We start from the raw sequence: 53,677 nt of genomic DNA, 5'->3' as shown, positions 1-53,677 counted from the left end.
CGAGGATCCGCCGAGCACTCGGGGGGGCGCTCGGGGTCGCCTGCGAGGGGTCTGCGGTGTTGCCCGCGGGGTCGATGGTCTGCAGCATGATCGGGATGGGGGGTCCGGGTCGGTCGCGGCGCTTTCGCACGGGCCGCCGGGGGCCGATACCCCGCTCCGGACATGGGCATCCGCCCTGGACGCGGAGGTCGCTGTGCGGTGCACCGACGGCGGCCTTGCGTTCCCCTGTCCCCTTCGCCAAGCTGAACGGCCATATTCCGCGACGGTCGCCGGCCGCGGCGCCGTCCCTATCACTTGAGTATTGCGATGAGAGTCACTGTCGAGCGCGCGGCCCTGCTCAGGTCGCTCGGCCACGTGCACCGGGTCGTCGAGCGCCGCAACACGATCCCGATCCTGTCGAACGTGCTCCTGCGCGCGGAAGGGTCGGGTCTCCAGCTCCGGGCGACGGATCTCGACATCGAGGTGACCGAGAGCGTGCCGGCGGACGTGGCGGATGCGGGCGCCACGACCGTGCCGGCGCACGTGATCTACGACATCGTGCGCAAGCTCCCCGACGGCGCGCAGGTCTCCCTGGAGACCGGCGGCGAGTCCGGCCAGATGACGATCCGGTCCGGACGCTCGCGCTTCGCCCTGGGCGCCCTGCCGGAGGGCGACTTCCCGGACCTCGCCGCCGGCGAGATGCCGCACGGCTTCGAGATCGCCGCCGCCGACCTGAAGCGGCTGATCGAGAAGACCCAGTTCGCGATCTCCACCGAGGAGACCCGTTACTACCTGAACGGCATCTACCTGCACACGCTGGAGACCGAGAACGGCCCGGCGATGCGGGCGGTGGCAACGGACGGCCACCGGCTCGCCCGCGTCGAGATCCCGGCCCCGCAGGGCAGCGTCGGCATGCCGGGCGTGATCGTGCCCCGCAAGGCGGTCGCCGAGATCCAGAAGCTCCTCGACGACGGCGGCGAGACCGTCGCGGTCGACCTGTCGCCCGCGAAGATCCGCCTGCGCTTCGCCGGCGGCCTGACGCTGATCTCCAAGCTGATCGACGGCACCTTCCCGGATTACCAGCGGGTGATCCCGGCCAACAACGACAAGCGGCTGACCGTCGAGCGCGACGCCTTCGCGAAGGCCGTGGACCGGGTCTCGACGATCTCGTCGGAGCGCGGGCGCGCGGTGAAGCTCGGGCTCGCCGAAGGGCGCCTCGCGCTCTCGGTGAACAACCCGGATTCCGGTAGTGCCACCGAGGAACTCGACGTCGACTACGAGGCGGCCGGCCTCGATATCGGCTTCAACGCCCGCTACCTCCTCGACATCACCGCGCAGCTCGAGGGCGACACCGCCCTGTTCAAGCTCGCGGATCCCGGCTCGCCGACCCTGATCCAGGACCGCGAGGGCGCGCCGGCGCTGTACGTGCTGATGCCGATGCGGGTGTGAGGCGGCCGCGCGGATCCCGGTCCCGCCCTCGTCCCGAGGTGCCGGAGCGCAGCGGGGGCCGCGCGGGAGGTCCCCGGACGGCGATGTGGTTTCTGGAGCCCGCCCGCGCGGCCCGCTGACGCGGGCGCCTCGGGGCGAGGTGGTTGGATGGGATGTCAGACAGCAAGGGACGGTTGAGCGCGGCGCGTCTCGGCCCCTCGGTTCACCCCTCGGTTCACCGATGAGCGACATCCGCGATCCGCGGGACGAGCTCGACGGGTCGAGCCTGCGCGTCACCCGCCTGATCGCCCGCGATTTCCGCAACCACGCGGACCTCGAACTGACGCCCGAGGCCCGCTTCGTCGCGCTGGTCGGGGAGAACGGCGCGGGCAAGACCAACCTGCTCGAGGCGCTCTCGCTGTTCGTACCGGGCCGGGGCCTGCGCCGGGCGGAGTTCGCCGCCATGGCGCGCAGCGGCGGCCCGGGGGGATTCGCGGTCTCGCTCACCCTCGACCGCGACGGCGCCGAGCACCGGCTCGGCACCGGGCTCGAGCCGCCGGGTCCCGACGGGCGCGCGAGCCGGCTGTGCCGGATCGACGGCGCCACCGCGGCCTCGCCGGTGGCGTTCAGCGAGTTCCTGCGGGTCGTCTGGCTGACCCCCGACCTCGACGGCCTGTTCCGCGGGGCGGCCGGAGACCGGCGACGGTTCCTCGACCGTCTCGTGCTGGCGGTCGACGCCGCCCACGGCGCCCGGGTCTCCGCGCTGGAGCGGGCCCTGCGCTCGCGCAACCGCCTGCTGGAGGAGCGGCCCGACGACGACCGCTGGCTCGACGCGGTGGAGCGGGAGGTCGCGGAGCTCGGCGTCGCCGTGGCGCTCGCCCGGCGCGAGACCGCCGAGCGCCTCGACCGGCTGATCGCCGAGACCCGGGACGACGCGCAGCCCTTCCCCTGGGCGGCCATCCGCCTCGAGGGCGACCTCGACGATCTGGTCGCGGTCTGGCCGGCCCTCGAGGCCGAGGACCGCTACCGCATGGCGCTCCGCAACGGCCGCAACCGGGACCGGGCCGCCGGCCGCACGCTGATCGGGCCGCAGAGCAGCGACCTCGTGGTCCGCCACGGCCCGAAGGACGTGCCGGCCGGGACGGCGTCCACGGGCGAGCAGAAGGCGCTGCTCATCGGCCTCGTCCTCGCCCACGCGCGGCTGGTGCGGGCCATGAGCGGCATCGCCCCGCTGATCCTCCTGGACGAGGTGGCGGCCCACCTCGATCCCCGCCGCCGGGCCGGCCTGTTCGAGGCCCTCGAGGCCCTGCCGGGGCAGGTCTGGATGACCGGCGCCGACCCGGACGCCTTCGCGCAGGCCGGCACCCGGACGCAGGTCCTGCGGGTCGGCGGCTGATCGGCCTCAGGCCGCCCGGACCGACCCGAGGAAGCGGGAGACCTCGGCGCCCAGATGCTCGGACTGGCGCGACAGCTCGCCGGCCGCCCCCAGAACCTGGGCTGCCGCGGCGCCGGTCTCTTCCGAGGCCCGCGCCACGCCGGCGATGTTGCTCGTCACCTCGTCGGTGCCGGCCGCCGCCTGCGAGACGTTGCGGACGATCTCCTGCGTGGCCGCGCCCTGCTCCTCGACCGCTGCCGCGATGGTGGCGGCGACCGCGTCGATCTCGCGGATCCGGGCGGCGATCGTGTCGATGGCCGAGACCGCCTGGCCGGTCACACCCTGGATCTGGCCGATCTGCTGGCTGATCTCCTCGGTGGCCCGGGCGGTCTGGCCGGCGAGCTCCTTGACCTCGGCGGCGACGACCGCGAATCCGCGGCCGGCCTCGCCGGCCCGGGCCGCCTCGATCGTGGCGTTCAGCGCCAGCAGGTTGGTCTGCCCGGCGATGTTCGCGATGAGCCCGACCATGTCGCCGATGCGCGTCGCCGCCTGGCTGAGCGCCTGAACGAGGTGCTGGGTCTCGTCCGCCTCGCCGACCGCCGCCTGCGCGAGGTTGGCCGAGCCGAGGACCTGCCGGCCGATCTCCTGCACGGAGGTGCCCAGCTCCTCGGCGGCGGCCGCCACGGTCTGGACGTTGGCGGAGGCCTGCTCGGCGGCGGCCGCCACCGTGGTGGACTGGCTGGCCGTCTCGGTCGCGCTCGACGTCATGGTCTGCGCCGTGGCCTGCAACTCGGTGGCCGAGGACGAGACCATCCCGACGATGTTCCCCACGGCCCGCTCGAACCCGTCCGCGAGTTCCACCATGGTCCGCCTGCGCGCGGCCGCTGCCGCCTCGTCGGCGCGGCGCTTCATCTCGGCTTCCTCGGCGGCCTTTCGGGCGACCATGACCTTGATGCCCTCGACGGCCTTGCCGACGGCGCCCACCTCGTCCCTTCGGGCGGCCTCGGTGATCTCGGCCTCGACCTCGCCCTGCGCCATCCGCTGCAGGACCTTGACCAGCCGGTCGAGCGGCCGCGTGATCCCGACCGTGGCGATGAACACCGCCGCCAGCAGCCCCGCCAGCATGCCGAGACCGCTGACGATCATCAGCGTCCGGCGGGTCTCGTTGGTCTGATCGGTCAGGTCGCCCGAGCCCCTCTGCATGTACGCATCGATGTCCTCGGCCATCCGGTTGCCGTCGGTCAGCAAGCCGGAGAACGTCGGATCGATCGCCGTGTGGATCAGCGCGATGGCTTGCTCGTTCTGATTGGCAGTGCCCAGCCGGCGGACCTCGCTCACGTCCCTGAGATAGCGCTCGATCCGCGCGGCCTGCTCATCGATGCGCGCGGCGAAGGTCGGCGCGTGCGATCGGAGGCTCGGAAGGAGCGCCCTCACCGCGGGCAGCGCGGCCTCGAAGCCCCTGTTGGCGGCCTGCATCTGGCCCTGATCGGTCTCCGCGATGATCCGGTAGACCCAGTAATTCAACTCGATCACCAGGCGGTTCAGCCTGCGTGCCTCCGCCACCGCCGTCGCCTCGCGGGCGAGGAACTCGCTGTAGCGGTCGTCGATGACCGTCATCCGCGCCTGAGCGTACCAGATACATCCGCCGACAATCACGCTTATCAGTGCGATAACGGCAGCAATCTTTGGAAGTATATTGATATTGGATAAGCGTATCACTGTCCTGAAATCCCTTCACTCGATCGATGATCGGCCTCATGATCTCATGGGATTCACTTTGGTTGTCGAGGACGATAAAGCGTTGGAAGCGCGATTGTGTCAATGAGAAATATCATTTTGCGGTTTAATTTTGTGTCTACGAGCCTTTTGCGATATCTTATATCAGCATGGCTCCTCATATATTGACTCCAATACACTCCTTGGAACGATTTAAAGAACAGGTATTGATCTAGGATATGCAATATGGGATCGGTCTATACGGGCCGGGTTCTTCGACAGCTCGCGGCCGATGTCCCGGGGCGCGACCCCGGCGCCGCGCCACCGGCCTTTTCGCGGCTGCGGATCGCGCCACATAGTGGGCGCTGCACGCCGCCGGCGTGCCCACGGAACTCCGCGCGCATGTCCAAGCCCGTCCACGCCATGATCCGCGTCCTCGAGGAAGAGCGCGCGCGCGACTACTATGCCCGTGCCTTCGGTCTCGCGGTGTCCGGCCGGTTCGACTTCCCGGACTTCACCCTCGTCTACATGCGGGATCCGGACTCGCCGTTCGAGCTGGAGCTCACGGTGAACAAGGGCCGCGACAAGCCCTACGATCTCGGCGACGGCTACGGGCACATCGCCTTCGTGGTCGACGACGTGGAGGCCGAGCACGCCCGGCACCGGCGCGAGGGCTTCACGGCCACCGACGTCAAGACCCTCAAGCACGGGGACGACGTGCTCGCGCGGTTCTTCTTCGCCACCGACCCGGACGGCTACAAGATCGAGGTCATCCAGCGCGGCGGCCGCTTCGCGTGACCGGTCCGGTCCGCCATTCCCTCTCCGGAACGTCTTCGAGATCCATGCAGGACAAGACCCGCATCGTCTGCATCCGCCACGGGCAGTCGACCTTCAACGCCGCCCACCGGCACGGGGGCGGCGATCCTGGCCTGCCCGACGCCCGCCTGACCGAGCTGGGCCAAGCCCAGGCCCGGGCCGCGCGGGAGCGGCTCCGGCCGATCCCCTTCGACCTCGTGGTGGTCTCGCCCCTGACCCGCGCCATCGAGACCGCGGCGATCCTGTTCGGCGAGCATCCGAGCCGGCCGCGGGTGCTGGTCGAGGTGCTGCACCGCGAGTGCCAGGAGAGCAGCTGCGATGTCGGCCGGGCCGCCTCGGAGATCGCCGCGGACTTCCCCCACCTCGATGTCGGGCACCTGCCCGAGGTCTGGTGGCACGCGGAGCCCGGCTGCGAGGTCGGCGGCTACCCGGTGGAGCCCCGCCCCCTGTTCGACGCCCGGGTCGCGGCGTTCCGCGACTGGCTGCGGGCCCGGCCGGAGACCACCATCGCGGTGGTCGGCCACGGGACGTTCTTCTACCACCTCACCGGCACGTTCCTGGAGAATTGCGGCACCATCGACTTCGATCTCGACGCCGCGCCCGCGGCGGCCTGATCAGGCCGGCACCCGGGCGCGCGCCGCGTCCATGCGCTGACGGGCGCCGGCGACGGCGATCTCCGGCGCCTGCCGGCCGATGGCGAGGGTCTCCGCGAGGATCGCGCAGGCCTCGGCCCAGGTTCCGGTCAGGAACGGTGCCGCCCCCTCGGCCACCTCGGCGGCGCAGCGCGCGTCCTCGCCGGCGCGTTCCGCCGCCGTCGCGGTGCGGGACACCGCCGCGGTCAGCGCGCCTTCCCGCCAGCGCCGCGCCTGGGCCGCCGCCTGCGCGCGCGCCCCGCCCCGCCACGCGGCCGCGCGGGCCGCCGCCAGGGCCGCGGGCCAGTCCGGCGCGCCGGAGCAGGCTTCCGCGTCCTCGACCATCCCGGCGACCGCGCAGAGCGGCGCCAGGATGCGGCGGACGCTCTCCAGCGCCAGCTGCCGGGTGCGGGCGGCCTCGATCTCCGCCGTGTCGGCGCTGCCCGACAGGCGCAGGACGAAGGCCATCAGCTGCGGCCGCACCTCGTCCGGCATGGCGTCGTTGAGCCCGAGGGCGTAGGCGGCGGCCGGCCGCGAGAAGCAGGGTGGGCAGTCCGCGCTGGAGCGGATCGCCCGGTAGGGCAGGCCCGCGGCCACCATCGCGGCCTCGTTGATGCAGGTCCCGCCGTCTGGCCCGGGGAAGGGATGCGATCCGGCGAGCAGACGCCAGTTCAGGATCGTCGCGAAGTCGGGATGCATCGGCGCGCGCTCCGTCTCGGTCGCGCAGCGTGGCACGCCGCGCCCCGGAAGGCGAGGCCCTTCAGCCGCCGAGGCCCGGGGCGAGGCCCGAGAGCATCGCGGCGCCCAGGACCAGCACGAAGGCGGCGGCGACGAGTTCGAGGCCACCGAGCGCCAGGAGTCCGGCCTGTCCCCGTCCGCCCGCGAGGCGCAGCGCCATCCGCTTGGCGAAGACCGCGAGGCAGGCCAGGGCCGTCGTGGTCAGCGCGGTGCCGAGCGCCATCGCCAGGACCGCCAGCATGCCCGCGCCGGGCACGCCCTGCGACACCGCGAAGACGAGGACCAGCACGGCGCCGGCGCAGGGGCGTGTCCCGGCCGCCAGCACCACCCCGGCCCGCTCGCGCCACGTGTCGAGGGTGTCGAGGGCCTGCGGTTCCGGCAGGTGGCTGCAGCCCGGGCCGCAGCCCGCGCCGAGATTGGCGAGGCGACCGGCCTTGCGCCACGTCAGGACCAGCCCGATCAGGGCCACGAGGGCGAAGCTCACGGTCTCGATCAGGGTGCCGGCCCGGGTGATGCTCGCCGCCGTGGCGTTGAGGACCAGCGTGCCGAGGCCGACGATCGCCCCGGCCACGCAGGCCTGGAGCAGCGCGGCGCAGACGCTCAGCGCGGCGCCGCGCCGGAGCGCCCGCTCCCCCGCCAGGATGTAGCCGGCGATCACCGCCTTGCCGTGGCCCGGGCCGGCGGCGTGGAACACGCCGTACGCGAAGGCGAGGCCGATCAGCGGGGTCCAGCTGCCGCCGCCCCGCAGCGCGCTCACCGCGGCGTTGAGGCTGCGGGAGAAGCTCGCCTGCAGCGCCAGGATGACGCCGCCGAGACCCGTGGCGGCCGGCGCGGCCTCGCGGAAGCCGATCCCGAAGGGCGAGCGCGGCGGCGGCGCGGCGAGGCCGGGCGCGACCAGCCACGCGATCGCGGCCGCGAGAAGCGCGGCCAGCGCGATGGCCGCGGCCATGAGGCCGAGCCTCAGCCCCAGCCGTCCCGCCCCGGCGGGGGCGACGATCCCGATGCCTACGGACATGCCACGAGAACCCGGCTGGCGAACTGCACCCCGTAGGTCGAGGCGGCGGTGAGCGCCTCGAAGAAGGCCTCGGTCATGCCCGGCGACCCGGCATCGGCCGTCTTCGGCTGCTCGGTCTTCGGCCGGGTGACCGTGGCGGCGCAGCCCTGGGGCGCACCCGCGAGGGTGGCGGCGTCCGCGCCCTCGGCGAACGAGAAGGCGACGAAGTAGGTCGGGTCGTAGACCTCCAGCGCGGCGACCCCCCGCCCCTGCTGGACCGGGGTCTTCAGGGGCAGCAGGAAGGTCATGACCAGCGCCCGGTCGTCCATGTGCGCCGCCGGCTCCTTCGGATCGCCGAAGGCCTGCTCCTTGCCGCCGACCTTCAGCTTCGTGAAGTAGCCGAACTCGGCGAGGTTGGCGGTGTTCTCGGCGGCGAGCCCGGCGAGTTCCTCCGGGCTGAGCTTGCCGTCCTTGTTGGTGTCGAGGCCCTGCGTGACGAAGGCCGTGTACTCGGGATCGAAGCTCCACGTGTCGCGGACGCCGACGAGCTTGCCGTCCGCGTAGACGAGCTGCGCCTTGGCGGTCACCCAGACGTGCGGGTGGGCGGTGGCCGCCGAGGCGGCGCAGCCGAGGGCGGCGGCCAGCGCCAGGGCGAGCGGTTTCGGACAGGGCGCGGCGATCAGCATGGACGGTGGCACGCTCGCGGCGGGAGGGAAGCGATCAGGTCGCGTCTTCCTCGCGTGCCGGTTGGGCGAAAGCGAGGCGCCGTCCGGTCGTCGCGCCTGTCCCCGCGCCGGTCACTCGCCCCCGTCGAGGCCCATCAGCTGGAAGCTGACCCGCAGGTCGTTCGACATCGGGATGTCCAGGCGTTCGCCGTTGGGCAGGCGCTTGAGGAACCAGCGCTCGTAGGTCCAGCGCAGCGCCCGCGACTCGGCGAGCCGCGTGAAGGTCTGCTGCACGAGGCCGGCGAGTTCCGGATCGTCCTTGCGGAACATGATGCCGTAGGGCTCGTAGGAGAGCTTGTCGGGCAGCACCGTGTAGTTCGCCCCGTCCTTCGCGTCCGTGGCGATCAGCCCGTAGAGCAGCACGTCGTCGGTGGCGAAGGCGTCGGCCTTGCCGGCCTTGACCATCGCGTAGGAGGCGGCGTGGTCGGGCGCCGTCACCACCTGCGCGTCGATCTTCAGGCGGGCGAACTGGTCGCGCACGGCCTTCTCGTTGGTGGTGCCGGCCGTGACCACCACGGTCTTCCCGCCGAGATCCCGGTAGGAGGCGATGCCCGATCCGCGCTTCACCAGCAGCTGCGTCGCGCTGATGTAGTCCACGGGCGAGAACGCGACCTGCTTGCGGCGCTCGGCATTGGCGGTGGTCGAGCCGCACTCGAGGTCGATCTTGCCGGAGGTCACCGCCTCGATGCGGCTCTCGGCCGTGACCGGTGCGTAGCGGATCTTCACCGGCCGGCCGATCGCCGCCTGGATGTCGTCCGCGATCTCGCCGCAGAGGTCGATGGCGTAGCCGATCGGTCGGGGGCTCCCGTCCGACTGCTTGCCCTCCACGAAGGAGAACGGCACCGAGCTCTCCCGGTAGCCGAGGACGATCTCCCCGCGCTCGGCGACGCTCCTGAGCGTCCCGGTGAGCACCTCGACGGCGGAGGCGGGCGTCGCCGCCAGCGCCAGCGCCAGAACCGCGACGAGCCGCATCGTCATCACTCCGCCTCCGAAGGGCACCGAACAAGCCACGCCGCGATTCAGGGCACCCGTGAGAGCGCTCATGAGAGCGGCCGTCCTGCGCCCGCCATCGCGGCGCGCGCAGATTTCGCCGGACCGGCCCCTATTCCGCGGGCGAGGCCACCGTGCCGACATGGTCGAGGCGCTGGTCGGTGGTGCTGAGCTGGCCCTCCCACTTGGCGACCGCCACGGTGGCGACGCTGTTGCCGAGCACGTTGGTGGCCGACCGGCCCATGTCGAGGAACTGGTCGATCCCGATGATCAGCAGCAGCCCGGCCTCCGGGATGTTGAAGTGCGACAGCGTCGCCGAGATCACCACCAGCGAGGCGCGCGGCACGCCGGCCATGCCCTTCGAGGTCACCATCAGCAGGAGCAGCATCGTGAGCTGCTGGCCCCAGCTCAGCGGGATGTTGTAGGCCTGCGCGATGAACATCACCGCGAAGGTGCAGTACATCATCGAGCCGTCGAGATTGAACGAGTAGCCCATCGGAAGCACGAACGAGGTGATCCGGTTCGGCACCCCGAACTTCTCCAGGTTCGAGAGCATCTTGGGGTAGGCGGCCTCGCTCGACGCCGTCGAGAAGGCCAGCACGAAGGGCTCCTTGATCAGGTTGAACAGGCGCATGATGCCGCCGCCCCCGAGCAGCAGGAAGCCGACGCCCATCAGCAGCGTCCAGAGCACGCCGAGGCTGATGTAGAACTCCACGAGGAACTTGCCGTAGGTCACGAGCACGCCGATGCCCTGCGTGGTGATCGTCGCCGCGATGGCGGCGAACACCGCAACGGGGGCGAACATCATCACGTAGCCCGTCACCTTGAGCATGACGTCGGCGATGCCCTCGATGCCCTGCGCGAGCAGGCGGCCCTTCTCGCCGAGGGCGGCGAGGCCCACGCCGAAGAAGATCGAGAAGACCACGATCTGCAGGATCTCGTTGTTGGCCATCGCCTCGACAGCGCTCTTCGGGACGAGGTGCGTGACGAACTCCTTGAGCGAGAGCGAGGCCGCCTTGAGCCCGGTGCCGGCCCCGGCATCGGGCAGCGGCAGGTTCAGGTTGTGGCCGGGCTGCATCAGGTTGACCATGATGAGGCCGAGCATCAGAGAGCAGAACGAGGCGCCGACGAACCAGAGCAGCGCCTTGCCGCCGACCCGGCCGACGGAGGCGGTATCCCCGAGATGGGCGATGCCGACGACCAGCGTGGAGAAGACCAGCGGCGCGATGATCATCTTGATCAAGCGGAGGAACACGTCGGAGACCAGCGCGATGTAGCCGGCGATCTCCTTGGCGGTCTGCGGATCGGGCCAGGTGATGCTGCAGGCGTAGCCGACGGCGATGCCGAGGAGCATGCCGATGAAGATCATCGTCGTGAGTCGCGACCCTGCCATCGGTACTGCTCCTCGCCTGGGCCCGGGATGATCGAGCATTGCAATTCGTTAACGTGTCGCAGGAACTGCGCCACACGCAAGCCCGGCCAGGGGGCGTTACTGGCGTGGTCGACTGTTTTCACGCGACGCTCGGGCGGCGATGAAACCGGTGGCCGGTGTGCTACGGCTGCGGTACGAGACTTGCCCCGCCAAGCTGCCTGCGCTCTCCGTAGGCGGCCCAAGCAACCTGCGCGCGAGAGTTCATGGACGTCTTCGTACAGCAGCTCATCAACGGGCTGACGCTCGGCTCGATCTACGGCCTGATCGCGATCGGCTACACGATGGTGTTCGGCATCATCGGCATGGTGAACTTCGCCCACGGCGACGTCTTCATGGTCTCCTGCTTCATCGCGCTCATCACCTTCCTGCTGCTGACGGTCTGGCTCGGGGTCAGCTCCATCGCGCTGGCCTTCCTGGTGGTGCTGGTGGTCGCCATGGTGCTGACCGCCCTGTGGGGCTGGGCGATCGAGCGGGTGGCCTACCGGCCGCTGCGCGGCTCGTTCCGCCTCGCGCCGCTGATCTCGGCGATCGGCGTCTCGATCTTCCTGTCGAACTTCGTGCAGGTCGTGCAGGGCGCGCGCAACAAGCCGACCCCGCCGATGCTGTCGGGCGGCATCACGCTGTTCGAGCGCGACGGCTACGCGGTGTTCCTGGCCTGGAAGCAGGTGCTGATCATGGCGGTGACCGCCGTGCTGCTCACCGGCTTCTGGTACCTCGTGCAGCGCACGCCCTTCGGCCGGGCGCAGCGCGCCTGCGAGCAGGACCGCAAGATGGCGGCTTTGCTCGGCATCGACGTGGACCGCACGATCTCGCTGACCTTCGTGCTCGGCGCCGCGCTCGCGGCCGTCGCGGGAGTCCTCTACCTCATGTACTACGGCGTCGTGTCCTTCTCGGACGGGTTCGTGCCCGGCGTGAAGGCGTTCACGGCGGCGGTGCTCGGCGGCATCGGCTCGCTGCCCGGCGCCGTGCTCGGCGGCCTGATCATCGGCCTGATCGAGACCTTCTGGTCGGCCTATTTCTCCATCGAGTACAAGGACGTCGCCGCCTTCTCGATCCTGGCGATCGTGCTGATCTTCATGCCGTCGGGCATCCTGGGCCGGCCCGAGGTCGAGAAAGTCTGATGGCCGCCTCGCAGAACGCTCTCCCCGGCTCCGCGATGGCCGGCATCCTGCGCGACGCCGCCCTCTACGCCCTCGTCACCTTCGGCCTCTGCGTCCCGATCATCGCCTACCGGACCGATCCCGGGCCCGGGAGCGAGCTGGTGCTCGTGCCGCGCTGGGGGCTGGTGGCGGCGCTCTGCGCGGCGATCTTCGTGCTACGCCTCGTCCAGCGCCTCGTGCTGCTGCGCCGCGACGCGCGGCGGGCGCTGACCCCCTCCCCGGCCCAGGCCACCGAGGCGGTGCACGGCGAGCCCGACGCCGGGCAGAAGACCTCGAAGGTCGGTCTCTGGCTGTTCATCTTCGTCGCGCTGACCCTGCCGATGATCTCCGCGCTGGCGACCGGCGGCCTGTCCTCGGCCCGCTACTGGATCGACCTCGGCATCCTGATCCTGACCTACGTCATGCTCGGCTGGGGCCTGAACATCGTGGTCGGCCTCGCGGGCCTGCTCGACCTCGGCTACGTCGCCTTCTACGCGGTCGGGGCCTATTCCTACGCGCTGCTGTCGACGACCTTCGGCCTGTCGTTCTGGGTCTGCCTGCCGCTGGCGGGCCTGTTCGCCGGCCTGTGGGGCATGATCCTCGGCTTCCCGGTGCTGCGGCTGCGCGGCGACTACCTCGCCATCGTCACCCTGGCCTTCGGCGAGATCATCCGCCTGGTCCTGATCAACTGGACCGACGTCACCGGCGGCGGGGCCGGCATCTCGTCGATCCCGCGGGCGACCTTCTTCGGCATCCCGTTCACGGCGGGCGAGGGCGGGTTCGCCGCCACCTTCGGCATCCCGTACGACTCGATGCACCGGCTGATCTTCCTGTACTACCTGATCCTCGGGCTGGCCCTGATCACCAACTTCGTCACCCTGCGCCTGCGCCGCCTGCCGATCGGGCGGGCCTGGGAGGCCCTGCGCGAGGACGAGATCGCCTGCCGCTCGCTCGGCATCGACACCACCGCCACGAAGCTCACGGCCTTCGCGCTGGGCGCGGCCTTCGGGGGCTTCGCCGGCTCGTTCTTCGCCGTGCGCCAGGGCTTCATCAGCCCGGAGAGCTTCAACTTCTTGGAGAGCGCCATCATCCTGGCGATCGTCGTCCTCGGCGGCATGGGCAGCCAGGTCGGCGTCGCGATCGCCGCGGTGGCGATGGTCGGCGGGCCGGAGATGCTGCGCAATCTCGGGTTCCTGAAGGCCGTGTTCGGCGAGGGCTTCGACCCCAGCGAGTACCGGCTGCTGCTGTTCGGGCTCGCCATGGTCGCCATGATGGTCTGGCGGCCGCGCGGCCTGATCTCGGAGCGGATGCCGTCCGTGTCGCTCGGCCAGCGGCGCGCGGTCTCGGGCGCCCATGTCAGCGAGGGGCACGGCTGATGGCGACGTCCCCCCTCCCCCCGCCGGTGCTCACGGTCGAGCACCTGACCATGCGGTTCGGCGGGCTCACCGCCGTCTCCGACCTGTCCTTCGAGGCGCGCCGCGGCGACATCACCGCGCTGATCGGCCCGAACGGGGCCGGCAAGACCACGGTGTTCAACTGCATCACCGGCTTCTACAAGCCCACCGAGGGCATGCTGACGCTGGCGCACGCCGACGGCACGGCGCACCTGCTGGAGCGGCTTCCGAACCACAAGGTGAACCGCACCGCGCGGGTCGCCCGCACCTTCCAGAACATCCGCCTGTTCCAGGGCATGACCGTCCTGGAGAACCTGCTCGTCGCCCAGCACGCGCCGCTGATGCGGGCCTCGGGCTACACGATCCTCGGGCTGCTCGGCCTCAAGACCTACCGGGACGCGCAGGCCGCGGCGATCGAGCGGGCCAAGGCCTGGCTCGAGCGCATCGACCTGATGAAGCGGGCGGATGATCCGGCGGGCGCCCTGCCCTACGGCGCGCAGCGGCGCCTGGAGATCGCCCGGGCGATGTGCACCGACCCGGTGCTGCTCTGCCTCGACGAGCCGGCGGCCGGCCTCAACCCGCGGGAATCGGCCGAGCTGAACGGCCTCCTGCGCCACATCCGCGACGCGCACGACACCTCGGTGCTGCTGATCGAGCACGACATGTCGGTGGTGATGGAGATCTCCGACCACGTGGTCGTGCTCGATTACGGCGTGAAGATCGCCGACGGGTCCCCCGCCGATGTGCGGGCCGACCCGAAGGTGATCGCCGCCTATCTCGGCGTCGAGGACGAGGAGGTCGAGGCCGTGGAGGCCGAGGTCGGGATCACCGTGCCGCACGGGGACGCGGCGCACACGGGAGCGTCGGCATGAGCGTCGCCGGCATCAACGTCCTCGTCGAGGAGACGCGGGCGATCCAGGCGGGACGGAAGCCGCCGCTCCTCGCGGTGCGCGACGTCTCGACCTATTACGGCAGCGTCGCGGCCCTGCGCGGGGTCGATCTCGACGTGGCCGAGGGCGAGATCGTCACGCTGATCGGCGCCAACGGCGCCGGCAAGTCGACCCTGATGATGACGATCTTCGGCAGCCCCCAGGCGCGCTCGGGGACGATCACCTACGACGGCCGCGACATCACCCGGCTGCCGACCCACGCCATCGCCCGGCTCGGCATCGCCCAGTCGCCGGAGGGGCGCCGGGTCTTCCCGCGCATGACCGTCTACGAGAACCTCCAGATGGGCGCCGCGCTCCATGACGGGCGCTTCTTCGCCGAGGATCTGGAGAAGGTCTGCGCCCTGTTCCCGCGGGTCAAGGAGCGCCTCAACCAGCGCGCCGGCACCATGTCGGGCGGCGAGCAGCAGATGCTGGCCATCGCCCGGGCGCTGATGAGCCGTCCGCGGCTGCTGCTGCTCGACGAGCCGTCGCTCGGCCTCGCGCCGCTCGTGGTGAAGGGCATCTTCGACGCGATCCGGGAGCTGAACCGGACTGACGGCATGACGATCTTCCTCGTCGAGCAGAACGCCTACCACGCCCTCAAGCTCGCCCATCGCGGCTACGTGCTGGTCAACGGGCGGGTCACGATGAGCGGGACGGGTCGGGCGCTGCTCGACGATCCGAACGTCCAGGCCGCCTACCTGGAGGGGGGCCATGCCGGCCCGGTCGGGGCATGATGCCGTTTTCGGTTGATGCCATTGGCATCCCCGTCTTTGCGAGCGGAGCGAAGCAATCCAGGGCGGCGCCCCACCTTTCGAGGCTGCGCTCCCCTGGGTCACCTCGCTGCGCTCGCGATGACGGCGAGGGGCGCGTTAACCGAAGCAATCGACCGGACATCACATGAGCATGCTGCAGGGGATCCTGTACGAGGAGCCGTCGGCCTGGCTGTTCCTGCTGGTGACCGTCGTGATGGGCGGGTGGGCCGGATGGATGGCCGCCCGCGGCATCGCCCGGGGCTGGCGGCCGTTCTGGCAATGCGCCCTGGCGCTGCTTCTGGTGGCAGCCGCCGTGCGCTTCATTCACTACGCCCTGTTTTCGGGCACCCTGCTGTCGCTGCACTACTATGCGGTCGACGCGGTCATCGTCATGATCATCGGCGCTGCGGGCTTCCGCTACACGCGGACGCGCCAGATGACGAGCCAGTACCGCTGGCTCTACGAGAAGACCTCACCGCTGACATGGCGCGCACGGGCGCCCGCGGCCGGCGAGGTCCGATGAGTGCGGCCGGATCCGCACGTGCGGTCCTGACACTTAGGGGAAGTACGCGATGAGATCGATTCTGCTGGCCGGGCTCGCCCTCGGCGCGATGGCGGCGGCCGCCCAGGCCGCCGAGGTCAAGCTCGGCGTTGCCGCGCCGATCACCGGCAACAGCGCCGCCATCGGCGCGCAGCTCAAGAACGGCGCGAGCCAGGCGGTCGAGGACCTCAACAAGGCCGGCACGCTGAAGGGCACGACGCTGACCGTGACGGTCGGCGACGACGCCTCCGACCCGAAGCAGGGCGTCTCGGTGGCCAACAAGTTCGCCAGCGACGGCGTGAAGATGGTCGTCGGCGACTACAACTCGGGCGTGTCGATCCCGGCCTCCGACGTCTACCTCGACGCCGGCATCATCCAGGTCACGCCGGCCTCCACGAACGTGAAGTTCACCGAGCGCGGGATGTGGAACACGTTCCGCACCTGCGGCCGCGACGACCAGCAGGGTGCCGTCGCCGGCAACTACCTGGCCGATCACTTCAAGGGCAAGAAGGTCGCCTTCGTCCACGACAAGACCCCCTACGGCAAGGGGCTGGCCGACGAGACGCTGAAGGCCTTCAAGGCCAAGGGCGGCAAGGAGGTCATGTCCGAGGGCATCAACCCGGGCGAGAAGGACTACTCGGCGCTCGTCTCCAAGCTGAAGTCCGCCAACGTCGACGTCGTTTATTTCGGTGGCTACTACACCGAGGCCGGGCTGATCCTGCGCCAGATGCGCGATCAGGGCCTGAAGGCGCCCATGATGGGCGGCGACGGCATGGTCGACCGCGAGCTGGTGGCGATCGCCGGTCCCGCGGCCGAGGGCACGCTGACCACCTTCCCGCCGGACGCCCGCAAGAACCCGAACGCCAAGGCGGCGCTCGCCGCCTTCAAGGCCAAGAACATCGATCCCGAGGGCTACACGCTCTACTCCTACGCGGCCGTGCAGGTCCTGGCCAAGGCGATGGCCGAGACCGGCTCCAGCGACGGCAAGAAGCTCGCCGAATGGCTGCACCAGGGCAAGCCGGTGGACACGGTGGTCGGCCCGATCGCCTACGACAAGAAGGGCGACATCACCCGGCCCGACTACGTCATGTACGAGTGGAAGAAGGGACCCGACGGCAAGATCGACTACAGCGGCAATGAGCTGACGAAGTAAGCCGCGGTCACGAACCGGGATTTCAGTCCGACGCCGCCTCCCGATACCGCGGGGGGGCGGCGTCGTCGTTTTCTATACCGTGGATTCGTCAGCTTTCCGGGCGGATCCGTCCTCCGCACCGCGTGCGTACGCCTAAGAAGTGTGCATGATGCCGCCGGCGCGAGCGTGAGGCCGGCTCAGCGCTTGGGAGGAGGCCATGAGGACGGCAGGGACCGCATCTGCGGACGTGCGCAGAGGCTTGGCCGCAACTTGTCCGTACTCAGCCGCAGGCTCGCGCGGCGCTTCGCCCCTTCTCCCGGCACCATCATTGCAAAGGCGTCGCCCGAGCGGGCGGGCCCGCGTACCCCGCCGCCGGCCGATGTCGTTCGGCCCGATCCAGGAGTTCCGTACCGATGCAGTCTGATATCGCTCGCCGCGGCGCCGCCGCGGCGCTGGGCCTGACCCTCGTCCTCGCTCCGATGAGCGTCGGGGCGCAGGAGCTGACCGGCACCCTCAAGAAGGTGAAGGACGCCAACGCCATCGTCATCGGCTACCGCGACGCCTCCGTGCCGTTCTCGTATCTCGGCGCCGATCAGAAGCCGATCGGCTACGCGATGGACATCTGCTACAAGATCGCCGACGCGGTGAAGGCCAAGCTCAACCTCCCGAACCTCGAGGTGAAGCTCAACCCGGTCACCTCCGCCACCCGCATCCCGCTGATGGCGAACGGCACGATCGATCTCGAGTGCGGCTCGACCACCAACAACGCCGAGCGCGAGAAGCAGGTGTGGTTCACCAACTCGCACTTCCTGACCGCGACCCGCTACGTCTCGAAGAAGTCGGCCAACCTGCACACGATCGAGGACCTGAAGGGCAAGACCGTCGTGTCGACCTCGGGCACCACGAACATCAAGCAGATCAACGAGGCCAACACGGAGCGCAAGCTCGGCCTGACGATCCTGCCGGCCAAGGACCACGCCGAGGCGTTCCTGATGGTCGAGACCGGCCGCGCCGCCGCCTTCGTGATGGATGACGTGCTGCTCGCCTCGCTCGCCGCCTCGTCGAAGGACCCCTCCGCCTACGAGATCTCCACCGAGGCCCTGTCGAAGCCCGAGCCCTACGGCATCATGCTCCGCAAGGACGACACGGAGTTCAAGAAGGTCGCGGACGACGCCACCGCCAAGCTCTACACGAGCCCCGAGGGCAAGGCCCTCTACGACAAGTGGTTCACCCAGCCGATCCCGCCGCGCAACATCAACCTCAACCTGCCGATGAGCGCGGAGATGAAGAAGCAGTTCACGACCCCGATCTCGAGCCCCGATCCGGCGGCCTACTGAGACCCGTTCGGTCCGGTTTCATGCCATGATGCGCACCGCGGGCTCCGGCCCGCGGTGCGTCTCTGTAAGTTCACAGTAGAAGCGGCGCGATGAACTACAACTGGAACTGGCGGATCTTCTTCGACGCCTCGCCGGAGGGCAACGGCACGTATCTCGACATGCTGCTCTCGGGGCTCATGTGGACGATCACGACCGCGCTCTGCTCCTGGGTGATCGCCTTCTTCCTGGGCTCCCTGGTCGGCGTGCTGCGCACCCTGCCGTCGAAGCCCGCGAACGCGATCGGCACGGCCTATGTCGAGCTGTTCCGCAACGTGCCGCTGCTGGTCCAGATGTTCCTCTGGTACTTCGTGCTGCCCGAAGTGGTCCCGACCCGGATCGGCGACGCGATCAAGCAATTGCCGGACGCGCCGTTCTACACGGCGGTGGTCTGCCTCGGCTTCTTCACCGCGTCGCGCGTGGCCGAGCAGGTCCGCGCCGGCATCCAGTCGCTGCCGCGGGGCCAGCGCATGGCCGGCACCGCCATGGGCTTCACCACCTATCAGACCTACCGCTACGTGCTGCTGCCCAACGCCTACCGGATCATCCTGCCGCCGATGACCTCGGAATTCCTCAACAATCTCAAGAACACGTCGGTGGCGCTGACCATCGGTCTGCTGGAGCTGACCGCCCGGGCCCGCTCGATGCAGGAATTCTCGTTCCAGGTGTTCGAGGCCTTCACGGCCGCGACGATCCTCTACGTGATCATCAACCTCGTGGTCGTCACGGCGGCGACCTTCCTGGAGAAGGCGGTCGCCATCCCCGGCCAGCGCTGAGGGCCGCCCGCTTCCGCTCCGCCACCCCGCCCGACGGCCACCGGTAACAGGCCCCGATGCTCTCGAATTTCGACTTCTCCGTCATCGTCTCGTCCCTGCCCTACCTGTTCGGTCAGGGCATGGTCTTCACCGTGACGCTCACCGCCATGGCCGCCGTGGGCGGCGTCATCATCGGCACGCTGCTGGCGATGGCGCGCCTGTCGGGCATTCCCGGCCTGTGGCACCTCGCCAAGGCCTACGTCGAGCTCTGCCGCTCGCTGCCGCTGGTTCTGGTGATCTTCTGGTTCTACTTCCTGGTGCCGTATATCGGCGCCTATCTGACCGGATCCTCGACGCCGATCCAGGTCGGCGCCTTCCCGTCGGCCCTGATCACCTTCATGGCCTTCGAGGCGGCCTACTTCTCGGAGATCATGCGCGCCGGCATCCAGTCGATCCCGAAGGGTCAGACGGCGGCCGCCCAGGCCCTCGGGATGAACTACTGGCAGACCATGGGCAACGTGATCCTGCCCCAGGCCTTCCGCAACATGCTGCCACTGCTGCTGACCCAGACCATCATCCTGTTCCAGGACACGTCGCTGGTCTACGTGCTCTCGCTCACCGACTTCATGGGCGCCGCCTCGAAGGTCGCCCAGCGCGACGGCCGTCTCGTCGAGATGTATGTCTTCGCCGCCGTGGTCTATTTTGCGATCTGCTTCTCGGCCTCGTACCTCGTGCGCCGCCTGCAGCGCCGCGTGGCCATCATCCGCTGACCGACACTGGAGACCGTGTCATGACCTCGTCCCCGATGCCGGCCCCCACCGCCGCCGAACCCGTCGCCGATGCCAGCCACGCGCCGAAGGATGCCGGCCTGCAGCCGGGCAGCCTGATCTCCGGCGCCCAGGCGGTGGCCCCCGGCGAGACGATGATCGCCATCGACAACATCAGCAAATGGTACGGCGACTTCCAGGTGCTGACGAACTGCAGCACCCAGGTCGCCAAGGGCGAGGTCGTGGTCGTCTGCGGTCCCTCGGGCTCGGGCAAGTCGACCCTGATCAAGTGCGTCAACGCCCTGGAGCCCTTCCAGAAGGGCCAGATCACGGTGGCCGGCACGAAGGTCGCCGACAAGGCCACCAATTTGCCGAAGCTCCGCTCGCGGGTCGGCATGGTGTTCCAGCACTTCGAGCTGTTCCCGCACCTGTCGATCACCGAGAACCTCACCATCGCCCAGCGCAAGGTGCTGGGCCGCAGCGGCGAGGACGCGAAGAAGCGCGGCCTCGACCTGCTCGCCCGCGTCGGCCTGGGCGCCCACGCGAACAAGTTCCCGGGGCAGCTCTCGGGCGGTCAGCAGCAGCGCGTGGCCATCGCCCGGGCGCTCGCCATGAACCCGGTGGTGATGCTGTTCGACGAGCCGACCTCGGCGCTGGACCCCGAGATGGTCGGCGAGGTGCTCGACGTGATGGTGGAGCTCGCCAAGGAGGGCATGACCATGATGGTCGTGACCCACGAGATGGGCTTCGCCCGCAAGGTCGCCGACCGGGTGATCTTCATGGATCGCGGCGAGATCGTCGAGGACGCCCGGAAGGACGAGTTCTTCGGCAGCCCCCGCTCCGAGCGCGCGCAGACCTTCCTGTCGAAGATCCTGCAGCACTGACGGCGGGCCGTCAGCACTGACGGCGGGCCGTCAGCACTGACGGCGAGCCGTCAGGCCAGCGCCTCCTGCGCGGCCCGGTATTCCCGGCCGTGCCGGCAGTAGCCCTCGACGATGCGGATCATCATGGCCCGCTTCTCGGCGTCGAGGGGCCCCAGGATGCGGGCGGGGCGGCCGCCCCAGAGGTAGCCGGCCTCCAGGATCTGCCCGGGATCGGTGGTGGCCCCGGCCGCCAGCATGACGTCGTCGGCGATGAGGGTGCCGGCCGCGATCGTCGCGCCGATGCCGATCAGCGCCCGCGCCCCGATCCGGCAATCGGCGATCCGGACATTGTGGGCGATGGTCGTGTCCCGCCCGATCACCACCCCGTCCGCCCGGGTGCGGATCACCGTGTTGTCCTGGATGTTGGTGTCCGCGCCGACCACGATCGGTCCGACTTCCGCGTTGAGGTCGCAGCAGAACAGCACGCTCGCGCCGGCGCCGAGGCTCACCCGTCCGCGCAGGCGGGCGGTGCGCGCCACGAAGACGCTGTCCTCGACCTCCAGCGCCTCCCCGGCCGGGAGCGCGGGCCCGTCGCCCATCCGCTCGCGCAACCGCTCGGCCCGCTCGGCGACCTCGTCGGATCCGATCGCGCGGCTGGGGCGGGCCGGGCTGCCCGCGTAGGCGAAGCCGCCGGGCAGCGTCGCCCGGGGGAAGACCGTCGCGCCGGCCTCGAGGACCGCGCCGTCGCCGACCTCGGCGCCGTCGAGGATCACCACGTCGTCCTCGACGACGACGTCGGAGCCGAGCGTGCAGGCGTGGACCACGCTGTTGCGCCCGACCGTGACCCGGTCGCCGCACCGGGTGCCGTGCGTCGCGGTGGCGATGTGCACCGTCGAGCGGTGGCCGAGCCAGAAGCGGTCGCCGAGGGTGACGGTCTGGCCGTCCGCGCGAATCACCGCCTCGTCGCCGATCCAGGCCTGCGCGCCGATCCGGGCGGCGCCGATCACCGTGCTGCCGCGGCCGCACCAGACGGGGCGACTGGCGAAGTCCGGCTGCTCGCCTTCGTAGGGCAGGATCAGGTCGGGGGTCACGCGGGTATCCTTCTCCAGCGCCGTCCGGAGCGCGCGGGGACATCCGGACGATGGCGGGCCGCGCGCCGGGCCGGCAGGGCGCGACGGACCGTGTCATATAGAGGCGGGACCGGGTGTGACAGGGACGGGGCTGGTCCGCGAAGCCGGGGACTCCTATGGATCGGGCCATGAGCGCCCCCGTCCCGAGCGTCGGCATCCAGGCCGAGCCCTTCGACACCGCGGCCGAGATCGCCGGCCTGAGCGCCGCGCTGGGCGGCCGGGCCGGCGCCGTCGTGACCTTCACCGGCCTGTGCCGCGACGAGGGCGGGCGGCTGACCGCCCTCGAGCTGGAGCACTACCCCGGCATGGCCGAGGCCGAGATCCGGCGCGTCGCCGACGAGGCGATGGCGCGCTGGCCGCTCCAGGCCCTGCGGGTGATCCACCGGCACGGCCTGGTCCGTCCGGGCGACGGCATCGTGCTGGTGGTCACCGCCGCCAGCCACCGGGTCGCGGCGTTCGAGGCCGCGGACTTCCTGATGGACTACCTCAAGACCCGCGCCCCGTTCTGGAAGCGGGAGCACCTCGCCGACGGCACGACCGGCGGCTGGGTCGAGGCGGCGGCCCACGACGAGGCCGCGGCCGGCCGCTGGGCCTGATGGCCGTGCCCGGGGTCGCGCTCAGGCTGCCCCAGGGCGCTCGACGATCGGCGCGATGATCGGGGCCGCGCCCGCGGCACCGACGCGCGAGTCCGGGACGGACCACGCCGCCGGGCCGATGGCCGGTGTCGATGGGCCGGCCCGGGCCGAGGGGCGGACCCTGTCGGTCGCCGTCCGTGCCGACGGTGCGGCTCCCGGCGGCCGGAGCCTGCGGTCCGGCGACTTGCGCGGACGACGCGCGGACGACGCGCGGACGCGCATCCCCACCCCGGATTGCACAGAAGCCGGCCGCCGGACTTGACCCCTGAGAGCCCACGGCGTTCGTGAGCCCGCGGTTTAGGAGCGACGATGTCGGACAGCAGCCTTCAGGAACTGGACGGCCCCGTCGGGCCCTGGCGCGGGGCCGCACCGCTGGCGGCCTCGGGGATCGCCGTGGTGTGCTTCGTGGTGGCGCTGGCCCTGGCCTGGATGTCGGCCGGCACGCTCCTCTTGATCTTCGCCGGGGTGCTCCTCGGCGTGTTCCTCGACGGCCTGACCCGCGGGCTCGGCCGCGTCCTGCCCCTCCGGCGAGGATTGCGGCTGTCCATCGCCAGCCTCGCGGTCGCCGCCGCGGTGATCGGCTTCGGGAGCTACGGCGGCGCCACCATCGTCCAGCAGGGCCGCGACCTCGGGACGACGATCAAGGATCAGGCCGGAACCGTCACGGGCTGGCTGTCGGAGCGGGGCATCGACGTGCCGAGCCTCGCGCCGCAGGGCGGTGGCAAGGACGGCTCGACGGATGCGGGCCAGAGAGAGGGGGGGCTCGGCGGCCTCGCCAACGGCCTGCTGAAGGGCGGCAGCTCGATGGTGTCGGATGCCGGCAGCGTCCTGGGGCCGGCCGCGGCGGTGATCCTGGGCCTGTTCGACGCCCTCGGCAACGTGCTGGTGATCGCCTTCCTGGGGCTCGCCTTCGCGGCCGACCCGAAGGCCTACCGGGACGGGGTCGTCCGGTTCGTGCCGCCGGCGAAGCGCTGGCGGGCCAGCCAGGTCCTCGACGGGGCCGGCGAGACCCTCCGCCACTGGCTGTTCGGCCAGCTGATTATCATGGCGGTGATCTTCCTGTGCACCTGGGCCGGCCTCGCCTTCCTGGGTATCGGCGGCGCGCTGATCCTCGGCCTGCAGGCTGGCCTGCTCGCCTTCGTGCCCACGGTCGGGCCGCTGGTGGCGGGCCTCGTCATCGTCCTGGCCGCCCTGGCCTCGGGCACGAAGGCGGTGATCGGCGCGATCGGCGTCTATCTCGCGGTCCAGTGCCTGGAGAGCTACGGCCTGACGCCGTTCATCCAGAAGCGGGCGCTCGACATCCCGCCGGCCACGATCTTCGCCGGCCAGCTGATCCTGGGCGTGATCTTCGGGCTCTGGGGCATCGCCCTCGCCCTGCCGCTGATGGCGGTGATCAAGGTCCTGCTGGAGCAGCTCTACGTGGAGGACACGCTCCACGAGCAGCCGAGCAGCTGAGCGCCCCGGGCGCCCGCGCCGTCGACGGGCGCGGGCGGCCGGTCAGCCGCGCAGCGCGGCCTCGATCATCCGGGCGACCGCCAGGGCCCGGCCGTCGTCGCCGAAGCGGCCGATCACCTGGACGCCCACCGGCAGGCGGTGGCCGGGCACCGGCACGTTCACGCAGGGCACGCCCATCAGCGTCCACAGCTGGTTGAAGCGCGGGTCGCCCGTCGAGGCCAGGGTCGCGGGCGCCGGGCCCGGCGCCGAGAAGGTCAGGATCGCGTCGTAATCGGCGAAGAGGCCCTTCAGCACCCGGCGGGCGTGATGGCCGTGGCGGCGCCCGTCATCGTACTGGGCCGGGCTGATCGTCGCCCCGTCATCGAGATGGGCGCGGGTGCGCGGCGGCAGCGCGTCGACCTGCGTGTCGTACTCCCAGGCCAGCGCCAGCCGACCCTCGTAGTTCTGGATGAGGCGGTGGCGTTCCCAGGCCTGCGCCAGCTCGGTCGGCAGGGCGAGGTCGCTCACCCGCGCCCCGGACCGCTCGGCCGCCTGCCGGGCGCGGGTGAGCGCCGCCTCGGCCTCCGGCTCGGGGGTGCCGGCGAAATCCTGCCGCACCACGGCGATGCGCGGCGCCGAGCCCCCCTCCGCCCGCTCGATCTCCGGCCGCCCGGTGACGAGCGCGAGGGCGTGGGCGACGTCCGCGACCCCGGCGGCGAACAGCCCGACCGTGTCGAGGGCCCACGAGTAGGTCTTCACGCCGACCGTGGGGATCAGCCGGAACGACGGCTTCACCGCCGCGCAGCCGCAGAAGCTCGCTGGCCGGATCACCGAGCCTGCCGTCTGCGTGCCCAGGGCCAGCGGCAGCATCCCGGCGCCGACGGCGGCGGCCGAGCCCGCCGAGGAGCCCCCCGGCGTGTGGCCGGGATCGTGCGGGTTGACCGTCTCGGTCGGATCGCTGCTGGCGAAGGCCGTGGTGGTGGTCTTGGCGAGGGCGACGGCACCGAGCTGCTTCAGCCGGCTCACGACCGCGGCGTCGCCCCGGGGCTTCCAGCCCGCGTAGATCGGCGAGCCCATCTGGGTCGGCAGGCCCGCGCTGTCGATGATGTCCTTCACGCCGACCGCGATGCCGGCGAGCGGCCCGGTCTCGGGGATCGCCGGCGCCGCGTCGAGGGTGACCAGCGCGCGCAGGTCCGGCTCCCGCGCGGCGATCGCGGCGCGGCACAGGTCGATCGCGCCCGCGGGCGTCAGGGTGCCGGCTTCGATGCGGGCGCGGAGGTCGAGAAGCGAGAGCATAATGCATTCAGTCCGCGGTCCGCGGCGCTGTCAACCGAGACGCCACAGCCGACGGCATTCCCGAAACGCCGTTGACGAACGCTTTACGCGACCGTGCGCATCGTCCGGGTCATGTGGCGTGGCGTATCCCTGTTCTCGGCCCTTGCGCTGTTCGGTGCGGGCCTCACCGCGTGCTCGATCAATCATTTCGAGCGACGTGAACCGTGGCGCGATCAGGCGGAGCAGGTCTGCCTGGCCAAGAAGCTCGTCGAGCCCTCGGAGTACATCACGCCCATCGCGGCGATGGATGGCCCGGGGCCCTGCGGCATGCAGCAGCCCTTCCGGGTGACGCGGCTCGGCAGCGGCTCCGTCCTGCTGAAGCAGCGGATGACGCTGGGCTGCCCGGCGCTGGCCGAGGCCGAGGCGTGGCTCGCCGACACGATCCAGCCGGCCGCCAACCTCTACTTCGGCGTGCCGGTGGCCGAGATCAACGCCGGCTCCTATTCCTGCCGCGGCCGCAACAACCAGCCCGGCGCCAAGCTCTCCGAGCACGGTTTCGGGAACGCGATCGACGTCATGTCGATCAAGCTCGCCGACGGCCACGTGATCACCGTCAAGGGCGGCTGGCGCGGCACGGAGGCCGAGCAGGGCTTCCTGCGCGAGATCTTCCTGGGCGCCTGCCAGCGCTTCACCACCGTGCTGGCGCCCGGCTCGAACGTGTTCCACTACGATCACATCCACGTCGATCTCGCACGGCACGACCCGCGCGGTCTGCGCCGGATCTGCAAGCCGCTGATCAAGTTCACGCCGCAGCTCGGCACCGGGGCCGAGCGGCCGCTGAGCCGCCCGATCCCGCCGCAGCGCCAGCCCGCCGGCCCTCAGGCGCCGGTGGACGTCGAGGAGGACGATCCCTACGGCGTGTCGCCGATGTCGAAGGCCGGGAGCGCGACCCAGGTCGCCCGTGCGCCCGCCCGGCCCCTCGACCGTCCGGCCGCGGCCTCGGCCTACACCGCGGCGCCGCCCGCGCGGCCGGCGCCGCGGGTCGCCGCCGCCCACGAGGAGCCCGCGCAGGAGTATGACGAGCCGCTGCAGCTCGGCGCGCCGCCGAGCGCGGAGCCGATCTACTGAGAGGCGGGCGCGACCCGCGGGGCTCGCGCCGGGCGCCGGATCCGGCCGGGCGCCGATCCCGCGCCGCGCCCCGACCGGTGACTGTAGCGGCCGCGCCGCACAGGCCGGCAAAGCGCCGGCGCGGGACTGCCGGAGCTTGACTGGCGGCGCGGCGAAGCCATCGTTCGCGAATGCAGGATCGCACATCCGTCGAGGCACGCGCCATGCGCCCGGTTCTTCACGGCTTCGCCCTCGGGCTGGCCCTTCTCGCCCTGGCCCAGCCGGCGCTCGCCCGGTCGGCCCGGGAGGACATCGAGCCCGCCGAGGAGCGGATCTTCCCGTTCGACGCGCAGATCCCGGGCTGCCAGGACCCGTCGGTGCTGGAGCGGGTCTCGACCAACTTCGCCGAGAAGGAGGCGAAGTTCTGGAACTCGTCGATGACGATCCTGTCCTTCGACACGATCGAGCGCACCGCGTGGCGGCCCTGGGGCCTCGACACCTATCCGCGCCGGTTCTGCACCGCGACCGTGACCACCTCCGACGGGGTCCGCCGCAAGGTCGACTACTCGGTGCGCGAGAGCCTCGGGATCATCGGCGCGACCTGGGGCGTCGAGTTCTGCATCCACGGTCTCGACCGGGACCTCTCCTACGCCTACGCCACCGCCTGCCGGATGGCGCGTCCCTGACCATGCGCGGGCGCGCCGCCGGCCTCGCGGGCCTGCTCCTCGCCGGGTCGGCCGCCGCCCCGGCCGCCGCCCAGGATTACGGCGGCTTCGCCCGGCGCGGCGCGCCCGGCGACTTCGACTTCTACGTCCTCGCCCTGTCGTGGTCGCCGACCTACTGCGCGGGGCCGGGCGCCCGCCGGGACGACGTCCAGTGCGCCCCCGGGCGCGGCCTGGGCTTCGTCGTCCACGGCCTGTGGCCGCAATACGCGAGCGGGTACCCGCAGAACTGCTCGGCGGTGAACCGCGCGCCGACCCGGCAGGCGATGGAGGTTGCCGGGCAGGTCTACCCGAGCGAGGGTCTCGCCCGGTACGAGTGGCGCAAGCACGGCACCTGCTCGGGCCTCGATCCCGCCGCCTATTTCGCGGCCGCCCGCGCGGCGCGGCTCGCGGTGACGATCCCCGACGGGCTCAAGGGCGGCGCCCCGCCGCAGACCCTCGCGCCGATCGAGATCGCGCGGCAGTTCGTGGCGGCCAATCGCGGCCTGCGCCCCGACATGATGGCGGTCACCTGCACCCGCGGGCAGCTGCAGGAGGTCCGGATTTGCTTCGGCAAGGACCTGCGCGGCTTCACCCCCTGTCCCGAGGTCGCCCGCGGCAATTGCCGGGCGCCCGAGGTGGGCCTCGACGCCGCGCGCTGAGTTTTTTCCGCCTTTCGCGCACCGGCCCCTGGACCCGGCGCCCGGGATCGGCTTCAGCGCGCTGCCATGAACTATCGGCACGCCTTCCACGCCGGCAACCACGCCGACGTCCTCAAGCACCTCGTCCTGGCGCGGGTGCTCGACCACCTGCGCCTCAAGGACAAGCCGTTCCGGGCGCTGGACGCCTTCGCGGGCCTCGGCGTCTACGATCTCGAGGCCGACGAGGCGGCCCGGACCGGCGAGTGGCGGGACGGCTGGGGCCGGATGGCGGCGCCCTTCGCGCCGGAGGTGGAGGCGCTGCTGGAGCCCTACCGGGCCGCGGTGGCGGCGGTGCGCGCTCGATACGGCGCCACCGCCTATCCGGGCTCGCCGGCCGTGATCCGCGAGGCGCTCCGCCCCGGCGACAAGGGCGTGTTCGTCGAGCTGCACCCGGCGGACGCCGCGACCCTGCAGGGCCGCTACGCGCGCGATCCCCGCACGAAGGTCATGAACCTCGACGGCTGGACCGCGATCAACGCGCAGATCCCGCCGCCGGAGCGGCGCGGCCTCGTGCTGATCGACCCGCCCTACGAGGTGCCCGGCGAGATCGAGCGCCTCGGCGCCCATCTCGCCCGCGCGGTGGCGAAGTGGCCGACCGGCCTGTTCCTGGCCTGGTACCCGATCAAGGACGCCGCGGCCCTCGACCGGATGGTCCGCGACCTCGGGGCCGCCCTGCCCCGCCCCGCCCTGCGGCTCGACCTGCTGATCGACCGGCCGGACGACCCGACGCGGCTGACCGGCAGCGGCCTGATCGTCGTCAACCCGCCCTGGCGCCTCGCCGATGAGGCGATGCTGTTCCTGCCGGCGTTCGCAGAACGTCTGGCCCGGCAGGACTTCGGAGGGTTTCGCTGCGATCCGATCGGCCCGGCCGCCTGACTCGGTAGAATTGGGGCGCCGCGCGGAAGACCTCCGGGCCTGCGCGGAAGGAAAAGGCCGGGGTTCCGATACAATTGTGGCGGCAAAGTCACATTTCCGCATTGAACGTGATCAGCGATACGGAACTGCCCAAAAATTATGCAACTGCTCTATGTTTGATTTTGTGTCAATCGCACCGCGATGTCAGCTTGGCCGTCGACGAACCCGAACGAGCTGCGACACCATGCTGAAGCGATCCACCCTGGCCGGACTGGCCACCGTGCTGCTGTCCTCGACCAGCATCCTCGCGGCCGACCTGTCGGCTCCGGCGCCGGTTCCGGTCGCGCCCCCCGCCGAGCCCTGCAAGGCCACGCTCCTCGGCCCGGCCTACGGCGGCGTGATCAAGGCCAACCCGAATCCGAGCTGCTTCTCGGCCGGACCGCTCGGCGACCTCTACGTGGGCGGCGCCATCACCGGCTACGGCTACACCCAGTCGAACCCGTTCGCGTCGTTCTCGACCCCGGCGGCGCCCAACGACCGCGACCGCGCGGCCCGGTTCGACTTCTCGAACGTGCAGGGCATCATCCAGAAGCCCGAGGGCGCGTTCCAGTTCTACATCCAGGCCGGCGGCTACTCGATCCCGCAGCTCGGCTTCCCCACCCTCAGCACCTTCACCCAGACCGACCTCCTGTTCGGCCCGGTCCCGGTCGCCTACGGCAAGATCCAGATCAACGATGAATGGTCGGTCCAGGGCGGCCGGATGTTCACCATGATCGGCACCGAGCTGCTGTTCACCTACCAGAACCTGAACATCAACCGCGGCCTCCTGTTCGTGCAGGAGAACTTCATCAACCAGGGCGTGCAGGTCAACTACAGCAGCGGGCCGCTCTCGGTGTCGGTCGCCGGCACGGACGGGTTCTTCTCCAACGAGATCTCGTGGTTCACCGGCAACGTCGCCTACAAGCTCGACGACTACAACACGATCGGCGTCAACGGCGGCCTGAACCTCGGCCGGACCAACGCCCTCGACCGCAGCCCGCGCTACCAGTTCGCGACGCCGAACCTCCAGCAGAACAGCGGCATCTTCAACATCAACTACACCTACGCGAACGGCCCGTGGATCATCTCGCCGTACTTCCAGTTCACCAACGTCGAGCGTGACCTGCGCGTCGGCATCGCCAACTCGGCCTCGACCTACGGCGGGGCGCTGCTGGCGGCCTACTCCTTCACCGACAACTTCGCCCTGGCCGGCCGCGTCGAGTACACCGAGCAGACCGGCGTCCGCGGGTCGGGCGGCACCAACCTGCTGGGCTTCGGCGCCGGCAGCAACGCCTTCTCGGTGACCGTCACGCCGACCTTCACCTTCGACCGCTACTTCTTCCGGGTGGAGTACGCCCACGTCGAGCTCGGCGGGATCACCCGCGGCAACCTCGCGGAAGGCACGCTCGGCACCGGCTTCGGCCGCACCGGCAACCGCACCTCGCAGGACCGCTACATGGTCGAGACCGGCATCACCTTCTGATCGGACCGCCCGGTCCGCTTCAGGAAACGGGTCGTCCTCGAGCCCCCGGCCTCCGGTCCGGGGGCTTTCTCGTGGCCGCGCACGTCGGTGCCGGCCCGATCCCGGGCGTCAGTCCCGCCTGAGCAGGCGCCGGCCCGGCCGATGGCCCTCCTCGCCGGTGTCACGGAAGCCGAGCTTCTCCAGAAGGCCCCAGGAGGCGACGTTGGCGGGGCGGCACTCCGCCACGACGACGCGCGCCGGGAAGCGCCCCCCGAGGAGATCGAGGATCGCCGACACGGCCTCGTAGGCGTAGCCGCGCCCGCGGGCGGCGCCGCCGACCCAGTACCCGATCTCGATCGTGCCGGCGCCGCGCAGGTGCGTGCCGAAGACGCCGACGAGCGCGCGCCCGGGCGGATCGGGCGCGCCGTCCCGCGTCCAGGCGCCGAGGAAGCAGTCCCGGCCCCGGGCGCAGCTGCGAATCAGGTCCTCGGCATCTTGCAGGGTGAACGGCGTCGGCAGGAAATCCACCGCCGCGGTGATGGCCGGATCGTCGGTGAGCGCGCGGACGGCCGGCGCGTCGGCAGGCCGGAGGGCGGCGATCGCGAGGCGCGCCGTCTCGAGCGCCGGCAGGTCGGCCAGGGTGTCGCGCGCGCCGCGGATGGTAAACATGGATGCGATGTGGGGTGCCGGCCGGTTACGAAAAGGGACGATCCCGCGAGCGGGAATCATCCTCTGGGCCGCGCGAAAACCTTGCACCTACCTTCGCTCCAGGGTCGCAGACCGCCGGAACGGGAACGGTTGCTTAACCTGAATCCGTCTTCATTGGCGCATCAGGTTGCGTCAGGCAAACGGGTGCGTCGATGCGGGTGCGCGGTACGGGTCAGATGTTGCGGACGCTGTCGCGCGTCGCGCTCATCGGCATCATCGGCGGTGCGGCTGCCGCCTGTTCGTCGGACGCGTCGCGTCTGACGAACCCGTTCTCGAACCCGTTCGACTCGGAACCCTCCGCGACCGGCAGCCTGCCGGACGGGAGCCTCAAGTCCGTCCCGCCGGTCCGGACGGGCCGCATCCAGTCGGAGGCGCTCGGCGCCCCCGCCGCCGCGCGGCCGTCCGCCGCCGCGACGCCGGTTCAGACCAACGCCGCCGCCCCCGCGACCCGCGTCGCCTCGACCGGCAAGGTCGGCTGGAGCGCCGAGGGTGGCACGCAGATCACCGTGTCGCGCAACGACAGCCTGAACCAGATGTCGACCCGCTTCGGCGTGCCCGCTTCGGCGATCCTGGCCGCCAACGGCCTGAGCAACGCGAACCAGATCACGCCCGGCCGCCAGATCGTGATCCCGGTCTACAACGCCTCCGGGCTGAACCCCGCCGCGTCCCCGATGACCGCCCGGCCGGCCCGGGCCGCCGAGGAGAAGCGCGAGGACGCCAAGCAGGTCGAGAACAAGATCGCGACCAAGCGAGAGGAGGCCAAGGAAGCCGCCAAGGAGGCCGCCCAGAAGCTGGCCGAGGCGAAGGCCGCCAAGGAGGCCGCGCAGAAGGCCGCCGCCGCCGAGAAGGAGGCGGAGCGCAAGGAGGCGCTCGCCCGCGACGCCGCCGCCCGCAAGGTCGCCGACGCCAAGACCCGCAAGGACGTCGCCCTGAAGGAGGGCGAGAAGCCGAAGCACGTGCGCCCGGGACAGGTCGCCAAGGCGGACGAGAAGAAGGCCGACGAGAAGAAGGCGGATCCGAAGGCCGAGGCCAAGGCGAAGGCCGAGGCGAAGGCTCAGGAGGCCAAGGCCGAGGCGAAGGCCGCCGCGAAGGCGGAGGCCGCCCAGAAGCTGGCCGAGGCGAAGGCCGCCAAGGAAGCCGCCCAGAAGGCCGCCAAGGAGGCTGCCAAGGAGGCTGCCGCCGCCGAGAAGGTCGAGAAGGTCGCCGCCAAGGAGGCGCCGAAGGCGGCCCCGGTCGCTGCCGCGCCGGCCAAGCCCGAGCCCGCCGCCACCGGCTCCGTGGCCGAGGCGACGGAGAACTTCCGCTGGCCCGCCAAGGGCCGGGTGATCTCCGGCTACGGCACCTCCGGCAACGAGGGCATCAACATCGCCGTGCCGGAGGGTACTCCGGTCAAGGCCGCCGAGGAGGGCACGGTCGCCTATGCCGGCTCCGACGTGAAGGGCTACGGCAAGCTGGTCCTCGTGCGCCACGCCAACGGCTACGTCTCGGCCTACGCCCATAACGGCGAGATCGACGTGAAGCCCGGCGAGAAGGTCAAGCGCGGCCAGACCATCGCGAAGTCCGGCGCCTCCGGAAACGTGACCTCGCCGCAGCTGCACTTCGAGATCCGCAAGGGCGGCGCGCCCGTGGATCCGATGTCCCAGCTCGCCAGCAACTGAGACGGACCGCGCGGGGCCGAGGCCGGCCCGCGCGGCACCGAACGAGAGGCAAGATGCGGCGGCGGTCCCGGACGGGGCCGCCGTTTCGCGTCGTCCGCCGTCCGGCCGCCCCGGCTCGCGACCCGCGCCGGCTGTCCTAAGCCTTCGGCGCCTGCAGCGTCCCCTCGGGGCTGTGACGGTCGACGGTCTCGGGCAGGGCCTGCGCCAGGGTCGGGAACAGCTGGTCCATCGGAACGCCGAGCTTCTCCGCCATCTGGCGCACCTGCTCGTTGTCGAGGACCTTGCGCAGATCCTCGGCTGTGATCGGCTCGTTCGGGCCGCGGCCGAGCCAGGAATTGACCTGGCTCTCGTAGCCGGAGCGCCGGAGCTGATCGAGCAGCGCGTTCAGTCCGCCGGGCAGCACCTGCTGGATCACGCCCGGCAGTGCCTTCAGCGCGATCTGCCCCAGCGAGCCGCCGAGAGTGTTGAGCAGACTCATGTGGACCCCCGTCGAATGGTCAGTGGCGCGAGTCTAGAGCAATCTCCGCGAAGCGGGAGAGGCCGGTGGTCCGCGACGCGCCGGTGTGAACCGCAATTTAGTCGACAGCGATCGGCCTTTGGTCCGGAATGCCGGCCGGGACATCGGTCCGCGGTCGGCTCTCATGAGATCCCTGGCGCTGTCATGCGTGCTCGCGGTCGCGTCCGTCTCCGCGGCCCTGCCGGACGCGGAAGCGACGCGTCCGGTGCAGGAGCGCTTTGCTCAAGAGCGCCCTCTAGCGGATGCCGTCTTCGTTCGGCCGCTCTATGGCACGTACCGCCATTGTGGCGGCTCCTGCCTGAAGAGCGGCGAACTGTCGTGGTTCTGCTTCGCCAGGCAGAGCTGCCACCTGAGCTGCGCGACCGCGCCGCCGCAGATGAAGTGCGCCGCCCCGTGAGGTGGGCGATCAGCGGACCTGGGTGCTGAAATTCGGCTGCGGCTTCAGCGTGCCGTTCTCGCTCTGGTCGGCGACCGCCGCGGGCAGGAACTCCGCCAGCACTGTGGGGACCCGCGCCTCCGGAACGCCGAGATCGTACGCGAGGCGCTCGGTCACGCCCTGCGGCAGGCAGGCCGCGATGGCGCTCTCCGGCACCGTCTGCCGCGCGCCCGAGCCGAGCCAGGATGCCACCGCCTCCCCGTGCCCGGTCTCCCGCAGGCGGTCGAGGAAGGACGGGAGGCCGCCGGGATAGAACTTCGCCAGCGACAGGGCGAGCTTGCCGCTGCCGGTCTCCTCGAGGGCCCGGTCGGCCGCCGCAACCACATCGCCGATCAGGGTCTTCGCACCGTCGAGCAGGCCCATGGTTCTCCACCGTCGCGCTTCTTCGTCGCAGGGTGAAGTCGGGCGCGAACCGGCGACGGCAAGCGCGTGCGGCAATTGCGCGGCGAACCGGCTAGGATCCCGGCGTCACGAACCCGGGAGCCATCGATGAAGCGCGTGCGGGCCGGCGTCCTGGAGGTCGCCTATCTCGAGTCCGGTCCGGCCGGCGGGCCGACGGCGGTGCTGCTCCACGGCTTCCCCTACGACGTCCACGCCTGCGCGGCCGCGGCCGCGCAGCTCGCCGCCGACGGCGTGCGCTGTCTCGTGCCGTACCTGCGCGGCTACGGGCCGACGCGCTTCCTGGATGCCGCCACGCCGCGCTCCGGCGAGCAGGCGGCGCTCGGGGCCGACCTGCTCGCCTTCCTCGACGCCCTCGGCGTCGGGAGCGCCGTGCTCGCCGGCTACGATTGGGGCGGCCGGGCCGCCTGCGTGGTGGCGGCGCTCTGGCCGGGCCGGGCCCGGGGCCTCGTCAGCTGCGGCGTCGGCTACAACATCCAGAACATCCCGGCCGCCGGGCGGCCGGCCGCGCCGGAAACCGAGTACCGCCTCTGGTACCAGTACTATCTCCACGGCGAGCGCGGCCGCGTTGGCCTCGCGGAGAACCGGGACGCCTTCTGCCGCCTGCTGTGGCAGCTGTGGTCGCCGACCTGGGCCTTCGACGCGGAGACTTTCGCGCGGACCGCCCGCGCCTTCGACAATCCCGACTTCGTCGACGTGGTGGTGCATTCCTACCGCCACCGCTTCGGCCTCGTTTCGAGCGATCCGGCGCTGGTGGCGATCGAGGGGCGGCTGGCGGCCCAGCCGGCGATCGCCGTGCCGTCGATCGTGCTGCTCGGCGCCGATGACGGCGTCGGGCCGCCGCCCGCCACGGATACCGACGCCCGCCATTTCACCGGGCCGTACCGGCGTGAGATCGTCGCGGGGGTCGGCCACAACTTTCCCCAGGAGGCGCCGGACGCCTTCGCGGCGGCGATACGCGCCCTGCTATGAGCGCGCCGCCGATGCCCGGCGGTTCGGCGTTGCTTTCGGGAAGCCCCTGGCTATAGTCCGCGCGCTTTTCGACAGGTCTGCGGGCGCCACATCCGGCGGCAGGCCTGCGCGCCATTCGCAGGAGACGCTCGTTGATCACCCCCGCCTTCGCGCAAGGGGCCGGTGCGGCCGCTGGCGGAGCGGAGATCGCCTTTCAGGTGGTCCCGTTCGTCCTGATTTTCGTGATCATGTACTTCCTGATCCTGCGACCGCAGCAGAAGCGGGTCAAGGACCACCAGGCGCTGCTCAAGTCCGTGCGCCGGGACGACACGGTCGTCACCAACGGCGGCCTCGTCGGCCGCGTGACCAAGGCTTCGGACGACCAGGCCGAGATCGAGGTCGAGATCGCCCCGAACGTGCGCGTGCGGGTGGTCCGGTCGATGATCTCCGAGGTCCGCGCCAAGGGCACGGTGAAGGCCGCCTGATTCCCGGTTGAACCGGCCGGCGCCGCGCGCCGGCCCAAAAGAGAAAAAGACGGCCGATGCTGCGCTTCTCCCGTGCGAAGATCATCGCGACACTGGGCCTGATCCTGGTGGGGCTGATGCTCGCCGTGCCGAGCTTCTTCTCGCCCGAGCAGCGCAAGAGCTTCGTCGCCAGCCTGCCCCCCTGGTTCCCCAGCTGGGTGGTGCCGACGCGCGCGATCGTGCTCGGCCTCGACCTGCAGGGCGGCTCGCAGCTGCTGCTCGAGGTGGACCAGAACGAACTGATCGCCTCGCAGGCGAAGGCCCTGCGCGACGACGTGCGCCGCGTGCTCCAGCAGGAGAACGTCCGCGCCGACGGCGGCATCGGCCTGCTGCCGCGCGGCGTGCAGGTGAAGATCGACGACGCCGCCGCCCGGGCCAAGGTCCTGCCGAAGCTCCAGGAGCTGTCGCAGCCGATCACCACCTCGATCGGCCAGACGGCGGCCCGCACCCTGGACATCGCCGAGCAGCCGGGCGGGGTGATCCGCTTGACCCTCACCGATGCCGGCATCACCGACCGCACCCGCCGGGCCGTGAGCCAGGGCATCGAGGTCATCCGGCGCCGCCTCGACTCGACCGGAACCACCGAGCCTTCGATCCAGCAGCAGGGCGCGGACCGGATCCTGATCCAGGTGCCCGGCGAGCAGAACCCGGAGCGGCTCGAGAAGCTGCTCGGCTCCACCGCCAAGCTCGAGTTCCGCATGCTCGCCGACAGCCCCTCGGGCGACGTCGACATGCTGCCCTCCAAGGACGAGAAGGGCGCCAAGGTCCCGGTGGAGCGCCGGGTCATGGCCGACGGCGGCGAGCTGACCGACGCGCAGCCGTCCTTCGACCAGCAGTCCCACGAGCCGATGGTGAGCTTCAAGTTCAACCTGCGCGGCGCGCAGCGCTTCGGACAGGCGACCTCGGAGAATATCGGCCGGCGCATGGCGATCGTGCTCGACAACGAGGTCGTGTCGGCCCCGGTGATCCGCTCGGCGATCACCGGCGGCTCGGGCCAGATCACCGGCAATTTCACCGTGCAGCAGGCCAACGATCTGGCGGTCCTGCTGCGCGCCGGCGCGCTGCCCGCGAAATTCACCGTGGTCGAGCGCCGCGTCGTCGGCCCGGGCCTCGGCCGCGACTCCATCGAGGCCGGCAAGCTCGCGACCCTGGTGGCGGCGGCCCTCGTCGTGACCTTCATGTTCGCGACCTACGGGACCTTCGGTTTCATCGCCAACATCGCCCTCATCGTCCACGTCGGGCTGATCCTCGGCCTGATGTCGGTGCTGGAGGCGACCATGACGCTCCCGGGCATCGCCGGCATCGTGCTCACCATCGGCACCGCGGTGGATTCGAACGTGCTGATCTACGAGCGCATGCGCGAGGAGCAGCGGGCCGGCCGCTCGCTGATCTCGGCGCTGCAGGCGGGCTTCGACCGGGCCTTCGCCACCATCATCGACTCGAACTCGACCATGGCGATCGCCGCCCTGATCCTGTTCTTCCTCGGCTCGGGCCCGGTGAAGGGCTTCGCCGTGGTCTTCATCCTCGGCATCCTCACCACGGTCATCACCGCGGTGACGCTGACCCGGATGATGATCGCGGTGTGGTACAATACGTTCCGGCCGAAGACCCTGCCGTTCTGATTAGTCTGGGAGGCCATCGAGGGAGCGCGGGCGGCGCGACGTGACCCCCCTGTCCCGCACGGGAGAGGGGACCCGCGCCTCGACCGTCCTCCATCGCGATGTCCGCGAATAGAGTACCGACCATGCGCCTGCTCCGCCTCTGGCCCGATGAATCGCATTTTGACTTCATGCGATTCCGGCGCTTCACCTTCCCGCTCTCGGCGGTGCTGTCGCTCGCGACCGTGGCGCTGTTCCTGACGATCGGCCTGAATTTCGGCATCGACTTCAAGGGCGGCACCCTGGTGGAGCTGCAGGCGAAGTCCGGCACCGCGGACGTGGCGTCGATCCGGCACACGGCCGCGGGCTTCGGCTTCGGCGAGCCGGAGGTTCAGGAACTCGGCAACCAGGGCACCGTGCTGGTCCGCCTGCCGCTCCAGCCCGGCGAGCAGGGCCAGACCGCGGTGATGAACAAGGCGCACGCCGCCTTTGACAAGGATTACGATTTCCGCCGCACCGAGACCGTCGGTCCGCGCGTCTCCGGCGAGCTCGTCCAGTCCGGCACGCTCGGCGTCGTGCTCTCCGTCGTGGCGGTGCTGCTCTACCTCTGGTTCCGGTTCGAGCGGGAGCTGGCGCTCGGCGCCATCGTGGGCACCCTCCACGACATCGTTCTGACCGTCGGCGTGTTCATCATCAGCCGGATCGAGTTCAACATGACCTCGATCGCCGCGATCCTGACGATCGTCGGTTACTCGCTGAACGAGACCGTGGTGGTGTTCGACCGGACCCGCGAGCTCATGCGCCGGTACAAGACCATTCCGACCGTCGACCTGCTCAACCTGTCGATCAACTCGACCATGTCGCGCACGGTGATGACGTCGATCTCGTCGGCGCTGTCGCTGCTGGCGCTGGTGCTGTTCGGCGGCGAGGCGATCAAGGGCTTCGCGGTGGTGATGCTCTGCGGCGTCCTGATCTGCACCTACTCGGCGATCTTCGTCTCGACGCCGGTGTTGATCTATCTGGGCCTGATGCTCTCGGGCGCCCGCGCGGCCTCGGAGCGGTCCGGCGTCCCGCAACCGGCGGAGTAGTCCCTTTCCCGAGATGGCCGATCAGCCAAGCCCGAAGAGCTTCGACTCCGGCTTCGTGCCGGGGCGGCACATCATCGACACCTACGGCAACGGCGGATTCCGCTTCGCCGGGATGTCGCATCGCGGCTCGATCCTGCTGCTGCCCTCCGGGGTCCGCGCCTGGGACGTGACGGAGCCGCGGGCCATCGACCGCACGGCCCTGCGCCCGGTTCAGGCCGAGGCCGACGGCATCGAGCTGCTGCTCGTCGGGACCGGCCTCGACATCGCGGCGATCGATCCCGCGCTCCGGGGCTGGCTGAAGGATCTCGGCGTCGGCCTCGACGTGATGCAGACCGGCGCCGCGGCCCGGACCTACAACATCCTGGTGGCCGAGAACCGCAAGGTCGCCGCCGCGCTGATCGCGGTGGCCTGATGCCGGAGGTCGACGGCCAGACCGCCGAGACCGGGCTCGCCTTCGCGCAGTCCCACTGCGAGGGCCTCGTGCGGGCCGGCGACCCGGACCGCTACTACGCGACCCTGTTCGCCCCGGCCGCCGCCCGCCCGCACCTCTTCGCCCTCTACGCCTTCTCGTTGACCATCGCGCGGGTGCGCGAGGCCGTCTCGAACCCGATGGCCGGCGAGATCCGCCTGCAATGGTGGCGCGACGCCCTGCAGGGCGAGGCGCGCGGCGACGTGCGCGCCAACCCGGTGGCGGCCGCCCTGGAGGAGGCGATCCGGGCGAACCGCCTCGGGCGCCAGCCCTTCGTCGACCTGATCGACGCCCGCGTCTTCGACCTCTACGAGGACCCGATGCCCCGGGTGAACGACCTCGAGGGCTATTGCGGCGAGACCGCCTCGGCGCTGTTCCGGCTGGCGAGCCTCGTGATCGGCAACGGCACCGAACCGGGCGGTGCGGGCGCGGCCGGGCATGCCGGCGTGGCGTACGGCATCACCGGGCTCCTGCGCGCCCTGCCCTGGCACGCCCGCGCGGGGCAAGTCTACCTGCCGGCCGACATCCTCGGCCGTTACGGCGTCACCCGCGAGGATATCGTGACGGGCCGCGGCGGTCCGGGCCTGCGCCGGGCCTGCGCCGACCTGCGCGCCCTCGCCCGGCAGCACCTGAAGGCCTTCGAGGCGGCCCGCCCAACCATCGCGCCCTCGGCGGGCGCCGCCTTCCTGCCCACGGCCCTGGTGGAGCCCTACCTCGCCGCCATGGAGCGGGCCTCCTACGACCCGCTCAACACGCCCGTCGAGCTGCCGCGCTGGCGCCGGCTGTGGCGCCTGTGGTGGGGGGCGCGGCGCGTCGGATAGCGGCGGCGTCTTTGCGAGCGGGGCGAAGCAATCCAGCGGCGCCACGCCTGCGGAGGGCGCGCGGCCACGGGTCGCTTCGCCGCGCGCGATGACGGAGGGTTGTCAGAGTACCTGCGCCAGTCCCGGCACCAGGGCCGCCAGACGCACCGGCGCGCCGAGCTCCGGCTCGGCCTCCGGCGTCGCCAGCACCGCCACCCGGCAGCCGCCGTCGCCGCGCAGGCCCGTCACCAGCCGTCCGCCCGGTTCCAGGGCCGCGCGCCAGTGCGATGGGATCGCGGGAACGCTGCCGTGGACGAGGATCCGGTCGAAGCCGCCGTCCGGCAGGTCCGGAGCCAAGCCGTCCGCCCGGACCACATGCACCTCGGACAGGGCCGCGAGCCGCCGCGTCGCCGCCCCGGCCAGCGAGGTGTAGCGCTCCAGGCTGAGCACCGCCCCGGCGCCCAGCTGGGCGAGCAGCGCGGTCACGTAGCCCGAGCCCGTGCCGATCTCCAGGACGCGCTGGCCGGGCTCGATCCGCAGCTGCGCCAGCATCAGCGCCACCGTCGACGGCGCCGTCATCGAGGCTCCGCACGACAGCGGCAGGGCGATGTCGCGCCGCGCGTGCTCCCGATGCGGCGGCGGCGCGAAGGTGTCCCGCGGGACCTGCTCCATGGCCCGCAGCACCGCGGTATCGCGCAGGCCGCGGCCCCGGAGCGCCATCACGAAGGCCGCGTTGCCGGCAGCCTCCTCCAGGCTGCCCAGATCGATCACTCGGCGAAAGCCTGCGCGAAGCGCGTCAGCGTCGGCTCGTCGGTGAGGTCGAGGCGCAGGGGCGTCACCGAGATCCGCTTCTCGGCGATGGCCTTGAGATCCGAGCCGTGGCCCGGCTCGAACCGGGCCTTGGCGAAGGCCAGCCAGAAATACGGGTTGCCGCGCCCGTCGACACGCGCGTCGATCGACAGCAGCGCCTGGTTGCGGAAGCCCTGCGCCGCCACCGCGACGCCCTGCACGTCGGCCGGCTCGCAGTCCGGGAAGTTCACGTTGACCAGGATGCCGGGCTCGATCCCGGTCTCCAGGATCTTCCGGACGACCTTCGCGCCGTGCGTCCGGGCGCAGTCCCACTTGAGCGCGCCGCGCCCGCCCGCGCCGTAGGCCTGGCTCATGGCGATGGAGCGGATGCCGAGGATCGTCCCCTCCATGGCGGCCGCGATCGTGCCCGAATAGGTCACGTCCTCGGCGACGTTCTGGCCGCGGTTGACCCCCGACAGGACGAGGTCCGGCCCGTGATCGCCCAGGATGTGGCGCACGCCCAGGATCACGCAGTCCGACGGCGTGCCCTTCACGGCGAAGCGCTGCTCCGAGACTTGCCGCAGCCGCAGCGGATCGTTGAGCGAGAGCGAGTGCGACACGCCGGACTGGTCGCTCTCCGGCGCCACGACCCAGACGTCGTCCGAGAGCTCGCGGGCGATCTCCTCCAGGGTACTGAGCCCCGGCGCGTGGATGCCGTCGTCGTTGGTGACCAGGATGCGCATCAGCGGGTGCCCTCGATCCGGTTGAGCCCGCCCATGTAGGGGTGGAGCACCGACGGGATGGTGATGCTCCCGTCCGGGTTCTGGTAGTTCTCCATCACGGCGATGAGCGCGCGGCCGACCGCGACGCCCGAGCCGTTGAGCGTGTGGACATAGGCCGGCTTGCCGTCCTTGCCCCGGTAGCGGGCATTCATCCGCCGGGCCTGGAAGTCGCCGCAGACCGAGCAGGACGAGATCTCGCGGTGGGTGCGCTGGCCGGGCACCCAGACCTCGATGTCGTAGGTCTTCTGGCTGGCGAAACCCATGTCGCCGGTGCAGAGCGTCATCACCCGGTAGGGCAGATCGAGCTTCTTCAGCACCGCCTCGGCGCTGGTCAGCATCCGCTCGTGCTCGTTGGCGGATTCCTCCGGCGTCGTGATCGAGACCAGTTCCACCTTGCTGAACTGGTGCTGGCGCAGCATGCCGCGGGTGTCCCGCCCCGCCGCCCCGGCCTCGGCCCGGAAGCAGGGCGTCAGGGCGGTGAAGCGCAGGGGCAGCTCCTCCTCGCGGAGGATCGCCTCGCGCACGAGGTTCGTCAGCGGCACCTCGGCGGTGGGCACGAGCCAGAAATGCTCGTCGCTGACCGGCGCGGCATCCGCGCCCGCCTGCCCCTGCAGCGACCTGACGTAATCGAGGCCCTTGAAGACCGAGAACTGGTCGTCCTCGAACTTCGGCAGCTGCGCGGTGCCGAACATGGCGGCGTCGCGCACCAGCACCGGCGGCGCCACCTCCAGGTAGCCGTGCTCCTGCGTGTGCAGGTCGAGCATGAACTGGCCGAGCGCCCGCTCCAGCCGCGCGAGCTGGCCCTTCAGCACCACGAAGCGCGAGCCGGACAGCTTGGCCGCCGCCTCGAAATCCATCAGGCCCGCGGCCTCGCCGAGCTCGAAATGCTCCTTGCCCTCGGTCAGCCGCTCGCGGGTCGCGGCGTGGCTGCGATAGAGGACGTTGCCGTGCTCGTCCGCGCCCTCCGGCACGTCGGACTTCGGCCGGTTCGGGATCGCGGCGAGGCGGTCTGCCAGGGTCTTGTCGGCCGCGTCCTGCGCCGCCTTCAGCTGCGGCTCGGCGCCCTTCAGGGCCGCGACCTCGGCCATCAGGGCGGCGGCGCGCTCCTCGTCCTTGGCCTTCTTGGCGCCGCCGATCTCCTTGGCCAGCGCGTTGCGCCGCTCTTGGTTGGCCTGCGCGGCCGAGACCGACGATTTCCGCGCCTCGTCGAGGGCGATCAGCTCGGCCGAGAGCGGCGCGAGGCCCCGGCGTTGGAGGTCGCGGTCGAAGGCGTCCGGGTTCTCCCGGATGGCGCGGATGTCGTGCATCGAGTCGGCTCGGGTCTTCTGCGCGGCGTCGAGCGCGCGGGTCCCGCTTTGCCGCATCGCGTCCGGTGGGACAAGCGCGCGGGAGCGTCCGAGCCGGCCGTCAGCCCTTCGGCGGCGCGAGCTTCAGCTGGTCGATCGCCCAGAGCCACGTGCCGTCCGCCTGCTCGCGGGCGACCTCCACCGAGAATGCGCCGTTGGGCAGCCGCGCGAAGGTCATGGCCAGCGCGCCGTTGCGCAGCGGCGGCGGCGTTTCCGGCGCCGGGAAGTCGGATTTGCGCGCCAGCAGGTCGGCGTAGAAGGTCCGGATCTCGGCGTGCCCCGTGGCGACGATGCGACCCGCCGCCAGCACCGCGTCGGGTTCGTAGAGGGCGACGAGGCCCTCGACGTCGCCGGCATTGGCGCGCTGATTGAACAGGGCGGCGAGCGCCTCGGGGGCGCGGGCGGGCTCTCGCGTCTGGTCCTGCATGGCGTCTCCTCACTCCGGGCATTGCGGCCATTGCGGCCATCGCGGCCGTTCGGTGCTGCGGCAATGCGCCGGGCGGCCGATCTTTCCCCGACGCGCGTCATTTCAGGCGCGTGCCGTGGCGGTCGGCCACCGACACGGCGACCGGAATCCCGGCCTTCACGCTCTCCGAGACGGTGCAGAACCGCTCGAACTGCTCCAGCACCCGGTCGATCCGCGGCATGTCGGCGGCGGCGGCGCCGAGCTGGATGTGGACGCCGATCCCGGTCAGGCGCAGCCGCCCTCCGGCGTTGCGCTCCACCCGGCAGGACGCCTCGGCCGCGACGCCGCGCGCGTCCTGGCGGAACTTGCCCAGGGCGAAGACGAGGCTGGCGCAGAGGCAGTTCGCGACGCCGGAGATCAGGAGCTGCTCGGGAAACGGCCCGGTCCCGTCGCCGATCGGGGGCGCCTCGTCGGTGCGCAGCGCCGGGAGGGCCGCGCTGAAATCGACCGTGAAGACGTAATCCGCGACCTGGGTGATCCGGATCGTCGGTTCCGCTTCCATCGATACTCCCCGGAGGACGTTTCGGCGCGACCGGCCGGGTATACCAACGCTCGATCCCGGTTCGCGTTCGGGAGGACCGCGCCATGCGTCCGGAAACGGATGATTTCCCCGGTTCTTCCCCGTAGAACCGGCCGCCTGACCTACCCGCACGCGAACCCCCCGATCCGATGACGAGCCCCGCCACCCTCGACACCCTGATGCCGCTCCTGGAGCGCATCGCCACCGCGCTGGAGCGGACCGCGCCCGCCGTCCCGCCAGCCTTCGACCCGAGCGCTGCCGACGCGTTCCTGTGGGGGCCCGAGCGCCGGCTGACCCCGGTGCCGCAGGTGGCCCGGGTGGAGATGGGCCTGCTCACCGGCATCGACCGGGCGCGCGACACCCTGGTGGAGAACACCGAGCGCTTCGCCCGCGGCCTGCCGGCCAACAACGCCCTGCTGTGGGGCGCCCGCGGCATGGGCAAGTCCTCGCTGGTCAAGGCGGCCCACGCCGAGATCAACGCCCGTCGGCCCGCCGGCAGCCTGCCGATGAAGCTCGTCGAGATCCACCGCGAGGACATCGAGGCGCTGCCCGACCTGATGGCCCTGCTGCGGCCGGACCCGCACCGCTGGCTCGTCTACTGCGACGACCTCTCCTTCGACGCCGACGACACCTCGTACAAGTCGCTCAAGACGGCGCTCGACGGCGGCATCGAGGGGCGGCCGGGGAACGTGCTGTTCTACGCCACATCGAACCGCCGCCACCTGCTCGCCCGCGACATGGTGGAGAACGAGCGCTCGACCGCCATCAACCCCGGCGAGGCGGTGGAGGAGAAGGTCTCGCTCTCGGACCGGTTCGGCCTCTGGCTCGGTTTCCACAAGTGCAGCCAGGACGAGTACCTAGCGATGATCCGCGCCTACGCCGACCGCTACGGCCTCGCCGTGGCGCCGGACCAGCTGCGCGCCGAATCCCTGGAATGGGCCACCACCCGCGGCTCGCGCTCGGGCCGGACCGCGTTCCAGTTCATCCAGGACCTAGCCGGGCGGCTCGGCAAGACGCTGGACTGAGGGGCGCCGCCGAGCTCCTGTCGTCATCCGCGTCCTGGTTGATGGCGTCGGCCGCGCCGTCTTTGCGAGCGGAGCGAAGCAATCCAGGCAGCGCCACGCCTGGCAATGTCGCGCTGCCCTGGGTCGCTTCGCTCCGCTCGTGATGACAGAGGGCGCGCTAGCGCCCGCTCGACCCGAACCCGCCCGCGCCCCGCTCCGAGCCGGGGCCGGGCGCGCCCTCCAGCACAGTCAGCGCCGGCCGCGTGATCCGCGTGAAGACGAGCTGCGCGATCCGCTCGCCCGGCTCGATCCGCACGGGCTCGGATGCGTCGCGATTCCAGGCGGAGACCAGCAGCGGACCCTCGTAATCCGCGTCGATCACACCGGTGCCGTTGCCGAGCACCAGTCCGTCCCGGTGTCCGCGGCCCGAGCGCGGGAAGATCAGCCCGCACCAGGCGGGATCGCGGATCAGCACGCTGACCCCCGCCGGGATCAGGACCGCCTTCCCCTGAGGCTGCAACTCCAGGGGCGCGTCGAGGCAGGCGTGCAGGTCGAGGCCGGCCGCGGCCGACGAACCCCAGCGCGGGAAGCCCCAGCCCGGCAGGCGCGGGTCGAGCAGCCGCAGCCCGACCTCCGGCAGGTCGCTCACGCGGTCATCCGCGCGATCGCCTCGGCCATGGCGAGCGTCCGCCGGGCGGCCTCGATGTGGAGGCGCTCGACCATCTTGCCGTCCACCGCGATGACCCCGCGCTCGCGGTTCTCCGGCGCGTCGAACACGTCCATCAGCCGGCGGGCCTGCGCGATCTCCTCGGCATCCGGCCCGAAGGCGGCGTTGGCCGGGCCGATCTGGCTCGGGTGGATCAGCATCTTGCCGTCGAAGCCGAGGTCGCGGCCCTGCGCGCACTCGGCCTCGAACCCGGTCGCGTCCTCGAGGTCGGTGAACACGCCGTCGATCGCCTCGATCTCGTAGGCCCGGGCGGCAGCCAGGACGTTCATCAGCCAGGGCAGCAGGGCGGCCCGCCCCGGCGGCCGGATCCGCGACGCCTTCAGCAGGTCGTTCGGGCCGATCACCAGGGCGCCGAGCCGGCCGTCCACGTCCCGGGCCGCGCCCGCGATCTCGGCGGCGTTCACCACCGCCATCGGCGTCTCGATCATCGCCCAGACCCGCGTCGCCAGGGGCGCGCCGAGGCGGCGCAGGCGGGAGCCCACGGCGATCAGCGCGTCGGAGGTCCGGACCGTCGGCACTAGGATCGCGTCCGGGGCGGCCGGCGCGAGCGCCACGAGGTCGGCCTCGCCGTCCTCGGTCTCCGGCGGGTTGATGCGGACCACGACCTCGCGCGGGCCGAAGCCCCGCGCGGCGACCGCGGTGGCGACCTGGGCGCGGGCCGCCGCCTTCGCGGCGGGGGCGGTGCCGTCCTCGAGGTCGATCAGGATCACGTCGGCGGGGAGCGACCGCGCCTTCTCCAGCGCCCGGGCGTTGGAGCCCGGCATCGCCAGCACGCTGCGACGGGGACGGATCTCGCTCATCACGCTTCTCCCGGGCCGGCGGCGCCCTCGGCGACGCGGATAGCTTTCCGCGCGCATCCCGGCAAGAACGCGGGCCGGAACGGCGGCCGCACGCACCGCGGCGGGGGAATGGCATGGCGCGCTGGATCGCGGGACTGGACGGCTGCCGCGGCGCCTGGGCGGGCGCGCTCCTCGACCTCGACGACCCCGACCGGCACCGCTGCGCCCTGTTCCCCGACGTCGCCGCGCTCCTCGACGCGCCGGAGCGGCCCGGCATCGTCGGGATCGACGTGCCGATCGGGCTGCCCGACCGGATCACCGGCGGCGGCCGCGGCGCCGACCGGGCCGCGCGCGCCCGGCTCGGGCCGGCGCGGGCCTCGGTGTTCCCGATGCCGCCGCGGAGCGCGGTCTACGCCCCCGACTACGCCGCCGCGAAGGCCGCCTCGCGGGCCGCGAGCGACCCGCCCTTCGCGCCGTCGATCCAGGGCTACAACATCTTCCGCTACGTCCGCGCGGTCGACACGCTCCTGCGGGAGCGCCCGGAGGCGCGCGCGCGGGTCCACGAGGTCCATCCCGAGGTGGCCTTCCACGCCCTCAACGGCGGCCGGCCGCTCGGCTTGCCCAAGAAGGGCAGGCGCGCCCGCGAGGGGCTGGACCTCCGGCGGGCGCTCCTCGCAGCGGCGGGCCTGCCGGACGCGCTGATCGGGTCCCGGGTCAAGGGCGTTCCGGAGGACGACCATCTCGACGCGCTGGCCGCCCTCGTGGTGGCCCGCGACATAAGCCTCGGACAGGCCGTGCCGCTGCCGGATCCGCCCGAGCGCGACGCCTTCCGGCTCCCCGTCGTGATCTGGGCACCGGCGCCCCGCCCGCCGTCCTGAACCGGCGCCCCGCACCTCCGCCGGGCGCGTCGGCGACCGCAACGTGCTGTTTTGCACGCAGGCGCGCGCGCGGCCGGTGTCCGTCCCCGACGCGCGCTCTAGCTCTGGCTGCATGAGCGCCGCGAACCCCCTGCCCGTCCGACACATCGCCCGCGCGATCGTCCTCGATCCGCGGGACCGGATCCTGCTCATCGCCTACACGTCGGTCCACGCGAGGGGGCCGGACGGGGCGCCGCTCCGGTTCTGGTTCATGCCCGGCGGCGGCCTTGAGCCCGGCGAGGACCACGTCACCGCCTGCCGGCGGGAACTCGAGGAGGAGATCGGCCGGGGCGACGCCGCGATCGGCCCGCAGGTCGCGGCCTGCGACGGCCCGTTCCACCTGTTCCGCCAGGCACGGGACGCCCGGGAGCGCTACTTCCTCGTCCGCCTGCCCGACGACCGGGTCGACACGAGCCGGCTCGCCGAGACCGAGGACAACCCGCTGATCGGGACGCGCTGGTGGCCGCTCGACGAGTTGCGCGCTAGCGGTGAGCACGTCGAGCCGGCCGGTCTCGCGGATCTGGCGTCGGACCTCGCGCGCGGGACTATTCCGGCCCAGCCGCGCGTTCTTGCTTGGCGAGGACTTTGATTTCACTCCCGCTGTCGCGGATTTGTCTAACTGGAGACGACTTTATGTTCCCCGTCTACCTGACCGAAGGCTACCGGTCCTTCCTCCTCGACCGCTTCCCGACCGAGCGTCGGCGCTTCGCGCAGCTCGCCTCGACGCAGAATCCGGAGATCCTTGTCATCAGCTGCTGCGACAGCCGGGTCTCGCCCAGCGCGATCTTCAATGCCGGCCCGGGCGAGCTGTTCACGATCCGCAACGTCGCCAACCTCGTGCCGGTCTACCAGCCGGACGGCCAGTATCACGGCACCTCGGCGGCCCTGGAATTCGCCGTCCAGGCCCTGGAGGTGAAGCACATCGTCGTCCTCGGGCATGCCACCTGCGGCGGCATCAAGGCCTGGGCCAACAAGGCGAAGCCGCTCTCGCCCGGCGACTTCATCGGCAAGTGGGTCTCGCTCGTGGGTCAGGCCGAGGACAAGGCCGGCGATCCCGCCGCGCCGAACTACCTGACCAAGCTGGAACATGCCGTGGTCGTCCAGAGCATGGAGAACCTGCTGACCTTCCCGTTCGTGAAGGAGCGGGTCGACGACGGCCGCCTCGAGATCCACGGCGCGCATTTCGGCGTGGCCAGCGGCTCCCTGCTGGTGCGCGATCCGCAGTCCGGCGAGTTCAAGCCGCCGATCGACACGACCGGCCAGTCGGTCCGTTCCGTCGCCGCCATCGCGTGCGAGTGAGCGCACGGCGCGGGCGCTGAGATTCGGGACCGGTCGGCCGGTCCCGGATCCGATGATGCTGGGACGCGCCGGCGCGGCGCGTCCGCGAAGGTCGTTCGCCGCGGTCGGCCGGCGATCATCCTGGCTCGAACAGCCATCGACATGAGAAAGGCGGCGGGCTCGCGCCCGCCGCCTTCTCGTTCGGCCCGGCCGAGGCCGGGCCGTCGAAGTCCGTGCCGCTTACATGGCGCCCGGGAGACGCTCGGCCTGCTGCAGGTGCATCTGCAGGGCCGGCAGGGCCTGCTGGGCGTAGTTGCGCAGGGCCGGGTTCGGGCCGCCCTGAGCGTAGGCCTGGGTCATCGCGATGGTCATCTGATGGGCCTGGATCTGCTGCGACGCGTACAGGCGGTCGAAGCGGGCGCCGGCCGGGGCGGCCGAGAGCTGGGCCAGCATCGCCTGCTGCTCCGGGTTCGGCGGGACGATCGTCGAGGCGCCGGTCGCCATCACGTCGCCGCGGCCGATCTGGCCACCCGCGGCGGCGCCGCGCGCCGCGCCGGCACCCGCGCCCTCGAGGCCGCCGACCGGGCCGCCCGCCAGGGTGCCGCCGACCACGCCGGTCGCCGCGCCGACGCCGGCGCCCACGGCGCTGCCCGCCACCGCGATCGGGGCGGTGACCAGGCCACCGAGGCCCGGATCGCCGGCGACGCCGTTCATCTGGCCGCCGGCCAGGGCTACGTTGGCGGCGCGGTGGTCACGGAGCACCTCCTGGGCGTAGGAGCGGATGCGCGGGTTGCGCGACTTGGACAGGGCGATCTGCGAGGACTGGATCTCGAAGGCGTTCGCCTGCATCGACTGCATGCGGAAGTCGTTGGCGCTCTGGGCCATGGCCGGGGTCGACAGCGCCAGGACGAGCGCGGACGCGGCAGCGTAGTTCTTCAGCATCGGGACCTCTGTTCGAGATGGGCACGCGAACCGCGGAAGGACGCCGCATGTGCAGCACGGACGCCTCGGCAGACGACGTCGCAGGCAACTCGGAGCCGGCGGGTTCGCGAATTGGTCCGTCAACGAGGCTATCGGCTTATGGTTCCTGCCGTTTTCGCATCGGACAATACGGTTCCCGAGCGGATCTAATCCGGCGCGCGTGCCCTCTCGGTGGATCCCGCAGGATGCCGATCGCGCTCGTCCGGGACGGTGGCCTCGGCGGGTGGGTCCTTCCGGCCGCACCTCCGGGCAGGGCTCGAAGCGCGACGCGCGCGGGCAGCCCGTGATCGTCGTCGCCGTCCAGATCCTCCGCGCCGCCGCCGCCCTCATGGTGGCATGGCATCACGCGCGGCACGAGGCGGGCCTCCTCGCTGACCGGGGCGCCGGCCCGGCGCTCGATCCCGCGACGCTGCTGCCCTGGTGGGGCGGAGTCGACCTGTTCTTCGTGATCTCCGGCTTCGTCATCGTCCATGCCGGCGGCCGGCTCGCGGGCCGGTCGGGCGGCCGCGCCCGCTTCCTCGCCCACCGGGTCGCCCGGGTGGTGCCCCTCTACTGGCTGGTGAGCCTGCTCTACCTCGTCCTGGCGCTCGCGCGGCCGGACCTTCTGGGCGAGGCCGCCGCGCTGGTGCGCGACCCGGTCGCCCTCGCGGCGAGCTTCCTGTTCTGGCCGGCGGCCCGCCCCGACGGCACCGTCCAGCCGCTCTACGGCCTCGGCTGGACCCTGAACTACGAGGCGGCCTTCTACGCACTCTTCGCCGCGGGTCTCGGCTTCGGGCGGCGCGGCGCCGTCGCGTGGCTGTGCGGGAGCTTGGCCGTCCTCGTGGCGGTCGGCGCCCTCGTGCCGGGCCTGCCGGTGCCGCTGCGCTTCTGGTCGGATCCGATCGTACTCGAATTCGCCGCCGGCGCCGGTCTCGCCGTCGCCTGGGGCGCGGGGTTCCGGCCGGCCCTCCCCCTGCGGGTCGGGCTCGCGGTGCTGGGCGTGCTGGGGCTGATCCTGGCCGCGCGGGTGCTCGCGGGTCTCGGCGAGGCCGACGGGTTCCTGCGCCCGCTCCTCGTCGGCGGGCCGGCCGTCCTGCTGGTGGCGGCCGCCCTCGGGCCACCCCGCGACGCGGCCGCGGTCGCGCGGCTGCCGTCCCCCGTGCGCGGGCTCGTCGCGCTCGGCGACGCGTCCTACGCCCTCTACCTCGTGCACCCGTTCGCGCTGCGCCTCGTGCGCGAGGCGCTGCTCCGGCTCGGCCTTGCCCCCGCCCTGCATCCCTGGGCCGGCATGGCGCTGATGCTCGCGGGCAGCGCCGCGGCCGCGCTCGTGGTCCACCGCCTCGTCGAGCGGCCCCTGACCCGGGCCCTCCGGAGGCGGCTCGATCCGGGCGCGCCGCAAAACCGTGTGCGCGCCGTGCCGGCCCCGGTTCCACCGCGCGGCCGGGAGGATTAGCCTCGCCTGCCCGAGGAGAAGGCCAGCATGAAGACCCTGCTCGTTCCCGTCGCGATGCACGACGCCCTGCCCTCCGTCTTCGAGACGACCCGGCTGGCGGCCACGCGCTTCGGCAGTCTGATCGAGGGCGTGTCTCTGCGCCCGGCGCTGGCCGAGTACGTGCCGGTCGACATGGTCGGCGGCATGACGTGGCTGCGCGACGAGGAGGCCGACCGGGCCGAGGCCGAGGAGGCGGGCGGCCGCTTCGTGGCCTTCATGGACGGCGCCGGCATCCCGCGGCACGCCCGCGACGGGCTCTGCATACCGGACCGGGTGCCGGATGCCGGACCGCGCTACCGCTGGCGACAGGACGTCCCCACCGGCGACGCGTTCCTCGGGCAGTACGCGCGGCTGTTCTCGGCAACGGTGGTCGGGCGTCCCGGCACCACCGACAACGCCCCGCGCATGACCACGTTCGAGACGGCCCTGTTCGAGAGCGGCCGCCCGATCCTGCTGGCGCCGCCTACGGCACCGGCCAGCCTCGGTGACGCCGTGGTCATCGCCTGGAACGGGTCGACCGAGACCGCCCGGGCGGTGGCTTTCGCGATGCCGTTCCTGCGGCGGGCCGAGCGGGTGCTCGTGCTCAGCGTCGAGGGCGGCATGGTGCCGGGCCCGACCGCGCAGGATCTCGCCCAGGCCCTGGCCTGCGAGGGTGTGGACGCGTCGCACCGGGCCCTGCCGGCCGGCCGGCGCGTGCCCGGCGAGACCTTTCTGGCGGAGGCGAAGGCGTTCGGCTGCGATCTTCTCATCAAGGGCGCCTACACCCAGAGCCGCCTGCGCCAGATGATCTTCGGCGGCGTCACCAGCCACGTTCTCGCCCACGCCGACATGCCGGTGCTGATGGCGCATTGAGCGCTCCGCGAGCCCGGCCGACGGATTGCGGCACCGCATGTCCTTCGGCGCCGGGAACCCTGCCCGGTGACCAGCGTTCGGGTCCCGCGGCCGGACGGCACGCCCATTGTCCACACGCTCGGAAAGGAGCCCCGTGAAGAGCCCCGTCAGACGTCTCTTCCTCGCCGGCCTTCTGGCGATCGCGACCATCCCCGCCGCACGCGCTGAGCCGGCGACCGTCCGGTTCCGCGGCACCGTGGTCCAGGCCGATTCGGAGCGCGTGGAGATCCGCCGCACCAGCGGCAGCACCCTGGCCGTGCGGATGGGCCCCCGGACCCGCATCTACGCGGTGAACGGCGCCAGCCTGCGGGCGATCAAGCCGGAGAGCTACGTCAGCGTCCTCGGTGCGTCCGATTCCGAGCCGCGGCAGGCGACCGCCGTGACCCTGTACTCTCCGTCCGAGCGCGGGTTCGAGGCCGGCAGCCAGACCTGGGACACCGCGCAGGGCGCGCGCCTCACCGCCGGCTGGGTGGCCGACGTGCAGCGGGGCGCGCCGATGCGTCTGACCCTCGCCTATAACGGCGGCCAATCGTCCTTCGCGATCCCCGACGACACGCCGGTGACGCAGTTCTCGCCTGGTGAGAAGGCGATGCTCCAGCGGGGCGCCGCCGTGACGATCTTCGCGCGCCCGGACGAGGACGGCGGGCTGATGGCGGGGACGATCGCGGTGGGCCGCCAGGGCGTCGTGCCGGGTCTCTGAGCCGATCGGGCCGCTGCGTCACCGACGGCGCAGCAAACCCGCGCGCCGACGCGGAAGCTGCGCTACACCGGTCGGCGATGACCGAGCCCGCCTTCACCCTCGACCCGCGCCTGTCGGCTGACACCGCCGAAGTGGGCGACCTCGCCCTGTGCCGCGTGCTGCTGATGGACGATGCCCGGTTCCCGTGGCTGATCCTAGTGCCGCGCCGCCCGAACCTCACCGAGATCACCGACCTCTCCGAGACCGATGCCGCGGCGCTCTGGAAGGAGATCCGCCTCACCACGGGGGTGATGCAGGCCCTATCCAAGCCCGACAAGGTGAATGTCGGCGCCCTGGGCAACGTGGTGTCGCAGCTCCACGTCCACGTGGTCGGCCGCTTCCGGTCGGATCCCGCCTGGCCGGGGCCGGTCTGGGGGTTCGAGACCCGCAAGCCCTACCCGCCCCACGCCCGCGCCCAGCTCCTCGAGCGCGCCGGCGCCCTCTTCTCCGCGGCCTGACCCTCGCATGACCGATCCCCGCGACACCCTCGGCTTCGTCCGAAACCGCCTCGACCGGCACTCGGCCGAGCAGCCCGAGGAGGCGGTGCCCGCCTTCGACACGCCCGAGGCCCGCCTCGTGCTGATCTGCGGCGACCGGATCGTGCTACGCGGGGAGACCGCGCTGATCGCGGTCGCGGAGGCGGCGGACCTCGCGGGCGGGACGCGCATCTTCCTCGGGCACCGGGACGGGCAGCCCGTCTTCGCCGCCGCCGCGCCGGCCGAGGCCGCGGAGCGCTTCTCCGAGGGGCCGACCCGTACCCTCGACCTGAGGTCGATCGCCACCGACTCCGCCGTGGAGGCCGAGGAGCTCGGCCTGCTCGCCGTGGCCAAGTCCATGCTCGACTGGCACGCCCGCCACGGTTTCTGCGCCAATTGCGGCACCGCCACCGTCTCGAAGGCCGGCGGCTTCCGCCGGGAATGCCCGAGTTGCAGCGCCCACCATTTCCCCCGGGTCGATCCGGTGGTGATCATGCTGGTGCGCCGGGGCGACACCTGCCTGCTCGGCCGGGGTCCGCATTTCCGCCCGCACATGTATTCCTGCCTCGCGGGCTTCCTGGAGCCCGGCGAGACGATCGAGGACGCGGTGCGCCGCGAGGTGTTCGAGGAGACGCAGATCCGCGTCGGCGCCGTCACCTACCGGACGTCGCAGCCCTGGCCGTTCCCGTCGTCGCTGATGATGGGCTGCGCCGCCGAGGCGCTCGACGAGGTTATCGTGACCGATCCCAGCGAGCTGGAGGATGCGCGCTGGTTCAGCCGGGCCGACGTCGCGGCCATGCTGGCGGGAACGCATCCCGAGGGGATCCTGGCGCCGCCGCCCATGGCGATTGCCAACTACCTGATGCGCGCCTTCGTGGCCGGCGAGACCTGATCCGGATCAGCCGGACGCGCCGGAGCCGCTGATCTGCAGCTCCCCCGCCGCGCCCGCGTCATCGGCCTCAGACCGCGACGCGGGCCTGCTCCGCCTGGGCCGGCAGCGCGCCACGCATCTCCGAGAAGGCCTCGCCCACCATCAGCAGCGCCGGCCCGTCGAGGCCCGCCGCCTCGACCCGGTCGGCGAGGTCGGCGGCCGTGCCGCGCAGGGCCTGCTGGTTCGGGCGGGTGGCGTTGAACACCAGCAGCGCCGGCGTCGTGGGCGCCAGCCCCTCCTCCACGGCGCGCGCCAGCAAGGCCCGCAGGGTCCGCTTCGGCATGTAGACGATCGTGGTGACGCTCGGATCGGCGAGAGCGCCCCAGTTCAGGTCGTCCGGCAGCGCCCCGCGGCGGTCGTGGCCGGTGACGAACTGGAGCCGGCGCGCGGCGTCGCGATGGGTCAGGGACAGGCCGAGGGACGCCGCCGCACCCTGCGCGGCCGAGACGCCCGGCACCACGGTCACCGGGATGCCGGCGGCCCGGCAGGCCTCGATCTCCTCGCCGGCCCGGCCGAAGACCAGCGGGTCGCCGGATTTCAACCGCACCACCTGCTTGCCGGAGCGGGCGAGCTGCACCATCAGCGCGTTGATGTCGTCCTGGCGGCAGGACGGGCCGTGG

58 protein-coding genes and 1 pseudogene (2 of these 59 running past the window's edge) are annotated in these 53,677 nt (G+C 71.6%); 38 read left to right on the top strand and 21 right to left on the bottom strand.

What is annotated here, in order from left to right; all coding sequences use genetic code 11:
- A protein-coding gene (locus ABIC30_RS22950; RefSeq protein ID WP_020094244.1) for an MFS transporter crosses the window boundary here: on the bottom strand, positions 1-88 show its 5' end (the start). It extends 1,241 nt beyond the left edge of the window; only the first 88 of its 1,329 coding nucleotides appear in the window; the start codon lies at positions 86-88; its stop codon lies beyond the left edge, outside the window.
- Positions 89-306: 218 nt separating this feature from the next.
- Between ABIC30_RS22950 and dnaN the strand changes: the two genes are divergently transcribed.
- Both dnaN and recF read left to right on the top strand, forming a co-directional pair.
- Positions 307-1,428 carry a DNA polymerase III subunit beta gene (dnaN, locus tag ABIC30_RS22945; RefSeq protein WP_012319207.1) on the top strand — a complete coding sequence of 374 codons (1,122 nt, stop codon included), beginning with the start codon at positions 307-309 and terminating at the stop codon, positions 1,426-1,428.
- A 220-nt stretch (positions 1,429-1,648) separates the two neighbouring features.
- Positions 1,649-2,803, top strand: coding sequence for a DNA replication/repair protein RecF (gene recF, locus ABIC30_RS22940; RefSeq protein ID WP_091681201.1), 1,155 nt, complete (start codon positions 1,649-1,651; stop codon positions 2,801-2,803).
- A gap of 6 nt (positions 2,804-2,809) precedes the next feature.
- Here the strand turns inward: recF and ABIC30_RS22935 are convergent, their stop codons facing one another.
- Positions 2,810-4,399: a methyl-accepting chemotaxis protein gene (locus ABIC30_RS22935; protein ID WP_419512249.1), complete on the bottom strand. Its 1,590-nt coding sequence runs from the start codon at positions 4,397-4,399 to the stop codon at positions 2,810-2,812.
- A gap of 501 nt (positions 4,400-4,900) precedes the next feature.
- Between ABIC30_RS22935 and ABIC30_RS22930 the strand changes: the two genes are divergently transcribed.
- Together ABIC30_RS22930 and ABIC30_RS22925 are read left to right on the top strand one after the other, a co-directional pair.
- Positions 4,901-5,296: a VOC family protein gene (locus ABIC30_RS22930; RefSeq protein WP_020094241.1), complete on the top strand. Its 396-nt coding sequence runs from the start codon at positions 4,901-4,903 to the stop codon at positions 5,294-5,296.
- A gap of 44 nt (positions 5,297-5,340) precedes the next feature.
- Positions 5,341-5,928 carry a histidine phosphatase family protein gene (locus ABIC30_RS22925; protein ID WP_020094240.1) on the top strand — a complete coding sequence of 196 codons (588 nt, stop codon included), beginning with the start codon at positions 5,341-5,343 and terminating at the stop codon, positions 5,926-5,928.
- Here ABIC30_RS22925 and ABIC30_RS22920 read toward each other — a convergent pair whose 3' ends face one another.
- From ABIC30_RS22920 to ABIC30_RS22900, 5 genes are all read right to left on the bottom strand, one after another.
- A complete protein-coding gene (locus ABIC30_RS22920) occupies positions 5,929-6,645 on the bottom strand; it encodes a hypothetical protein (RefSeq protein WP_354456115.1) in 717 nt (238 codons plus the stop codon).
- 61 nt (positions 6,646-6,706) lie between these two features.
- Positions 6,707-7,699 (bottom strand): nickel/cobalt transporter, encoded by a 993-nt coding sequence (locus ABIC30_RS22915; protein WP_354456114.1) that lies wholly within the window; start codon positions 7,697-7,699, stop codon positions 6,707-6,709.
- Positions 7,690-8,364 carry a DUF1007 family protein gene (locus ABIC30_RS22910; RefSeq protein WP_020094237.1) on the bottom strand — a complete coding sequence of 225 codons (675 nt, stop codon included), beginning with the start codon at positions 8,362-8,364 and terminating at the stop codon, positions 7,690-7,692. The genes ABIC30_RS22915 and ABIC30_RS22910 overlap by 10 nt, the downstream gene beginning before the upstream one ends.
- Positions 8,365-8,475: 111 nt before the next feature.
- Positions 8,476-9,381, bottom strand: a complete 906-nt coding sequence (locus ABIC30_RS22905; protein ID WP_020094236.1) for an amino acid ABC transporter substrate-binding protein — start codon at positions 9,379-9,381, stop codon at positions 8,476-8,478.
- 124 nt (positions 9,382-9,505) lie between these two features.
- Positions 9,506-10,786: a dicarboxylate/amino acid:cation symporter gene (locus ABIC30_RS22900; RefSeq protein WP_026605096.1), complete on the bottom strand. Its 1,281-nt coding sequence runs from the start codon at positions 10,784-10,786 to the stop codon at positions 9,506-9,508.
- Between the two features lie 242 nt (positions 10,787-11,028).
- Between ABIC30_RS22900 and ABIC30_RS22895 the strand changes: the two genes are divergently transcribed.
- From ABIC30_RS22895 to ABIC30_RS22850, 10 genes are all read left to right on the top strand, one after another.
- Positions 11,029-11,946: a branched-chain amino acid ABC transporter permease gene (locus tag ABIC30_RS22895; RefSeq protein ID WP_020094234.1), complete on the top strand. Its 918-nt coding sequence runs from the start codon at positions 11,029-11,031 to the stop codon at positions 11,944-11,946.
- Positions 11,946-13,340 (top strand): high-affinity branched-chain amino acid ABC transporter permease LivM, encoded by a 1,395-nt coding sequence (gene livM, locus ABIC30_RS22890; RefSeq protein WP_020094233.1) that lies wholly within the window; start codon positions 11,946-11,948, stop codon positions 13,338-13,340. The genes ABIC30_RS22895 and livM overlap by 1 nt, the downstream gene beginning before the upstream one ends.
- Positions 13,340-14,230: an ABC transporter ATP-binding protein gene (locus ABIC30_RS22885; RefSeq protein WP_020094232.1), complete on the top strand. Its 891-nt coding sequence runs from the start codon at positions 13,340-13,342 to the stop codon at positions 14,228-14,230. Before livM ends, ABIC30_RS22885 begins: the two co-directional genes overlap by 1 nt.
- Positions 14,227-15,024, top strand: a complete 798-nt coding sequence (locus ABIC30_RS22880; RefSeq protein WP_056533898.1) for an ABC transporter ATP-binding protein — start codon at positions 14,227-14,229, stop codon at positions 15,022-15,024. The genes ABIC30_RS22885 and ABIC30_RS22880 overlap by 4 nt, the downstream gene beginning before the upstream one ends.
- Before the next feature lie 172 nt (positions 15,025-15,196).
- On the top strand, positions 15,197-15,565 hold the full coding sequence (locus ABIC30_RS22875) for a DUF6867 family protein (protein ID WP_026605095.1): 369 nt from the start codon (positions 15,197-15,199) through the stop codon (positions 15,563-15,565).
- Between the two features lie 49 nt (positions 15,566-15,614).
- The gene (locus ABIC30_RS22870; protein WP_020094229.1) at positions 15,615-16,736 is read left to right on the top strand and encodes a branched-chain amino acid ABC transporter substrate-binding protein; all 1,122 of its coding nucleotides are present in this window, start codon (positions 15,615-15,617) and stop codon (positions 16,734-16,736) included.
- A 392-nt stretch (positions 16,737-17,128) separates the two neighbouring features.
- Positions 17,129-18,052, top strand: a complete 924-nt coding sequence (locus ABIC30_RS22865) for an amino acid ABC transporter substrate-binding protein (RefSeq protein WP_056533904.1) — start codon at positions 17,129-17,131, stop codon at positions 18,050-18,052.
- A gap of 89 nt (positions 18,053-18,141) precedes the next feature.
- Positions 18,142-18,864, top strand: a complete 723-nt coding sequence (locus tag ABIC30_RS22860; RefSeq protein ID WP_059409257.1) for an amino acid ABC transporter permease — start codon at positions 18,142-18,144, stop codon at positions 18,862-18,864.
- Positions 18,865-18,920: 56 nt separating this feature from the next.
- A complete protein-coding gene (locus ABIC30_RS22855) occupies positions 18,921-19,613 on the top strand; it encodes an amino acid ABC transporter permease (RefSeq protein ID WP_020094226.1) in 693 nt (230 codons plus the stop codon).
- A gap of 152 nt (positions 19,614-19,765) precedes the next feature.
- Complete coding sequence (locus tag ABIC30_RS22850) at positions 19,766-20,494, top strand: amino acid ABC transporter ATP-binding protein (RefSeq protein ID WP_056534124.1); 729 nt, start codon at positions 19,766-19,768, stop codon at positions 20,492-20,494.
- A 50-nt stretch (positions 20,495-20,544) separates the two neighbouring features.
- Here the strand turns inward: ABIC30_RS22850 and ABIC30_RS22845 are convergent, their stop codons facing one another.
- A complete protein-coding gene (locus ABIC30_RS22845; protein WP_354456113.1) occupies positions 20,545-21,564 on the bottom strand; it encodes a gamma carbonic anhydrase family protein in 1,020 nt (339 codons plus the stop codon).
- Positions 21,565-21,731: 167 nt separating this feature from the next.
- Between ABIC30_RS22845 and ABIC30_RS22840 the strand changes: the two genes are divergently transcribed.
- Positions 21,732-22,199 (top strand): molybdenum cofactor biosynthesis protein MoaE, encoded by a 468-nt coding sequence (locus ABIC30_RS22840; RefSeq protein WP_020094223.1) that lies wholly within the window; start codon positions 21,732-21,734, stop codon positions 22,197-22,199.
- A gap of 348 nt (positions 22,200-22,547) precedes the next feature.
- The gene (locus ABIC30_RS22835) at positions 22,548-23,693 is read left to right on the top strand and encodes an AI-2E family transporter (RefSeq protein ID WP_020094221.1); all 1,146 of its coding nucleotides are present in this window, start codon (positions 22,548-22,550) and stop codon (positions 23,691-23,693) included.
- Positions 23,694-23,735: 42 nt separating this feature from the next.
- Here the strand turns inward: ABIC30_RS22835 and ABIC30_RS22830 are convergent, their stop codons facing one another.
- The gene (locus tag ABIC30_RS22830) at positions 23,736-24,968 is read right to left on the bottom strand and encodes an amidase (protein ID WP_020094220.1); all 1,233 of its coding nucleotides are present in this window, start codon (positions 24,966-24,968) and stop codon (positions 23,736-23,738) included.
- A gap of 111 nt (positions 24,969-25,079) precedes the next feature.
- Between ABIC30_RS22830 and ABIC30_RS22825 the strand changes: the two genes are divergently transcribed.
- From ABIC30_RS22825 to ABIC30_RS22805, 5 genes are all read left to right on the top strand, one after another.
- On the top strand, positions 25,080-26,075 hold the full coding sequence (locus tag ABIC30_RS22825) for an extensin-like domain-containing protein (protein WP_354456112.1): 996 nt from the start codon (positions 25,080-25,082) through the stop codon (positions 26,073-26,075).
- 203 nt (positions 26,076-26,278) lie between these two features.
- Positions 26,279-26,740 carry a hypothetical protein gene (locus tag ABIC30_RS22820; protein WP_020094218.1) on the top strand — a complete coding sequence of 154 codons (462 nt, stop codon included), beginning with the start codon at positions 26,279-26,281 and terminating at the stop codon, positions 26,738-26,740.
- 2 nt (positions 26,741-26,742) lie between these two features.
- The gene (locus ABIC30_RS22815) at positions 26,743-27,417 is read left to right on the top strand and encodes a ribonuclease T2 family protein (protein WP_132367473.1); all 675 of its coding nucleotides are present in this window, start codon (positions 26,743-26,745) and stop codon (positions 27,415-27,417) included.
- A gap of 66 nt (positions 27,418-27,483) precedes the next feature.
- Positions 27,484-28,332, top strand: coding sequence for a 23S rRNA (adenine(2030)-N(6))-methyltransferase RlmJ (locus ABIC30_RS22810; RefSeq protein WP_331327312.1), 849 nt, complete (start codon positions 27,484-27,486; stop codon positions 28,330-28,332).
- Between the two features lie 223 nt (positions 28,333-28,555).
- Positions 28,556-29,833: a porin gene (locus ABIC30_RS22805; protein WP_020094215.1), complete on the top strand. Its 1,278-nt coding sequence runs from the start codon at positions 28,556-28,558 to the stop codon at positions 29,831-29,833.
- Positions 29,834-29,941: 108 nt separating this feature from the next.
- Here the strand turns inward: ABIC30_RS22805 and ABIC30_RS22800 are convergent, their stop codons facing one another.
- Entirely contained in the window at positions 29,942-30,481 is a 540-nt protein-coding gene (locus tag ABIC30_RS22800; protein WP_331327313.1) for a GNAT family N-acetyltransferase, read from the bottom strand.
- Positions 30,482-30,672: 191 nt separating this feature from the next.
- On the opposite strand from ABIC30_RS22800, the gene ABIC30_RS22795 reads away from it, so the two are divergent.
- Positions 30,673-32,178, top strand: coding sequence for a peptidoglycan DD-metalloendopeptidase family protein (locus ABIC30_RS22795; RefSeq protein ID WP_103985593.1), 1,506 nt, complete (start codon positions 30,673-30,675; stop codon positions 32,176-32,178).
- 136 nt (positions 32,179-32,314) lie between these two features.
- Here ABIC30_RS22795 and ABIC30_RS22790 read toward each other — a convergent pair.
- Positions 32,315-32,662 (bottom strand): annotated as a pseudogene (locus ABIC30_RS22790) (YidB family protein); the annotation flags it as partial.
- Positions 32,663-32,819: 157 nt separating this feature from the next.
- Here ABIC30_RS22790 and ABIC30_RS22785 point away from each other — a divergent pair.
- Positions 32,820-33,092, top strand: a complete 273-nt coding sequence (locus ABIC30_RS22785) for a hypothetical protein (protein ID WP_020094211.1) — start codon at positions 32,820-32,822, stop codon at positions 33,090-33,092.
- A 9-nt stretch (positions 33,093-33,101) separates the two neighbouring features.
- Here the strand turns inward: ABIC30_RS22785 and ABIC30_RS22780 are convergent, their stop codons facing one another.
- Positions 33,102-33,494 (bottom strand): YidB family protein, encoded by a 393-nt coding sequence (locus ABIC30_RS22780; RefSeq protein ID WP_020094210.1) that lies wholly within the window; start codon positions 33,492-33,494, stop codon positions 33,102-33,104.
- Between the two features lie 126 nt (positions 33,495-33,620).
- Here ABIC30_RS22780 and ABIC30_RS22775 point away from each other — a divergent pair, with 126 nt between their 5' ends.
- From ABIC30_RS22775 to ABIC30_RS22750, 6 genes are all read left to right on the top strand, one after another.
- Complete coding sequence (locus ABIC30_RS22775; RefSeq protein ID WP_020094209.1) at positions 33,621-34,502, top strand: alpha/beta fold hydrolase; 882 nt, start codon at positions 33,621-33,623, stop codon at positions 34,500-34,502.
- A 131-nt stretch (positions 34,503-34,633) separates the two neighbouring features.
- On the top strand, positions 34,634-34,966 hold the full coding sequence (yajC, locus tag ABIC30_RS22770; protein WP_020094208.1) for a preprotein translocase subunit YajC: 333 nt from the start codon (positions 34,634-34,636) through the stop codon (positions 34,964-34,966).
- A 56-nt stretch (positions 34,967-35,022) separates the two neighbouring features.
- Positions 35,023-36,627: a protein translocase subunit SecD gene (gene secD, locus ABIC30_RS22765; RefSeq protein ID WP_020094207.1), complete on the top strand. Its 1,605-nt coding sequence runs from the start codon at positions 35,023-35,025 to the stop codon at positions 36,625-36,627.
- 122 nt (positions 36,628-36,749) lie between these two features.
- Positions 36,750-37,691 (top strand): protein translocase subunit SecF, encoded by a 942-nt coding sequence (gene secF / locus ABIC30_RS22760; protein WP_012319245.1) that lies wholly within the window; start codon positions 36,750-36,752, stop codon positions 37,689-37,691.
- Positions 37,692-37,704: 13 nt separating this feature from the next.
- A complete protein-coding gene (locus ABIC30_RS22755; protein ID WP_020094205.1) occupies positions 37,705-38,103 on the top strand; it encodes an Mth938-like domain-containing protein in 399 nt (132 codons plus the stop codon).
- Complete coding sequence (locus ABIC30_RS22750; protein ID WP_020094204.1) at positions 38,103-38,981, top strand: phytoene/squalene synthase family protein; 879 nt, start codon at positions 38,103-38,105, stop codon at positions 38,979-38,981. Before ABIC30_RS22755 ends, ABIC30_RS22750 begins: the two co-directional genes overlap by 1 nt.
- Before the next feature lie 102 nt (positions 38,982-39,083).
- Here the strand turns inward: ABIC30_RS22750 and ABIC30_RS22745 are convergent, their stop codons facing one another.
- The 5 genes from ABIC30_RS22745 to ABIC30_RS22725 all read right to left on the bottom strand — a co-directional run bounded on the left by ABIC30_RS22745 (position 39,084) and on the right by ABIC30_RS22725 (position 42,845).
- Entirely contained in the window at positions 39,084-39,731 is a 648-nt protein-coding gene (locus tag ABIC30_RS22745) for a protein-L-isoaspartate O-methyltransferase family protein (protein ID WP_020094203.1), read from the bottom strand.
- Positions 39,728-40,492 (bottom strand): 5'/3'-nucleotidase SurE, encoded by a 765-nt coding sequence (gene surE, locus ABIC30_RS22740; RefSeq protein WP_020094202.1) that lies wholly within the window; start codon positions 40,490-40,492, stop codon positions 39,728-39,730. Before surE ends, ABIC30_RS22745 begins: the two co-directional genes overlap by 4 nt.
- Entirely contained in the window at positions 40,492-41,838 is a 1,347-nt protein-coding gene (serS, locus tag ABIC30_RS22735; RefSeq protein ID WP_026605089.1) for a serine--tRNA ligase, read from the bottom strand. The genes surE and serS overlap by 1 nt, the downstream gene beginning before the upstream one ends.
- A gap of 100 nt (positions 41,839-41,938) precedes the next feature.
- Positions 41,939-42,304 (bottom strand): YybH family protein, encoded by a 366-nt coding sequence (locus tag ABIC30_RS22730; protein WP_020094200.1) that lies wholly within the window; start codon positions 42,302-42,304, stop codon positions 41,939-41,941.
- 97 nt (positions 42,305-42,401) lie between these two features.
- Positions 42,402-42,845 (bottom strand): OsmC family protein, encoded by a 444-nt coding sequence (locus ABIC30_RS22725; RefSeq protein ID WP_020094199.1) that lies wholly within the window; start codon positions 42,843-42,845, stop codon positions 42,402-42,404.
- 167 nt (positions 42,846-43,012) lie between these two features.
- Here ABIC30_RS22725 and ABIC30_RS22720 point away from each other — a divergent pair, with 167 nt between their 5' ends.
- Positions 43,013-43,888: an ATP-binding protein gene (locus ABIC30_RS22720; protein ID WP_020094198.1), complete on the top strand. Its 876-nt coding sequence runs from the start codon at positions 43,013-43,015 to the stop codon at positions 43,886-43,888.
- Positions 43,889-44,045: 157 nt separating this feature from the next.
- Here the strand turns inward: ABIC30_RS22720 and dut are convergent, their stop codons facing one another.
- Both dut and ABIC30_RS22710 read right to left on the bottom strand, forming a co-directional pair.
- A complete protein-coding gene (gene dut / locus ABIC30_RS22715; protein ID WP_020094197.1) occupies positions 44,046-44,516 on the bottom strand; it encodes a dUTP diphosphatase in 471 nt (156 codons plus the stop codon).
- Positions 44,513-45,394, bottom strand: coding sequence for an HpcH/HpaI aldolase/citrate lyase family protein (locus ABIC30_RS22710; RefSeq protein WP_354456111.1), 882 nt, complete (start codon positions 45,392-45,394; stop codon positions 44,513-44,515). The genes dut and ABIC30_RS22710 overlap by 4 nt, the downstream gene beginning before the upstream one ends.
- 113 nt (positions 45,395-45,507) lie before the next feature.
- Between ABIC30_RS22710 and ABIC30_RS22705 the strand changes: the two genes are divergently transcribed.
- From ABIC30_RS22705 to ABIC30_RS22695, 3 genes are all read left to right on the top strand, one after another.
- Positions 45,508-46,251, top strand: coding sequence for a DUF429 domain-containing protein (locus ABIC30_RS22705; RefSeq protein WP_020094195.1), 744 nt, complete (start codon positions 45,508-45,510; stop codon positions 46,249-46,251).
- A 112-nt stretch (positions 46,252-46,363) separates the two neighbouring features.
- Positions 46,364-46,879, top strand: a complete 516-nt coding sequence (locus ABIC30_RS22700) for an NUDIX hydrolase (RefSeq protein ID WP_020094194.1) — start codon at positions 46,364-46,366, stop codon at positions 46,877-46,879.
- A 44-nt stretch (positions 46,880-46,923) separates the two neighbouring features.
- Entirely contained in the window at positions 46,924-47,589 is a 666-nt protein-coding gene (locus tag ABIC30_RS22695; RefSeq protein ID WP_020094193.1) for a carbonic anhydrase, read from the top strand.
- 219 nt (positions 47,590-47,808) lie between these two features.
- Here the strand turns inward: ABIC30_RS22695 and ABIC30_RS22690 are convergent, their stop codons facing one another.
- Entirely contained in the window at positions 47,809-48,510 is a 702-nt protein-coding gene (locus ABIC30_RS22690; RefSeq protein WP_020094192.1) for a DUF4142 domain-containing protein, read from the bottom strand.
- A gap of 322 nt (positions 48,511-48,832) precedes the next feature.
- On the opposite strand from ABIC30_RS22690, the gene ABIC30_RS22685 reads away from it, so the two are divergent.
- The 5 genes from ABIC30_RS22685 (at position 48,833) to nudC (ending at position 53,018) form a co-directional block, all read left to right on the top strand.
- Positions 48,833-49,981, top strand: a complete 1,149-nt coding sequence (locus ABIC30_RS22685; RefSeq protein WP_354456119.1) for an acyltransferase family protein — start codon at positions 48,833-48,835, stop codon at positions 49,979-49,981.
- Between the two features lie 27 nt (positions 49,982-50,008).
- On the top strand, positions 50,009-50,872 hold the full coding sequence (locus tag ABIC30_RS22680; protein WP_020094190.1) for a universal stress protein: 864 nt from the start codon (positions 50,009-50,011) through the stop codon (positions 50,870-50,872).
- A 133-nt stretch (positions 50,873-51,005) separates the two neighbouring features.
- Entirely contained in the window at positions 51,006-51,611 is a 606-nt protein-coding gene (locus tag ABIC30_RS22675; RefSeq protein ID WP_020094189.1) for a hypothetical protein, read from the top strand.
- 77 nt (positions 51,612-51,688) lie between these two features.
- Positions 51,689-52,108 (top strand): HIT domain-containing protein, encoded by a 420-nt coding sequence (locus tag ABIC30_RS22670; RefSeq protein ID WP_020094188.1) that lies wholly within the window; start codon positions 51,689-51,691, stop codon positions 52,106-52,108.
- 7 nt (positions 52,109-52,115) lie between these two features.
- Positions 52,116-53,018, top strand: a complete 903-nt coding sequence (gene nudC / locus ABIC30_RS22665) for an NAD(+) diphosphatase (RefSeq protein ID WP_020094187.1) — start codon at positions 52,116-52,118, stop codon at positions 53,016-53,018.
- Positions 53,019-53,085: 67 nt separating this feature from the next.
- Here the strand turns inward: nudC and cysG are convergent, their stop codons facing one another.
- Positions 53,086-53,677 carry the 3' end of a siroheme synthase CysG gene (gene cysG / locus ABIC30_RS22660; protein ID WP_020094186.1) on the bottom strand. The gene runs 881 nt beyond the window's last position, so only the last 592 of its 1,473 coding nucleotides appear in the window; the start codon falls outside the window, past its right edge; its stop codon occupies positions 53,086-53,088.

The organism is Methylobacterium sp. 1030 (assembly GCF_040544715.1).
Lineage (GTDB): Bacteria > Pseudomonadota > Alphaproteobacteria > Rhizobiales > Beijerinckiaceae > Methylobacterium.
This window is presented reverse-complemented; position numbering and strand designations above follow the sequence as displayed.

Bases quoted from the DNA above. Each gene is read 5' to 3' on its own strand.
- dnaN (WP_012319207.1), top strand. From the start codon at position 307: ATGAGAGTCACTGTCGAGCGCGCGGCCCTGCTCAGGTCGCTCGGCCAC.
- recF (WP_091681201.1), top strand. From the start codon at position 1,649: ATGAGCGACATCCGCGATCCGCGGGACGAGCTCGACGGGTCGAGCCTG.
- ABIC30_RS22935 (WP_419512249.1), bottom strand. From the start codon at position 4,399: ATGACGGTCATCGACGACCGCTACAGCGAGTTCCTCGCCCGCGAGGCG.
- ABIC30_RS22930 (WP_020094241.1), top strand. From the start codon at position 4,901: ATGTCCAAGCCCGTCCACGCCATGATCCGCGTCCTCGAGGAAGAGCGC.
- ABIC30_RS22925 (WP_020094240.1), top strand. From the start codon at position 5,341: ATGCAGGACAAGACCCGCATCGTCTGCATCCGCCACGGGCAGTCGACC.
- ABIC30_RS22920 (WP_354456115.1), bottom strand. From the start codon at position 6,645: ATGCATCCCGACTTCGCGACGATCCTGAACTGGCGTCTGCTCGCCGGA.
- ABIC30_RS22915 (WP_354456114.1), bottom strand. From the start codon at position 7,699: ATGTCCGTAGGCATCGGGATCGTCGCCCCCGCCGGGGCGGGACGGCTG.
- ABIC30_RS22910 (WP_020094237.1), bottom strand. From the start codon at position 8,364: ATGCTGATCGCCGCGCCCTGTCCGAAACCGCTCGCCCTGGCGCTGGCC.
- ABIC30_RS22905 (WP_020094236.1), bottom strand. From the start codon at position 9,381: ATGACGATGCGGCTCGTCGCGGTTCTGGCGCTGGCGCTGGCGGCGACG.
- ABIC30_RS22900 (WP_026605096.1), bottom strand. From the start codon at position 10,786: ATGGCAGGGTCGCGACTCACGACGATGATCTTCATCGGCATGCTCCTC.
- ABIC30_RS22895 (WP_020094234.1), top strand. From the start codon at position 11,029: ATGGACGTCTTCGTACAGCAGCTCATCAACGGGCTGACGCTCGGCTCG.
- livM (WP_020094233.1), top strand. From the start codon at position 11,946: ATGGCCGCCTCGCAGAACGCTCTCCCCGGCTCCGCGATGGCCGGCATC.
- ABIC30_RS22885 (WP_020094232.1), top strand. From the start codon at position 13,340: ATGGCGACGTCCCCCCTCCCCCCGCCGGTGCTCACGGTCGAGCACCTG.
- ABIC30_RS22880 (WP_056533898.1), top strand. From the start codon at position 14,227: ATGAGCGTCGCCGGCATCAACGTCCTCGTCGAGGAGACGCGGGCGATC.
- ABIC30_RS22870 (WP_020094229.1), top strand. From the start codon at position 15,615: ATGAGATCGATTCTGCTGGCCGGGCTCGCCCTCGGCGCGATGGCGGCG.
- ABIC30_RS22865 (WP_056533904.1), top strand. From the start codon at position 17,129: ATGCAGTCTGATATCGCTCGCCGCGGCGCCGCCGCGGCGCTGGGCCTG.
- ABIC30_RS22860 (WP_059409257.1), top strand. From the start codon at position 18,142: ATGAACTACAACTGGAACTGGCGGATCTTCTTCGACGCCTCGCCGGAG.
- ABIC30_RS22855 (WP_020094226.1), top strand. From the start codon at position 18,921: ATGCTCTCGAATTTCGACTTCTCCGTCATCGTCTCGTCCCTGCCCTAC.
- ABIC30_RS22850 (WP_056534124.1), top strand. From the start codon at position 19,766: ATGATCGCCATCGACAACATCAGCAAATGGTACGGCGACTTCCAGGTG.
- ABIC30_RS22840 (WP_020094223.1), top strand. From the start codon at position 21,732: ATGAGCGCCCCCGTCCCGAGCGTCGGCATCCAGGCCGAGCCCTTCGAC.
- ABIC30_RS22835 (WP_020094221.1), top strand. From the start codon at position 22,548: ATGTCGGACAGCAGCCTTCAGGAACTGGACGGCCCCGTCGGGCCCTGG.
- ABIC30_RS22830 (WP_020094220.1), bottom strand. From the start codon at position 24,968: ATGCTCTCGCTTCTCGACCTCCGCGCCCGCATCGAAGCCGGCACCCTG.
- ABIC30_RS22825 (WP_354456112.1), top strand. From the start codon at position 25,080: ATGTGGCGTGGCGTATCCCTGTTCTCGGCCCTTGCGCTGTTCGGTGCG.
- ABIC30_RS22820 (WP_020094218.1), top strand. From the start codon at position 26,279: ATGCGCCCGGTTCTTCACGGCTTCGCCCTCGGGCTGGCCCTTCTCGCC.
- ABIC30_RS22815 (WP_132367473.1), top strand. From the start codon at position 26,743: ATGCGCGGGCGCGCCGCCGGCCTCGCGGGCCTGCTCCTCGCCGGGTCG.
- ABIC30_RS22810 (WP_331327312.1), top strand. From the start codon at position 27,484: ATGAACTATCGGCACGCCTTCCACGCCGGCAACCACGCCGACGTCCTC.
- ABIC30_RS22805 (WP_020094215.1), top strand. From the start codon at position 28,556: ATGCTGAAGCGATCCACCCTGGCCGGACTGGCCACCGTGCTGCTGTCC.
- ABIC30_RS22800 (WP_331327313.1), bottom strand. From the start codon at position 30,481: ATGTTTACCATCCGCGGCGCGCGCGACACCCTGGCCGACCTGCCGGCG.
- ABIC30_RS22795 (WP_103985593.1), top strand. From the start codon at position 30,673: ATGCGGGTGCGCGGTACGGGTCAGATGTTGCGGACGCTGTCGCGCGTC.
- ABIC30_RS22785 (WP_020094211.1), top strand. From the start codon at position 32,820: ATGAGATCCCTGGCGCTGTCATGCGTGCTCGCGGTCGCGTCCGTCTCC.
- ABIC30_RS22780 (WP_020094210.1), bottom strand. From the start codon at position 33,494: ATGGGCCTGCTCGACGGTGCGAAGACCCTGATCGGCGATGTGGTTGCG.
- ABIC30_RS22775 (WP_020094209.1), top strand. From the start codon at position 33,621: ATGAAGCGCGTGCGGGCCGGCGTCCTGGAGGTCGCCTATCTCGAGTCC.
- secD (WP_020094207.1), top strand. From the start codon at position 35,023: ATGCTGCGCTTCTCCCGTGCGAAGATCATCGCGACACTGGGCCTGATC.
- secF (WP_012319245.1), top strand. From the start codon at position 36,750: ATGCGCCTGCTCCGCCTCTGGCCCGATGAATCGCATTTTGACTTCATG.
- ABIC30_RS22755 (WP_020094205.1), top strand. From the start codon at position 37,705: ATGGCCGATCAGCCAAGCCCGAAGAGCTTCGACTCCGGCTTCGTGCCG.
- ABIC30_RS22750 (WP_020094204.1), top strand. From the start codon at position 38,103: ATGCCGGAGGTCGACGGCCAGACCGCCGAGACCGGGCTCGCCTTCGCG.
- surE (WP_020094202.1), bottom strand. From the start codon at position 40,492: ATGCGCATCCTGGTCACCAACGACGACGGCATCCACGCGCCGGGGCTC.
- serS (WP_026605089.1), bottom strand. From the start codon at position 41,838: ATGCACGACATCCGCGCCATCCGGGAGAACCCGGACGCCTTCGACCGC.
- ABIC30_RS22730 (WP_020094200.1), bottom strand. From the start codon at position 42,304: ATGCAGGACCAGACGCGAGAGCCCGCCCGCGCCCCCGAGGCGCTCGCC.
- ABIC30_RS22725 (WP_020094199.1), bottom strand. From the start codon at position 42,845: ATGGAAGCGGAACCGACGATCCGGATCACCCAGGTCGCGGATTACGTC.
- ABIC30_RS22720 (WP_020094198.1), top strand. From the start codon at position 43,013: ATGACGAGCCCCGCCACCCTCGACACCCTGATGCCGCTCCTGGAGCGC.
- ABIC30_RS22710 (WP_354456111.1), bottom strand. From the start codon at position 45,394: ATGAGCGAGATCCGTCCCCGTCGCAGCGTGCTGGCGATGCCGGGCTCC.
- ABIC30_RS22705 (WP_020094195.1), top strand. From the start codon at position 45,508: ATGGCGCGCTGGATCGCGGGACTGGACGGCTGCCGCGGCGCCTGGGCG.
- ABIC30_RS22700 (WP_020094194.1), top strand. From the start codon at position 46,364: ATGAGCGCCGCGAACCCCCTGCCCGTCCGACACATCGCCCGCGCGATC.
- ABIC30_RS22695 (WP_020094193.1), top strand. From the start codon at position 46,924: ATGTTCCCCGTCTACCTGACCGAAGGCTACCGGTCCTTCCTCCTCGAC.
- ABIC30_RS22690 (WP_020094192.1), bottom strand. From the start codon at position 48,510: ATGCTGAAGAACTACGCTGCCGCGTCCGCGCTCGTCCTGGCGCTGTCG.
- ABIC30_RS22680 (WP_020094190.1), top strand. From the start codon at position 50,009: ATGAAGACCCTGCTCGTTCCCGTCGCGATGCACGACGCCCTGCCCTCC.
- ABIC30_RS22670 (WP_020094188.1), top strand. From the start codon at position 51,689: ATGACCGAGCCCGCCTTCACCCTCGACCCGCGCCTGTCGGCTGACACC.
- nudC (WP_020094187.1), top strand. From the start codon at position 52,116: ATGACCGATCCCCGCGACACCCTCGGCTTCGTCCGAAACCGCCTCGAC.